The sequence below is a fragment of the Devosia pacifica genome (assembly GCF_014652635.1).
Lineage (GTDB): Bacteria > Pseudomonadota > Alphaproteobacteria > Rhizobiales > Devosiaceae > Devosia > Devosia pacifica.
This window is the reverse complement of the sequence record NZ_BMZE01000003.1, coordinates 452,415-501,190: the sequence shown is the minus strand read 5'-3', so window position 1 is coordinate 501,190 and position 48,776 is coordinate 452,415. Positions and strand designations below refer to the sequence as shown.

General features: G+C 61.2%; 44 protein-coding genes (1 of these 44 only partly in view). 34 read left to right on the top strand and 10 right to left on the bottom strand.

The genetic code is table 11. From position 1 onward, the window contains the following. Positions 1-90: 90 nt before the first annotated feature. The 12 genes from putA to recQ all read left to right on the top strand — a co-directional run bounded on the left by putA (position 91) and on the right by recQ (position 18,471). Entirely contained in the window at positions 91-3,732 is a 3,642-nt protein-coding gene (putA, locus tag IE127_RS15290) for a bifunctional proline dehydrogenase/L-glutamate gamma-semialdehyde dehydrogenase PutA (RefSeq protein ID WP_189426571.1), read from the top strand. 109 nt (positions 3,733-3,841) lie between these two features. Beyond that, positions 3,842-4,855 (top strand): LacI family DNA-binding transcriptional regulator, encoded by a 1,014-nt coding sequence (locus tag IE127_RS15285; RefSeq protein ID WP_189426570.1) that lies wholly within the window; start codon positions 3,842-3,844, stop codon positions 4,853-4,855. A 207-nt stretch (positions 4,856-5,062) separates the two neighbouring features. After that, positions 5,063-7,009, top strand: coding sequence for an ABC transporter substrate-binding protein (locus IE127_RS15280; protein ID WP_189426569.1), 1,947 nt, complete (start codon positions 5,063-5,065; stop codon positions 7,007-7,009). A 73-nt stretch (positions 7,010-7,082) separates the two neighbouring features. Further along, on the top strand, positions 7,083-8,072 hold the full coding sequence (locus IE127_RS15275; protein WP_189426568.1) for an ABC transporter permease: 990 nt from the start codon (positions 7,083-7,085) through the stop codon (positions 8,070-8,072). Between the two features lie 2 nt (positions 8,073-8,074). Beyond that, the gene (locus IE127_RS15270; protein WP_189426567.1) at positions 8,075-9,232 is read left to right on the top strand and encodes an ABC transporter permease; all 1,158 of its coding nucleotides are present in this window, start codon (positions 8,075-8,077) and stop codon (positions 9,230-9,232) included. Beyond that, positions 9,222-10,304 carry an ABC transporter ATP-binding protein gene (locus IE127_RS15265; RefSeq protein ID WP_189426566.1) on the top strand — a complete coding sequence of 361 codons (1,083 nt, stop codon included), beginning with the start codon at positions 9,222-9,224 and terminating at the stop codon, positions 10,302-10,304. The genes IE127_RS15270 and IE127_RS15265 overlap by 11 nt, the downstream gene beginning before the upstream one ends. Continuing rightward, a complete protein-coding gene (locus IE127_RS15260; RefSeq protein WP_189426565.1) occupies positions 10,301-11,338 on the top strand; it encodes an ABC transporter ATP-binding protein in 1,038 nt (345 codons plus the stop codon). Before IE127_RS15265 ends, IE127_RS15260 begins: the two co-directional genes overlap by 4 nt. Next, positions 11,339-13,180: a DUF2264 domain-containing protein gene (locus IE127_RS15255; RefSeq protein WP_189426564.1), complete on the top strand. Its 1,842-nt coding sequence runs from the start codon at positions 11,339-11,341 to the stop codon at positions 13,178-13,180. Continuing rightward, positions 13,177-14,187 carry a hydroxyacid dehydrogenase gene (locus IE127_RS15250; protein WP_189426797.1) on the top strand — a complete coding sequence of 337 codons (1,011 nt, stop codon included), beginning with the start codon at positions 13,177-13,179 and terminating at the stop codon, positions 14,185-14,187. Before IE127_RS15255 ends, IE127_RS15250 begins: the two co-directional genes overlap by 4 nt. After that, positions 14,184-15,863 carry an acyltransferase gene (locus IE127_RS15245; protein ID WP_373297327.1) on the top strand — a complete coding sequence of 560 codons (1,680 nt, stop codon included), beginning with the start codon at positions 14,184-14,186 and terminating at the stop codon, positions 15,861-15,863. The genes IE127_RS15250 and IE127_RS15245 overlap by 4 nt, the downstream gene beginning before the upstream one ends. A 26-nt stretch (positions 15,864-15,889) precedes the next feature. Continuing rightward, positions 15,890-16,546 (top strand): ThuA domain-containing protein, encoded by a 657-nt coding sequence (locus IE127_RS15240; protein ID WP_189426563.1) that lies wholly within the window; start codon positions 15,890-15,892, stop codon positions 16,544-16,546. An 89-nt stretch (positions 16,547-16,635) separates the two neighbouring features. Further along, positions 16,636-18,471: a DNA helicase RecQ gene (gene recQ, locus IE127_RS15235; RefSeq protein ID WP_244640218.1), complete on the top strand. Its 1,836-nt coding sequence runs from the start codon at positions 16,636-16,638 to the stop codon at positions 18,469-18,471. On the opposite strand, the gene IE127_RS15230 is transcribed toward recQ, so the two are convergent. From IE127_RS15230 to IE127_RS15220, 3 genes are read right to left on the bottom strand one after another with little or no spacing between them, the layout of a single operon-like run. Next, entirely contained in the window at positions 18,468-19,688 is a 1,221-nt protein-coding gene (locus IE127_RS15230) for a D-amino acid dehydrogenase (RefSeq protein WP_189426561.1), read from the bottom strand. The genes recQ and IE127_RS15230 overlap by 4 nt on opposite strands. A 16-nt stretch (positions 19,689-19,704) precedes the next feature. Next, complete coding sequence (locus IE127_RS15225) at positions 19,705-20,034, bottom strand: ArsR/SmtB family transcription factor (RefSeq protein WP_189426560.1); 330 nt, start codon at positions 20,032-20,034, stop codon at positions 19,705-19,707. Further along, a complete protein-coding gene (locus IE127_RS15220; RefSeq protein WP_189426559.1) occupies positions 20,034-21,035 on the bottom strand; it encodes a cation diffusion facilitator family transporter in 1,002 nt (333 codons plus the stop codon). Before IE127_RS15220 ends, IE127_RS15225 begins: the two co-directional genes overlap by 1 nt. 166 nt (positions 21,036-21,201) lie before the next feature. Between IE127_RS15220 and IE127_RS15215 the strand changes: the two genes are divergently transcribed. The 7 genes from IE127_RS15215 (at position 21,202) to IE127_RS15185 (ending at position 27,195) form a co-directional block, all read left to right on the top strand. After that, complete coding sequence (locus IE127_RS15215; protein WP_189426558.1) at positions 21,202-21,939, top strand: TSUP family transporter; 738 nt, start codon at positions 21,202-21,204, stop codon at positions 21,937-21,939. Positions 21,940-21,983: 44 nt separating this feature from the next. Continuing rightward, positions 21,984-22,898 (top strand): LysR family transcriptional regulator, encoded by a 915-nt coding sequence (locus tag IE127_RS15210; RefSeq protein WP_189426557.1) that lies wholly within the window; start codon positions 21,984-21,986, stop codon positions 22,896-22,898. A gap of 117 nt (positions 22,899-23,015) precedes the next feature. Then, complete coding sequence (locus tag IE127_RS15205; protein WP_189426556.1) at positions 23,016-23,924, top strand: siderophore ABC transporter substrate-binding protein; 909 nt, start codon at positions 23,016-23,018, stop codon at positions 23,922-23,924. 102 nt (positions 23,925-24,026) lie between these two features. Then, positions 24,027-24,989 (top strand): ABC transporter permease, encoded by a 963-nt coding sequence (locus tag IE127_RS15200; RefSeq protein ID WP_189426555.1) that lies wholly within the window; start codon positions 24,027-24,029, stop codon positions 24,987-24,989. A 55-nt stretch (positions 24,990-25,044) separates the two neighbouring features. After that, entirely contained in the window at positions 25,045-25,998 is a 954-nt protein-coding gene (locus IE127_RS15195; RefSeq protein ID WP_373297333.1) for an iron chelate uptake ABC transporter family permease subunit, read from the top strand. Further along, positions 25,995-26,753 (top strand): iron ABC transporter ATP-binding protein, encoded by a 759-nt coding sequence (locus tag IE127_RS15190; RefSeq protein ID WP_189426554.1) that lies wholly within the window; start codon positions 25,995-25,997, stop codon positions 26,751-26,753. The genes IE127_RS15195 and IE127_RS15190 overlap by 4 nt, the downstream gene beginning before the upstream one ends. A gap of 34 nt (positions 26,754-26,787) precedes the next feature. Then, a complete protein-coding gene (locus IE127_RS15185) occupies positions 26,788-27,195 on the top strand; it encodes a VOC family protein (protein WP_189426553.1) in 408 nt (135 codons plus the stop codon). A 21-nt stretch (positions 27,196-27,216) separates the two neighbouring features. On the opposite strand, the gene IE127_RS15180 is transcribed toward IE127_RS15185, so the two are convergent. From IE127_RS15180 to IE127_RS15170, 3 genes are read right to left on the bottom strand one after another with little or no spacing between them, the layout of a single operon-like run. After that, positions 27,217-28,746 carry a hypothetical protein gene (locus IE127_RS15180; protein ID WP_189426552.1) on the bottom strand — a complete coding sequence of 510 codons (1,530 nt, stop codon included), beginning with the start codon at positions 28,744-28,746 and terminating at the stop codon, positions 27,217-27,219. Positions 28,747-28,753: 7 nt separating this feature from the next. Beyond that, complete coding sequence (locus tag IE127_RS15175) at positions 28,754-29,692, bottom strand: DUF6384 family protein (protein WP_189426551.1); 939 nt, start codon at positions 29,690-29,692, stop codon at positions 28,754-28,756. A 12-nt stretch (positions 29,693-29,704) separates the two neighbouring features. Continuing rightward, complete coding sequence (locus IE127_RS15170) at positions 29,705-30,946, bottom strand: cell surface protein (protein WP_189426550.1); 1,242 nt, start codon at positions 30,944-30,946, stop codon at positions 29,705-29,707. Positions 30,947-30,985: 39 nt separating this feature from the next. Between IE127_RS15170 and IE127_RS15165 the strand changes: the two genes are divergently transcribed. From IE127_RS15165 to upp, 12 genes are all read left to right on the top strand, one after another. Next, entirely contained in the window at positions 30,986-31,567 is a 582-nt protein-coding gene (locus tag IE127_RS15165; protein WP_189426549.1) for an SRPBCC family protein, read from the top strand. A gap of 161 nt (positions 31,568-31,728) precedes the next feature. Then, positions 31,729-32,733 carry a BMP family lipoprotein gene (locus tag IE127_RS15160; protein WP_189426548.1) on the top strand — a complete coding sequence of 335 codons (1,005 nt, stop codon included), beginning with the start codon at positions 31,729-31,731 and terminating at the stop codon, positions 32,731-32,733. 11 nt (positions 32,734-32,744) lie between these two features. Then, positions 32,745-34,340: an ABC transporter ATP-binding protein gene (locus tag IE127_RS15155; protein ID WP_189426547.1), complete on the top strand. Its 1,596-nt coding sequence runs from the start codon at positions 32,745-32,747 to the stop codon at positions 34,338-34,340. Continuing rightward, complete coding sequence (locus tag IE127_RS15150) at positions 34,337-35,467, top strand: ABC transporter permease (RefSeq protein WP_189426546.1); 1,131 nt, start codon at positions 34,337-34,339, stop codon at positions 35,465-35,467. Before IE127_RS15155 ends, IE127_RS15150 begins: the two co-directional genes overlap by 4 nt. 1 nt (position 35,468) lies before the next feature. Next, positions 35,469-36,437 carry an ABC transporter permease gene (locus IE127_RS15145; protein WP_189426545.1) on the top strand — a complete coding sequence of 323 codons (969 nt, stop codon included), beginning with the start codon at positions 35,469-35,471 and terminating at the stop codon, positions 36,435-36,437. 3 nt (positions 36,438-36,440) lie between these two features. Then, on the top strand, positions 36,441-36,848 hold the full coding sequence (locus tag IE127_RS15140) for a cytidine deaminase (protein ID WP_189426544.1): 408 nt from the start codon (positions 36,441-36,443) through the stop codon (positions 36,846-36,848). Between the two features lie 40 nt (positions 36,849-36,888). Next, complete coding sequence (locus tag IE127_RS15135; RefSeq protein WP_189426543.1) at positions 36,889-37,686, top strand: purine-nucleoside phosphorylase; 798 nt, start codon at positions 36,889-36,891, stop codon at positions 37,684-37,686. Beyond that, entirely contained in the window at positions 37,683-38,675 is a 993-nt protein-coding gene (gene deoC / locus IE127_RS15130; RefSeq protein ID WP_189426542.1) for a deoxyribose-phosphate aldolase, read from the top strand. The genes IE127_RS15135 and deoC overlap by 4 nt, the downstream gene beginning before the upstream one ends. Positions 38,676-38,729: 54 nt before the next feature. Next, entirely contained in the window at positions 38,730-41,099 is a 2,370-nt protein-coding gene (locus tag IE127_RS15125; protein WP_189426541.1) for an aldehyde dehydrogenase family protein, read from the top strand. Positions 41,100-41,128: 29 nt separating this feature from the next. After that, positions 41,129-42,457 (top strand): thymidine phosphorylase, encoded by a 1,329-nt coding sequence (deoA, locus tag IE127_RS15120; protein WP_189426540.1) that lies wholly within the window; start codon positions 41,129-41,131, stop codon positions 42,455-42,457. A gap of 2 nt (positions 42,458-42,459) precedes the next feature. Then, positions 42,460-43,677 (top strand): phosphopentomutase, encoded by a 1,218-nt coding sequence (locus IE127_RS15115; protein ID WP_189426539.1) that lies wholly within the window; start codon positions 42,460-42,462, stop codon positions 43,675-43,677. Positions 43,678-43,697: 20 nt separating this feature from the next. Further along, positions 43,698-44,342, top strand: coding sequence for a uracil phosphoribosyltransferase (gene upp, locus IE127_RS15110; RefSeq protein ID WP_189426538.1), 645 nt, complete (start codon positions 43,698-43,700; stop codon positions 44,340-44,342). A 12-nt stretch (positions 44,343-44,354) separates the two neighbouring features. Here the strand turns inward: upp and IE127_RS15105 are convergent, their stop codons facing one another. The 4 genes from IE127_RS15105 to IE127_RS15090 all read right to left on the bottom strand — a co-directional run bounded on the left by IE127_RS15105 (position 44,355) and on the right by IE127_RS15090 (position 46,749). After that, positions 44,355-44,975, bottom strand: coding sequence for an HAD family hydrolase (locus IE127_RS15105; RefSeq protein ID WP_189426537.1), 621 nt, complete (start codon positions 44,973-44,975; stop codon positions 44,355-44,357). Between the two features lie 72 nt (positions 44,976-45,047). After that, complete coding sequence (locus tag IE127_RS15100; RefSeq protein WP_189426536.1) at positions 45,048-45,623, bottom strand: TadE/TadG family type IV pilus assembly protein; 576 nt, start codon at positions 45,621-45,623, stop codon at positions 45,048-45,050. 2 nt (positions 45,624-45,625) lie between these two features. Beyond that, positions 45,626-46,186 (bottom strand): TadE/TadG family type IV pilus assembly protein, encoded by a 561-nt coding sequence (locus tag IE127_RS15095; protein ID WP_189426535.1) that lies wholly within the window; start codon positions 46,184-46,186, stop codon positions 45,626-45,628. Positions 46,187-46,293: 107 nt separating this feature from the next. After that, positions 46,294-46,749 (bottom strand): pilus assembly protein N-terminal domain-containing protein, encoded by a 456-nt coding sequence (locus IE127_RS15090; RefSeq protein WP_244640217.1) that lies wholly within the window; start codon positions 46,747-46,749, stop codon positions 46,294-46,296. Between the two features lie 345 nt (positions 46,750-47,094). Here IE127_RS15090 and IE127_RS15085 point away from each other — a divergent pair, with 345 nt between their 5' ends. The 3 genes from IE127_RS15085 to cpaB form a co-directional block, all read left to right on the top strand. Next, positions 47,095-47,286: a Flp family type IVb pilin gene (locus tag IE127_RS15085; protein WP_189426534.1), complete on the top strand. Its 192-nt coding sequence runs from the start codon at positions 47,095-47,097 to the stop codon at positions 47,284-47,286. Between the two features lie 97 nt (positions 47,287-47,383). Continuing rightward, positions 47,384-47,893 (top strand): A24 family peptidase, encoded by a 510-nt coding sequence (locus IE127_RS15080; RefSeq protein WP_189426533.1) that lies wholly within the window; start codon positions 47,384-47,386, stop codon positions 47,891-47,893. 209 nt (positions 47,894-48,102) lie between these two features. Beyond that, positions 48,103-48,776, top strand: partial view of a Flp pilus assembly protein CpaB gene (cpaB, locus tag IE127_RS15075; RefSeq protein ID WP_189426532.1) — the 5' portion only. Its footprint extends 316 nt past the window's final position; only the first 674 of its 990 coding nucleotides appear in the window; its start codon is at positions 48,103-48,105; its stop codon lies beyond the right edge, outside the window.

Here is a 48,776-nt window from a genome sequence, read left to right as displayed (position 1 = left end):
CGCGCCCCAAGGCGCGGCTCTTTTTGTTTGCGCCGTTGCACTGCATACCTCGAAGCGCGTTAGATTGGCAGATAAGCCAAAGGCGCAACGATGACCGACACCAGACCCGACCCGGCAACGCAGGCCTCGCCATTCTCCTGTTTTCTCGGCCCGGCCGGGTCCCGGTCGCGCCGCCGCCCCGCGATCGAAGCGCTGCACCGTACTCCTGAGACCGTGTGCATGCCGCCCTTGATTGAAGAGGCGCGTGTTGATCCTGAGCTGTCGCGGCAGATCCGCGAACTGAGCATCAGCCTTGCATCGCGGGTCCGCCACAGGCACGCGCGCTCACGTGTCGGTGGCGTCGATGGATTGATGCGTGAGTACGATCTGACGAGCGAAGAAGGCGTGGCACTGATGTGCCTTGCCGAAGCGCTGTTGCGCACCCCCGATGACGGGACGCGCGATGCTTTGATCAGGGACAAGATCGCTCCGGGCCATTGGCGTCAGCACGTCGGCCGGGATCGCTCGCTGTTCGTCAACGCTGCGACGTGGGGGCTGGCTCTGACCGGCCGGCTCGTCACACCCGTCAACGACCGCGGCCTGGGGCGCGCGCTCAGCCGCTTGCTGGCTCGATCGGGAGAGCCGGTGATCCGAGCCGGCGTCGATTATGCCATGCGCATGATGGGCGAGCAGTTTGTCGCCGGAAAGACGATCGCCGAAGCGCTTGAAAAAGCCGGCCAGCGTGAAGCGCGCGGCTACAGATATTCCTATGACATGCTCGGTGAAGCTGCGATGACCGCAGCCGATGCCGAACGATATCTCGAAGACTATCGACGCGCCATTCGCGCGGTGGGCGAGAACGCCAGCGCCTCCGAGCTTTATGAGCGTCCCGGTATCTCCATCAAGCTTTCGGCGCTTCATCCCCGGTATGAGCGTGCGCAGATCGATCGGGTTCGGCGCGAGCTTTTCCCGAGGCTGGCCGATCTGGCGGTGCTGGCGCGACGGCACGCCGTGGGGTTGAACATCGACGCCGAGGAATCCGAGCGCCTCGATCTTTCTCTCGAAGCGCTGGAGATGCTGTGTTCGCTACCCCAGCTCGAGGGCTGGCACGGTATTGGCTTTGTTGCCCAGGCATACTCGCGCCGTTGCCCTGCTGTGATCGATCACCTCATTGATCTTGCCCGACAGAGCGGGCATCGCCTGATGGTGAGGCTGGTCAAGGGCGCCTATTGGGACAGCGAGATCAAGGCTGCGCAGGTCGCGGGACTCGAGGATTATCCGGTCTACACCCGCAAGGTTCATACCGACGTGGCCTATATCGCCTGCGCCCGGCGACTGCTGAAGGCGGGCAGGGCGGTTTATCCGCAATTCGCCACCCATAACGCGCAAACGCTGGCTACTATAATGGTGCTGGCAGGCCCGGACTTCACCCCAGGTGATTATGAATTCCAATGCCTCTACGGAATGGGCGAAGCCCTTTATGACGAGGTGCTGACACAGTTTCAGGCGCCGTGCCGGATCTACGCGCCGGTCGGCAGCCACGAGACCCTATTGGCCTATCTGGTGCGGCGCCTGCTCGAAAATGGCGCCAATTCCAGCTTCGTCAATCGCATCGCTGACCCGAACATCCCGTTGGAGGAACTCGCGGCAGACCCGGTCGAGATTGCCTCTGCCATTCACCCCCTCGGTGCGCCACATCCCCGTATTGTCGCGCCAGCCCGGATCCTTGGGGCAAGGGAGAACTCAAAGGGTCTCGACCTTGCGTCAGAGCCAGTGCTCGAAACACTGTCGCAAAACCTCGCATCGGCGGCTTTAGGACAGTATCGCGCGCGACCGCCCATCGAAATCGCGGCGCCGCCCAGAATGATCGTCAACCCTGCCAATCCCGCAGATATTATCGGCCCGGTACAAGAGGCCGCGCCAGAGTCTGCGGAGCAAGCGATTGAACGGGCGCGGCGCGCTGGCGAGGCGTGGGCCCACCTTCCCGTGTCACAGCGCGCCGATTGTCTTAGACGAGCGGCCGACCTCATGCAGGAGCGTCTCGATCGCTTTGCAGGTCTCGCTATTCGCGAGGCAGGCAAGACGATCGCCAACGCCGTCGCAGAGGTGCGCGAGGCGATCGATTTTCTCAGGTTCTATGCTGAGCGGGCGGAAGTCGACTGTCGCGAGCGAGCGCGCCCGCTCGGGGTGGTTTTAGCGATCAGTCCGTGGAACTTCCCTCTGGCGATCTTTACCGGCCAGATCGCTGCAGCCCTCGTTTCAGGCAACACGGTTGTTGCCAAACCGGCAGAGCAGACACCATTAATCGCCGCAGAGGCTGCCGCTCTTCTGCATGAAGCAGGAGTGCCGGAGGATGCCCTGCTGCCGGTGCCGGGGGACGGAGAGCTTGGCGCGGCGCTGGTCGCATGCGCAGGTATCGCCGGGGTTGTGTTCACCGGCTCTCTCGATGCTGCGCGCAGCATCCAAAAAACGCTTTCGAGCCGCCTCCTTGAAGATGGCCAGCCTGTGCCGCTGATCGCAGAAACAGGCGGGCAGAATGCCATGGTCGTCGATTCCTCGGCGCTCCCCGAGCAGGTGGTCGCAGATGTTCTGACCTCGGCCTTCGACAGCGCCGGCCAGCGGTGCTCGGCGCTGCGCGTATTGTGCCTGCAGCACGACATCGCCGATCAGGTGCTCGACATGCTCAAGGGCGCAATGGCCGAACTGCGCGTCGGCGATCCAGCCCAGTTCGCTACCGATATCGGGCCAATCATTAATGCCGATGCCTGTGCGGTGATTGCTGACTATGTGGAGGCTATGCGCGCCAAGGGACACGCGGTAACGCAAGCAGAGATGCCCATGGGGCTCACAGGCCATTTCATCGCCCCTGTGATCATTGAACTCGACAACATTGAAGATTTGGGCCCCGAAGTCTTCGGGCCGGTCCTGCACGTGGTGCGCTATGAAAGCGCCCGGCGCGCCGAGCTTGTCGATGCTATAAACGCTCTTGGCTACGGACTGACCTTTGGCATTCACAGCCGTATCGACACCACGATTGAAGAGGTGACCGCTGCAGGGTCTGCCGGGAATATCTACGTCAATCGCAACCAGGTGGGTGCAGTCGTCGGCGTTCAGCCCTTTGGCGGGCATGGTTTGTCGGGCACCGGGCCCAAGGCTGGCGGCGACTACTATGTGCGCCGGTTTCTGGCTGATCCACCGGACGTAGAAAATGACAACGATGCGCCATTGGCATTTGCCACTTTCCTCGATTGGCTAAGAGCTACCGGCCAGTTCGACACCGCCATGGACCTGGAGGCTCTGCCGCGCTCGGCGCCGGAGCATTTTGACAAGAACCTGCCGGGGCCAGTGGGAGAGCGCAATCGCTACTGCATAGTGCCGCGCGGCGCCGTTCTCGCAAGCGCGCGTAGCCGGGTGGCGCTTTATCGACAGATCGGCGCCATTCTTGTCACCGGGAATCGTGCGCTCGTTGCAGCGCCCGACGATGTCTGCGTGACGCTCGATGGGCTGCCTGAAGCCCTGGACGAACACATCGCGCGTTGTGACTTCTCGACAGCCTCGGGACGCGTCTCACACGTTCTGAGCGACGATCCTGCGCAGGACGCCCCGCGCATCGCCGAATGGCCAGGCCCGGTCGCAACGCTTGATGCTCCTATATCTGGGCGCTACCGTCTCGATTTGATGCTGCGGGAGGTTTCCGTCAGCACCAACACTGCGGCGGCCGGCGGCAATGCCCAGTTGATGGCGATGGCCTGACAGTACAGCAGAGGCCTAACCGGCCTTGCAGCTAGATAAATTCCGGCTTTCAAAAAACGCAAATATTGCGTTATGGTGTGAGTCATCGTTTCAGGAGGCTCAGCCCGCCATGTCCACTGCCGTCCGCCGGCCCAATCAAGCTGATATCGCGGCAGAGTTGGGCGTTTCGATCAGCACGGTCTCGCGTGCGCTGGCGAATGAGGCGGGCATCAGCGAATCTGTTCGCCTCGACGTGCAGCGTGTAGCGCGCGCTCTAGGCTATCGCAGCAAACACCTTGCCGCATCGGTCTCACTCGCGCGCCGCGCAGTGGCTTTGGTCCCCCTTGGCAGCGCCACCAGCGGCATATCCGGGTTTTACGTCGGCATTGTCGAAGGCATGCGAGCGGAGGCGGCGAACTCCGGAATGCACCTCGACGTCCGGCTGATCAATGAATCGATGATCACACTCGATTTCATCAAGCAGATGCTCGGACAATTGCAGGCTGATTCCATACTGCTCGCTGGCATAGACCCGTGGGACGATTTGACCGACTGGTGCAAAGAGGCGGGAATCAAGGTGATTCTCGTCAATGGCGTCGATCCGCTGATGCGGTTCAGTTCGGTGGCGCCCGCCAATTTCTACGGCGGCTATATGGCCACCAAGCGATTGATTGATGCCGGGCACAGACGCATCCTGCACTACACCCATGGTAAGCTTCGCCCCACGATCCTGCAGCGCAAGCGGGGCTTTGAGGCTGCAATCGCGGATAATCCCGATGTTGAAGGGATCATAGTCAACTCGGAGGATTACTCGACCTCGCAATTGCTGCACGAGATCGTGGCCGGCACGCACGGGGCCACAGCCCTGTTCAGCTGGAACGACATTGCGGCGATCGAGATGATCGAGGGTCTGCATGGCGAAGATCTCCGGCTGCCGCCAAATTTCTCTATCATCGGCTTCGATGACCTGCCGCTCGCCAGCATGACCTCGCCACGCCTCAGCACCATTCGCGTCGATCGAGAAGCGATGGGGCGTGCAGCAATCCGGCTGCTGCATGAATCGATGGATGAAGAGACTTCAGTGCGCCATCTACAGATCGGATTGTCGCTCGTCCCAGGCGGCACCGTTTATCAGGTTGGATAGCTAAAGTTAGTCTACATCAATGGTTTAGTTGAAAAACTGGCGGTCGCGTCGGGTTGCTGTCCCACGCTCTTCCGAGTCAGCGAAGCAGGAGAATCCGCCAAATTGCGCAAAAAACGCAAATATTTACAATGAGGTTGACCCAGCGCAAATTTGCGGTACGTTGCGAGGGCAATTGGACGAGACCTAGCGTCTAAGGGAGGAACAAGTATGCCCAACCACACTCTTCAGGCGGATCGGGCGGTCGTGCGCCCCGGCCTGATCCTGGCTGCGATGAGCGCGGCCTTTGCCATGTCCGTCGCGCCTGTCGCGGCACAGCAGCAAGCGCCAATGCTGGATTCAATGGTCGAGGATGGAAGCCTGCCGCCGGTCGAGGAGCGGCTGCCGGAAAATCCACTCGTCGTCGAGCCGGTCGATAGCATCGGCACTTATGGCGGCACATGGCGCTCGGCGCTTCGCGGCACCGGTGATACCGGCTGGATCTCGCGTACACTGAACTATGACGGACTTGTTCGCTACAATCGCGAGTGGAACGAGATTATCCCAAACCTGGCCGAATCCTGGGAAGCCAACGAGGACGGCACGGAATACACCTTCACCCTGCGCGAGGGCTTGAAGTGGTCAGACGGCACGCCGTTCACCAGCGAAGACGTCGCCTTTGCCGTCGAGCTCGTACAGCACCCGGATTATCCGGTTGGCGGCACCTTCATGACCGATCCGAACAACCCCATGTCGGCCGAAGTCGTGGACGAAACCACGTTCAAGTTCATCTTCGAGAGGCCAAAAGGGCTGCTGCTCGATGAGCTCGCCAGCGTCAACGGTATCACCGTCGTTTCGCTGCAAAAGGCCTATTGCGGTCAGTTTTTCCCCGGTGTGAACGAGAACGCCGATCAACTGGCGCAGGATGAAGGCTACGACAACTGGGCCTTCATGATGGAGGACAAGTGCGCCTGGGGTCAGGAAATCGAGCGCTGGGCCAATCCCGACCTGCCGTTCATGAACGCCTGGGTCATTAGCGAGCCCTGGACTGCCAATGCCAGCCAGGTCGTCTTCGAGCGCAATCCCTACTACTGGAAGGTCGATCCTGAAGGCAATCAGTTGCCCTATATCGATCGTCTGACAATGCGCGTCAGCGAAAGCACCGAAGAAATCACGTTGATGGCGCTTAACGGCGAGATCGATTTCAGCGACCGCCACATCACCACCGTCGCCAACCAGCCGATTTTCTTTGACGGTCAGGAGCAAGGTGACTACCGGCTCGGCAGGGAAGTTTATGCGTTCTCCAACACCACGGTGTTGCAGCTGAACTTCAACCACCCTGACGAAGCGATGCGCGAACTGATCCACAATAAGGATTTCCGCATCGGCCTGTCGCACGGCATCAACCGCCAGGAAATCATCGACGCGGTTTATACCAGCCAGGGTGAGCCCTTCCAGGTCGCCCCCCGTCCCGAGTCGCAGTTCTACGACGAGGAAATGGCGAAGCAGTACACCGAGTACGATCCGGAACTGGCAATCGAGCATCTCGAAGCAGCCGGCCTCACGGAAACCAATAGCCAGGGTATCCGGCTGATGGAAAACGGTGAACCGCTGACTCTGACCATTGATGTCATTTCGGCTTTGCGTCCGGAGTGGATCGATGTCCTCGAACTCGTCCAGCTTCAGCTCGAAGAAATCGGCGTCGATGTCGAGATCAATAATATCGACCGGACCTTGTTCTACGATAAGCGCCCGAGCGGCGATTACGACGCGCAGATCTGGCAGGGCGATGGCGGTCTCGATGTCATTCAGGAACCGCGCTATTACTTCCCGGCTAACGGCGAGTCCGCATGGGCCTTCCAATGGCAGGCCTGGTATAACGGCACAGATCCCGAGATCGCGTCCGAACCGGTCGATTGGGCAAAGCGGCAGATGGAGCTTTACGATGAGCTGAAGGCCAGCCCTGAAGCCGAGGATCGTAACGCCCTGATGGAAGAAATCCTGGCGATCGCCAAGGAAGAGTTCCCGCTCATCGGCATCGGCCTGTTCCCGGATGGCTACTACATTGCCAAGAACAACCTGCGCAATGTGCCGGATCAGATGAGCCAGGCATGGCTCTTCCCGACCCCGGCGCCATACGATCCGTTCCAGTGGTACTACGCCGACGCCGGCCAGTAATCCACTGAACTAACGACCAGCTTCCGCGGCCACGCCGCGGAAGCGTCTCCCACAGGTTCCGGAGTTGGCTGCTATGCTCGGCTTTCTTGTCCGGCGGCTCATCGCGATGGTGCTGACCATCTGGGCCGTCTCCTTTGTCGCCTTCGCAATCATCCAGCTGCCACCGGGCGATTATCTGACCAGCTACGTGGCTCAGCTGAGCGCTGCCGGCGATCGTATCGATCCGCAAACGATCGAGGCGCTGCGCGAGCGCTATGGCCTCGGCGATCCCTTCATTGTCCAGTACTTCAAATGGATCAGCGGCATCGTGCAAGGGGATTTCGGCGACAGCTTCGAATGGAGCGCGCCTGTCTCGGAGCTCATCTGGGGCCGTATGGGCAATTCCGTACTTCTCGAAGGCCTCGCCGTCTTGGTGATGTGGCTCGTCGCCCTGCCGATCGGCATCTATGCCGCTGTGCGCAAGTACTCTCTCGGCGACTATCTCGCGACCGTCGGTGGGTTCATCGGCCTTGCGATCCCGAATTTCCTGTTCGCTCTGGTGCTGATGTATCTTTGGTACGTCTATTTCGGCCAGACGCTTGGCGGCCTGTATTCGCCCGAGATGGCAAACAGCCCCTGGAGCATTGCAAAGCTTCTCGATTTCCTTTCCCGGGCCTGGGCACCAATCCTGGTTCTGGCCACGGCCGGTACGGCGCAACTCATCCGCGTCATGCGCGCCAATCTTCTGGACGAACTGAGCAAGCCCTACGTTGTCACTGCGCGCTCGAAAGGGCTGCCGGAATGGCGCGTGGTGCTGAAATACCCGGTGCGCGTCGCCCTCAATCCGCTGGTCTCGACCATTGGCTGGCTGCTGCCCACCCTCGTGTCCAGCTCTGTCGTGGTCTCGGCGGTGATGAACTTGCCAACGGCCGGCCCATTGCTGCTGCGCTCTCTGACAACACAGGACATGTATCTTGCGGGCGCCATCATCCTTCTGCTCGGCATTCTGACAATCCTCGGAACGTTGATTTCTGACCTGATCCTTGCCTGGATCGATCCGCGCATCCGCCACGGAGGGATGTGATCATGGCGACCACTGATACCCAGAATCTGACCAAACCGGTCGCCCAGCCGAAGACCAGCAAGCCTACGCTTTCCGGGCGCGAATCCCAGTTCGCGATGACTTGGCGCCGCTTCAAGCAGCACCAGCTCGCTCTTGTGAGCCTGTGGATCGTTGTCGCGTTCTACCTGGTGGCCCTGCTCGCAGAGTTCTTCGCGCCGTTCGATCCGGGCGACTATAACCCGCGCTACACCTACGCGCCGCCGCAGGGCATTGAATTTGTCTTCGTCGAAGAGGACGGCAGCTGGACCTGGGGGCCATACGTCAACGGCTACGGGACGGAAATCGACCCTGAGGCGATGCGGCGCATCTTCACCATCGATGAGGAGGTGCGGCACCCGCTCGGCTTCTTCGTTGAATCCGAACCCTACATGCTGCTCGGCATCATTCCGATGAGCCACAAGCTGTTCGGCACCATCGAGCCGCGTGCACCCCTTTACGTCATCGGCGCAGATCGGCTTGGCCGCGACCAGCTCAGCCGCTTGATCCACGGTACGCGTATCTCGCTGTCCATCGGCCTCGTCGGCGTTGTGCTCAGCCTTATCTTCGGCGTCATCATTGGCGGGTTCTCCGGCTATTACGGCGGATGGTTCGACTCGGCCGTGCAGCGAACCATCGAGTTCATTCGCTCACTGCCCACCATTCCGTTGTGGCTCGGCCTGGCGGCAGCGCTGCCGCAGAACTGGTCGGCGCTTCAGAACTACTTCGCCATTACCGTGATCCTCTCGCTTCTCGGCTGGACCGAGCTGGCCCGTGTGGTGCGCGGTCGCTTCCTTGCCCTTAGAACTGAAGACTTCGTCACTGCCGCGCAGCTTGATGGTGCCTCGGATTATCGCGTGATTGTCCGACACATGGTTCCGAGCTTCATGAGCCACATCATTGCGGCCACGACACTGGCCATTCCCGGCATGATCCTTGCGGAGACGGCGCTGTCGTTCCTCGGGCTCGGCCTTCAGGCGCCGATCGTGAGCTGGGGCACGCTGCTGCAGGAAGCACAGAACATCCGTACCCTCGCCAGCGCCCCGTGGCTTCTGGCACCCGGCGTGGTCGTCGTGGTGGCGATCCTTGCCATGAATTTTCTAGGAGACGGCCTACGTGATGCCGCAGACCCCTATGGCAAATGACAAAACCCTGTTGCGGATGGAAGATGTCAGCATCGTCTTCTCATCCCCCGACGAGGCCGACATCGAGGCGGTTCGCCAGGTCGACTTCACCCTGACGCGCGGCAAAACGCTGGCGCTTGTGGGGGAGAGCGGCTGCGGCAAGTCCGTTACCGCTCGTACCATCCTGCGGCTCTTGGACAAGAACGCGCGCATTCCCTCGGGCCGGATCCTGTTTTCGCCCGGTGATGGCGAGACGACCGACATCGCGACGTTGAACCCGGACAGCACCGCCATGCGCTCGATCCGCGGCAACAAGATCTCGATGATCTTTCAAGAGCCGATGAGCTCCCTCTCGCCGGTCCACACCATCGGCGCGCAGATCGATGAGATGATCCTGCTGCACGAGAATCTCGACAAGAAAGGCGCGCGCGCCCGCACGATCGAGCTGCTCGAGCAGGTCGGAATTCCCGGCGCACGCCAGCGTGCCGATGCTTATCCGTTCCAGCTTTCGGGCGGCCTTCGCCAGCGCGCAATGATCGCCATGGCACTGGCCTGCAAGCCGGATCTCTTGATCGCCGATGAGCCGACGACTGCGCTGGACGTCACCACCCAGGCGCAGATTCTCGACCTGTTGCGCTCGCTTCGCGATGAGTTCGGCATGGCGATGCTGTTCATCACCCATGATCTGGGCGTGGTGGCCGAGATCGCCGACGAAGTGGCGGTAATGTATCTCGGTGACGTTGTGGAGCAGGGGGACGTCTTCGATGTCTTCAAGTCGCCGCAGCACCCCTATACCCGTGCTCTGATGAGCTCCATTCCGCGCATGACCCGGCGCGCCGATCGCCAACGGCTCAATCCAATTCAGGGTACGGTGCCGTCGCCGAAGAACCGGCCCAGCGGGTGCGCGTTCACCACCCGTTGCCCGCACGCCTTCGAGCCGTGTGCGGCGGTGCGTCCGGAGCCGACCGGTACGAGCGAGAACCATTGGGCGCGTTGTCATCTTCTGACCGATCCGCAAGCGCCGCGTGTCGATGGCCTCATTCAGCCCAAGGTCGAAGGCGGCTCTGATGCCTACCAGGGAGATCGCACATGACCGCCTTGCTCGAAGTCGAGAACCTCACGAAGACCTTCAGCATGCGCTCCGGCATGTTTGGCGATACGATCACGCTTGATGCGCTGGTGGACATCAATCTCAAGGTCGAGAAGGGCGAGACACTCGCCATCGTCGGCGAAAGCGGCTGCGGCAAAACCACGCTGGGCCGTTGCATCGCGCGGGCTCTCGACCCGACAAGCGGTAGCGTGAGCTATACGCCGGAGCCAGGCAAGACCATCGAACTGTCGAGCCTCTCAAAGCGTGAGCTGAAGCCGTGGCGGCAGGATATCCGCATGATCTTTCAGGATCCGATGTCCTCGCTCAATCCCTATATGCGCGTCTTCGATCTCGTTGCCGAGCCGTTGCGCATCCACAAGCTTGCACGCGGTGCCGAATTGGAACAGCGCGTCGTTTCCGCGCTCGATAAGGTCGGCATCCCGCGCGACGCGCTGCAGCGGTTTCCGCACGCTTTTTCCGGCGGGCAGCGCCAGCGTATCGGCATCGCCCGGGCGCTCGTGCTCGACCCGAAGCTGGTGATTGCCGACGAGGCCGTCTCGGCGCTCGACGTATCCATCCAGGCCCAGATCCTGAACCTTTTGGAGGACCTCAAGACCGATTTCGGCCTGACTTATCTGTTCATCAGCCACGACCTCGGCGTGGTGAACTACATCGCCGACCGTGTGGCGGTGATGTATCTCGGCCATGTCGTCGAAACCGCGCCGACGGAAGCACTGTTCGAGCGGCCGCGCCATCCCTACACGGAAGTGTTGCTCGAAGCTTTGCCCATCGCTGATCCGACAAGACGCGCTCAGCGCCACGAGGCGGTGAAAGGCGAAATTCCCTTCCTCGGCAACCGGCCGAAAGGCTGCCCCTTCCATACGCGCTGCCGCTTCGCTGAAGACAAGTGCCGCGCCGAAAAACCGGAACTGCGGCCAATCAACGGCGGGCCCACCTATGCGGCCTGCCATTTCGCGGAAACGATCGAGCTCAAGGGTGCTTACGACGACGCACCCGCAACTGGAACCTATGCCTGAATGACTTACGATCCCACCAGCGCCAATCCGCTTGCCGGCAACCCGCTCAAGACACGGGCCGACGTCGAAAAGGCGTTACACGACCTGTTCAATCCGCTTCTGCCATATTTTTCTGAGGGCAATGCTCGCGTTCGTCTCAGCGGTACAGCAGCGCACTTTGATCGCATTGCTGCAGATGTTGAAGGCTTTGCCCGCCCGCTCTGGGGCCTGACACCGCTCGGCGCCGGTGGTGGCAGCTTTGATCACTGGGACAAGTACCGCGAGGGCCTCGCCAACGGCATGGACCCGGATCACCCCGAATATTGGGGCGAGGTCCGGCACACCGACCAACGCATGGTCGAAATGGCTGCCATCGGGTTCACACTCAAGATGCTGCCGCAGCATGTATGGGAGCCGCAATCGGATCGCGCCAAAGCCAATATCGCCCGCTATCTCACCGATCTGCGCCAGTACGATTATGCGCCAAACAACTGGAAGTTCTTCCGTATCCTCGTCGATCTTGGGCTCGAGGAATGCGGCGTCGACTTCGATCGCTCGCTGACCGAGAAGTATCTGGAAGAACTCGACGGGTTCTATCTCGGCGATGGCTGGTACCGCGACGGTAATGTGCGCCGGATCGATCATTACATCCCCTTCGCCATGCACTTTTACGGGCTGATCTACGCCAAGCTTGCCAAGCCCGGCGACAAGCGTGCCGAGGCATATCGTGAACGCGCCCGCGAGTTCGCCAAGGACATTCGTCACTGGTTCGACGAGGATGGTGGTACGCTCGCATTCGGACGCAGCCTGACGTACCGTTTTGCCTGCGGCGGCATCTGGGGCGCCCTGGCCTTCGCCGATATCGACGTCCTCCCGTGGGGCGAGATCAAAGGGCAGTTCATGCGTCATCTGCGCTGGTGGTCCAACTTGCCGATTGCCGATCGCGATGGCGTCCTGTCGGTCGGTTACGGGTATCCGAACCTGTTGATGTCCGAAAACTATAACTCCGCCGGCTCACCGTACTGGGCCCTCAAGGCGTTTCTCCCGCTCGCTCTGCCCGAGGACCATCCCTTCTGGCAGGCGGAAGAAACTCCTGCGGAACGTCCCAGCGGCGCTGTTGCCCTCAAGCATCCCGGCATGGTGATGCAGCACACCAAGGGCAATGTGGTGGCGCTGTCTTCGGGACAGCAGAACTACCAGATGCGCCACGGCGCGGAAAAATACGCCAAGTTCGTGTATTCCTCGCGCTATGGCTTCTCCGTTGAATCCGATGAGCGCGCCTATCGCGCCGGTGCCTTCGACGGCATGCTCGGTCTCAGCGACGACGGTCGGCACTACCGCGTCCGTGAGAGCAACGAGACCGCTCTGATCGCTGGCGATAATCTTTATGCAAAGTGGAAGCCGTGGGCAGATGTGACTGTCGAGACATGGCTGATCCCGGCTGGCGATTGGCACATTCGCGTCCACCGTATCGATACCCCACGCCCGCTGCACGGCACCGAAGGCGGTTTTGCCATCCTGCGCGCCGATCTCAATGCTGATCGCTGCGAGGAAGGGGAGGGCGTTGCTGAAGCCCATGGCGAAACTGATGTCAGCCGCATTCGCGATCTGGCCGGCAAGCGTAAGGGACGCGCCCAGCGCACGCTGCCCAACACCAATCTGATCGTCAGCAAGGCCATCGTTCCGCAACTGACCGGTGAGATCGAACCGGGCACCACCGTTCTGATGACCGCCGCCACTGCCGTGCCCGCCGGTGCAGACCTCGCAGATCCACCGCAGGCGCCCGATCTCGCCGCGCTCGAAGAAAAGTTCGCTCGCGACGGAATATCGGTAAGTGCCATCGAGGTAGCGGAGAGGTTCTGATGCGACCGCGCGTGAGTTTCGCCATGCAAGCGAGCAAGACCAGGCACGTCTTTGACGACGCGGCGCTCGCTCGTCTCGACGCATGTTGCGAGGTTCTCTCGCGCGTGCCGATCGAGGACTTCGAGGCACCTGAAGCCCGTGAGCAACTGGCAAAGACCGATGTTCTGGTGACTGGCTGGGGGTGCGGCTATATCGGGTCGGACGTTCTCCGGATGGCGCCCGGCCTCAAGCTGATCGCCCACGCGGCGGGAACCGTCAAATATATGGTCGACCCGGCAGTCTACGACGCCGGGGTAAGCGTCTGCCACGCGGCCGAGGCCAATGCCGTGCCTGTGGCGGAATACACGCTGGCTGCGATCATTTTTGCCAACAAGCGCGTCTTCGAGCTTCGCGATTGCTACCAGGCGGACCATAGCCGCAAGAGCAGCTGGAAGCTCATGGACGAGCCGATCGGTAATTATCGGCGCACGGTCGGCCTCATCGGTGCCTCCCGCATCGGTCGGCGCGTCGCCAGCATGCTGGAACTACTCGATGTCGATGTGCTGCTGGCCGACCCGTTCGTGACGCAGGACGATCCCGTCACCAAACAGGCGCGGCTGGTCGATCTCGAGACGCTCCTGAAACAATCGGACATCGTCTCGCTTCACGCGCCGGCATTGCCGTCGACGCATCACATGCTGAGTCGCCGCCAGTTCCGCCTGATGCGGGACGGCGCGACCTTCATCAACACCGCGCGCGGCATGCTGGTCGATGAGGATGCGCTGCTGGATGAACTTGAGAGCGGCCGTATCCACGCCATCATCGATGTCACGCACCCTGAAATTCCGGACGACGACTCCCGGTTTTACACCCTTCCGAATGTGTTCCTGACGCCGCATGTCGCTGGTGCTGCCGGCACCGAAAGGCTACGCCTTGGGGAAATGGCCGTTGCCGAAGTCGAGCGCTTTGCCAAAGGCCAGCCGCTGGAATACGCCATTGAACCCGAACTTCTGGAGCGTCTGGCATGAGTTCTGCCGTCTCTCACCGTATTGACGCCGACGCCCAAATGACTGACGAGGATGAGCGCTTCTGGCAGCATCGGCTTCAGTATCTCACATGGGAGCGCCAGCAGTCCGATATTGAGGATCCTGCGCATCTTGCGCGTCGGGCCGAGCTTGAGCGACGTGCCGGTGCGACATTCGCCAAAAGCGCCTATGTCGCGGCGGATGCAGCGGTCTTCACCGATAATCTGGTCCTCGGTGAGAACAGTTGGATCGCCGGCCATGCTCTGGTGCGCGGCGATGTCGAATTCGGTGCGCACTGCACGGTCAATTCCTTCGCCTGCATTTCTGGCAAGGTAAGGTGCGGCGATGGTGTCCGCATTGCTTCGCACGTCACCATTGTCGGCTTCAATCACGGCTTTGAAGACAAGAACGTGCCGATCTACACCCAGGCGCATGACAGCCAGGGCATTACTATCAAAGGCGATGCCTGGATCGGCGCTAATGCTGTGATCCTCGATGGCGTGACTATCGGGCACGGCGTTGTGGTCGCGGCCGGTGCTGTCGTCAGCCGTGACGTTCCGGACAATGCCATCGTTGCCGGCGTGCCCGCCAAGGTGGTGCGCCTGCGCGGTCAGCAGTCCGCGCAGACACAATCGGTCAGCAATCCGGAGGCGGCGCTCGGGTCGCTGGACAAGAAGGCTGCAAGCCAGTGGCGCGATGTTCTTAAGCGCAACTTCAATGGAGAACGCTACGTCTCGCGCGAGGGCGATGGGACCGAGCGCGACAGTATCAGGCATCTGTGTGATGCCGTTGAGATTGCCGCATCCTTCGACGCGCGCCCCGAAGAAGTTTCGGAAACTGAGGCGCTGGCACGTCTTGAAGCCGTGCAGGACCCGGAAACCGGTCTGTTTCCCGATCCCTTCAGGACGCCCGATCCGAACCGTCCGCTGCGCGATGACGGTCTGGCGCTCTACAACATCCTCGCTGTTGGCTATGCGCTCGAAGTGCTCGGCAGCCGTCCGCAGCACAAGATCACCGCAGTCGAGCTTTCGGCGCCGGATCTTTACGAATGGTTGGAATCCCTGCCTTGGCGCGAGCGCGCCTGGGGCGCTGGAGCGGCGATCGATGCCATCGGCACCGGGCTTTATTTCAACGCACGCTACTTTGAAACCGGTCGCACGCGTGAGGCTCTGTTCGGTTGGCTCGCACTCAACGTAGACCGCAGCATGGGCGTATGGGGCTCTCCGACTGCCGCTGAAGGGCTTGTTCAGCCGGTCAACGGCTTTTATCGGCTGACCCGTGGAACCTATGCCCAGTTCGGCCTTCCGGTGCCGCGCGCCGAGGCCGCAATCGACACCGTTCTCAAGAACTATCGCGATTATGCCGGCTTTTCAGGGCGCACCTACACCGCCTGTAATCTGCTCGACACCATCCATCCGCTGATGCTGTGCCTTGATCAGACCGATCATCGTCGGGCCGAAGCGGAAGCCATCGCTGCGGACATCATCCTCCGGGCCCCCGAGCGCTGGATAGACGGGGAGGGCTTTGCATTCGCTGATGGTCAGCCGGCCAGCCTGCAGGGCACAGAAATGTGGCTCTCCGTCATCCATCTTGCGGCAAAAGTGCTCGGTATCGAGGATGGGTTTTCGTTCGTGCCCAAGGGCGTTCATCGCACGAAGGCTGTGGGCCTCGGCCTATAGCAAGCGCCCGAAAGAAGGAGAACTGCATGAGCAGCCAGCGCAAGGCACTCGTCGTTTATGGCGGCATGGAGCTTCACACGCCTCAACGGGGCGCGGAAACCGTCAAGGCGATCCTAGAGCCGCATGGCTTTGAGGTGACGGTTACCGATGATTATCAGGCGCTCGGCGCCGAAGATGTCGGCAAATACGCACTCGTGGTCCCGGTCATCACCGATGGCGAACTCGAACGCGACAAGATGATGAATCTCGTCAATGCTGTGCAGGCCGGAACCGGTCTTGCCGGCTACCATATGGGGCTTGCGACGAGCTTCCGGGCGAGCGTGCCGTTCCGCTACGCTGCGAGTTGCTACTGGGTCTCGCATCCGGGCAATATCATCACCTATCGCGTTGACGTCACCCGCCCCGACCACCCGATCATGGCCGGTATCGAAAGCTTCGATTACACCTCGGAACAATACTATCTGAACTATGATCCGGCGGTCGAAGTGCTGGCTACCACGACGTTTTCGGGCGAGCATCATCCCTGGCGGACGAACGTGGTGATGCCAGTGGTCTTCACCACCAATCATGGTGAGGGTCGCGTTTTCTACTCCTCCCTTGGTCACACTGCCGATGAACTCGACATCCCGCAGGTGCGCACCATCCTGGAGCGTGGCTTGTTGTGGGCTGCGCGCGATCACTAGTCGGGGACGGATCGGCTCCACAGCTTGCACCGAACGACCTTGCGTGATTCAAGCGGGATACTCTCACCCGCAAAGAGTCGTTGAGCCCATTGCTGTCTGCCCCCGATCTTTTCGTTGAACGCTGGCGCGAGCCGCTGGATGTCTTGTCCAGCGTTTTCGGGCACACCGGCTTTCGCGGGCAGCAGGAAGAGGTGGTCCGCCATCTGACAGAGGGTGGCGATGCGGTGGTGCTGTTCCCGACGGGTGCCGGCAAGTCGATCTGTTATCAGATCCCCGCAATCTGCAGACCAGGCGTCGGCATTGTCGTCTCGCCGCTGATTGCGCTGATGCGCGACCAGGTCGAGGCGCTGCGCCAGGCAGGTGTCAACGCCGCAGCACTCAACTCCTCGCTGTCTCCAGACGAAGCGCGCGAGGTTCGCCGGGCACTGCTAACGGGCGAACTCGATCTGCTCTATGTCGCGCCGGAACGGCTGACAACGCCGAGCTTTTCCGATTTGCTGCGCGGCGTCGATATCGCGCTGTTCGCCATTGATGAGGCGCACTGCGTCAGCCAATGGGGCCATGATTTCCGGCCGGAATATCGCGATCTGGCGCGGATTACCGAACTGTTCCCCGGCGTTCCGCGTGTCGCACTGACCGCCACGGCCGATCCGACGACGCGGCTCGATATCATCGAACGGCTTCAACTCGGCGAGGCGCGCGTCTTCGAGACCAGCTTCGACCGTCCGAACATCAGTTATGCCATTGTCGAGCGCGATAACCCGCGCAAGCAATTGCTGAGCTTTCTCGACCGGCACCGCAATGAATCGGGGATCGTGTATTGCCTCAGCCGCGCCAAGGTCGAGGACATTGCCGATTGGCTGAACGGGCAGGGGATACAAGCGCTACCGTACCATGCTGGCCTACCGAGCGAACAACGCTCCGCCAATCAGGATGCCTTTCTCAAGGAGGAGAGCATCTGCATCGTCGCAACCGTCGCCTTCGGTATGGGGATCGACAAACCCGATGTGCGCTATGTCGCACATCTCGATCTACCCTCGTCGATCGAGGCCTACTATCAGGAAACCGGGCGCGCCGGCCGCGATGGCCAGCCATCCGAAGCCTGGATGAGCTATGGCCTCGCCGATGTCGTCCAGCGCCGTCGAATGATCGAGGAGGGTGGGGCGCCCGACGAGATCAAACGCGTCGAACTGACAAAGCTCAACGCTCTTTTGGGTCTCTGCGAAACCGTCGAGTGCCGACGCAAATCCATCCTCGCCCACTTTGGCGAAGAGCATCCGGGCCGCTGCGGCAATTGCGATACCTGCCTGTCGCCCGTCGATACATGGGATGGCACCGACGCGGCGGTCAAGGCGATGTCGGCAGTCTATCGCACCGGCCAGAGGTTCGGTGCCGGGCATGTCATCGACGTGGTGACGGGGCGCGAGACCGAGAAGGTCACGCGCTTCGGCCACCAGCACCTCAAGGTCTTCGGCGTCGGTCGCGATATTGATCAGCGCACATGGCAGTCCGTGGTGCGCCAGCTGACGGCTGCCGGGTTCATGCGGACTGACCACTCAGCCCATGGCGCACTGGTGCTGGAAGAGACTGCAAGGCCTGTGTTCCGTGGCGAACGTCAGGTAACGTTGCGGCGCGATCGCCCGAAAAAGGCTGCCGACGTGCGCCGCTCGCTCGCCAACGCCGCCGTCCTGCCGCCTGCCGATCAGGCAATCTTCGATGCCCTGAAAGGCGTCCGCCTGCGGCTGGCGCGGGCGCAGGGCGTTCCGCCCTATGTGGTGTTTCACGACGCCACCTTGCGGGCGATGGCACAGCAGCGGCCGCTCAGCATTGCTGAGATGATGCACCTGCCCGGCGTCGGCAAGGCAAAGCTCGATCGCTACGGGCCGGATTTCCTGCGCGAAATCGAGCGAAATCAGGATATCTAGCGGCTCGGACCGCCCACAACACGCGCCAGCCTTTCGGCTGATCCCAGCGCCAGCGTGAATCCGAGCGAGCCGTGGCCGACATTGACCAACAGGTTCTCAAGCCTTGTTTGCCCGATAATCGGCTGTCCGGTGGGCGTCGCCGGGCGCAATCCGGCCCATAGTGTCGCGTCCTGCCAGCGCGCAGCATCAGGAAAATCCGCGCGCGCATCGGCGATCAGCTTGTCGGTGCGTCGCGTGTCAATATCGAGCCCTTCACCGACGACATCCGCTGCGCCCGCCAGCCGCAGCGTGCCGCCGAGACGGGCCAGAACGATCTTGCGGGCCGCGTCGGTCACGCTGATATCCGGCGCGGCAGACCGGTCGGAAATCGGCGCAGACAGGGAATATCCCTTGATCGGATAGATCGGCAGGTCAAGGCCCGCAGTTCGCCCTAATATCCGCGAGTAGGCACCCGCCGCCAGCACATAGAGATCCGCCTCGAAGCGGCCCTTGTCCGTATCGACGCACTCGACGACCTTGCTCTTGGTGACGATCCGGCGGACGCTGGTCTCATAGGCGAAGACTGGCGGGTTTGGGCTCTCGGCCATCAACCGCTCGAGTTCTCGACACAGCAGCAACGCGTCTCCGGTTTCGTCGTTCGGCGCAAAGATGCCCCCGACGAGGCGCTGCGAAATGCCGCCCAGCGCCGGTTCGAGCGCAAGCACCGCATCGCGCGACAGCGCCTGCTTGCTGACGCCCTGCGCCATTTGTTGTTCCGCCTGTCGGCTGGCAGCAGCAAGGCTTTTCTCGCTCGAATAGACGACGAGTTTACCCGATGCACGCCATGCGAACTGCGTCGAGTCCAGCAACCCGGAACTGTGCAGCACACTCCGGCTGCGCGAGGCCAGTTCACCCAGCCGTTCGATTGTTTCCTCCGCCTGCCGTTTCGTGCAGGCTGCGAGGAACTGCAGCAGCCATCGATACTGAAACGCCGAAAGCCCGGGGCGGAATTGCACAGGCGATTGGCTGTCGCTCAGGAATTTCGGCAGTTGCGCCCACACCGACGGGTCTGCCAGGGGTGCGACGTAGGAATAACTCAACTGCGCGCCATTGGCGAAACTCGTGCCTTGCCCGGCAGAGCCGGCCTTGTCGATGATCGTCACATGGTGCCCATCCCGCACCAGTTGCCACGCCGTCGAAAGCCCGATGATACCGGCTCCGATAATGACTATTCTCATGCCGCCCGCTCGAAGTTCAGATGCGAGGCGCTGCCTCGCCGTGGTCGTCTCCAGACACGTCCACCTCGTCGGCATGTGCTAGCATATCGGTCAGCATCCGACGAACATGATCGTCGTCAGCGCCATAGAACACCTGCCGGTTGCGCCGCTCGCCGCGCACCAGCCGCGCTGCTCGAAGCAGCCGCAAATGGTGGCTGACCAGCGATGGTGAGGCATCGATCGAGCGCGCGATTTCTGCAACCGGCATCGGCTTTTCAAGGCAGGCACACATCACCTTCAGCCGCGTCGGATCGCCGAGCAGCCGAAAGGTCTCGGCGAGAATCGTGATGTTTGGTTCCCCCCTCATCACGCCACCTCTGCATCAGGTCGCGTAATCGGGCACGGTGCGGTGGCGGCATCGCCGAAATCAATCTCGATCGTTGAGTGCGCGATGCCGTAGTCGTCGCGCAGCACCTGCTTCACCGCTGGCACCACAAGGCGTGGATCGGCATCCGGCACGAGCGTGATGTCCATCGTCGCGGCGGTCTTGCCCGAGGTGATCGACCACACATGCAGATGCTCGATCCCCGCCAGCCCTTCGACCTGCCGGCAAAGCGCCGGCCCAATGCTCTCGACATCGATATCGGGCGGTGCGCCCTCGATCAGGATCTGCAGTGAGTTCTTCAGCAGCATCCACGCGCTGCGCAGGATCAGCGCCGATAGCAGCACCGACAGGATCGGGTCGATCGGCGTCCAGCCGGTCAGCCAGATGATGATGGCAGCAGCGATAGCAGCGATCGAGCCGAGCAGATCGCCTAGAACGTGCAGGCTCGCGCCCTTGATGTTGACGTGATCGGTATCGCCGCGTTGCAGCGCCAGGAAAACGCCGACATTGACCAAAAGCCCCAGCACCGCCACCGCCAGCATCGGGCCGGTGAGAATCTCGTGCGGGCTCATCAGTCGCTGCACAGCCTCCCACAGGATCCAGCCGACCAGCACAAACAAGGTCACGGCATTGATAAACCCTGCCAGCACCTCGAGCCGCAAATAGCCGAAGGTGCGTTTGTCGTCCGAGGCCTTGCGGCCGAAGTGAAACCCTGCCCAGGCGAGAGCAAGCGCGGCGGAATCGGTCAGCATATGACCGGCATCGGCGATCAAAGCGAGCGAACCCGACAACAGGCCGCCAACAACTTCTGCGATCATGAACCCGAAGGTGAGAACGAAGCCGATCAGCACGACCCGTTCATTGTCGGCACTCACCTTCGGCGCGTGTCCATGCGCGTGATCGTGCGTGTGACCATGGTCATGACCGTGCCCATGATCGTGTTTGTGGCTCCCGTGCCCCGCGCCGTGGTGCTCGTTCGTCATTGCGTCTGCCTCGGAACTGATGCGTACTTCTGCACACATGAACAGCTATTCAAATGTCTAGGTCAAGAGTGATAGGGTAACGGCACGTTTGGCGAAGCCCCCTTGCCGATCGGTCAGCAGCTCGCTGCCTGCACCTGTACTAGACTGGTTCGAACCGGAGGGGCCGATGAATGCACTGCTGATTTTTGCGCTTGCCGCCGCTGTCTTCGGCACATCGACCCTGTCCGGAATCTTCGGCATGGCGGGTGGCCTGGTGCTGCTCTGGATATTGCTGCTGCTGCTTCCGGTTGAAGCCGCAATCGCCGTTCATGGCGCCATACAGGTGATTGCCAACGGCGCCCGTGCGGTTCTCGCGAGAGAACACATTGCGTGGAAAAGCCTCGCGACAATCGTCTGCGGTCTCGCCCTCGCGGCGCTGGTCCTACTGGCGGTCGATTATCAGCCCAACGTGCTGGTCGTATATTTCGTTATCGGTCTCATGCCGGCGTTAGTCTGGATCCCCAAGCACTGGCTCGGCCTCGATGCTGCAAAACCGCACCATGCGTTGCTGTGCGGCTTTCTCTCGGGTGGTCTTAATCTGACCGTCGGGGTGTCCGGGCCCACAACCGATGTATTCTTCATCAGAACCGAGATGGACAGACGCGCCGTAATTGCCACCAAGGCCGCGACCCAGGTCGTCTCCCATGCCGCAAAGGTCGTTTTTTATGCCGGTGCCGTCGCTAGCTTTGATGCCGCGGAATGGATGGCGATCGCCATTGCAGCGCCGTTCGCAGTGGCCGGCACCCGGCTTGGCGCCGCAATCTTGCACCGCATGAGCAATCTGCAGTTTCGATTCTGGACGCGCTGGATCGTCACCGCTATCGGTCTGGTGTATCTGGTGCAGGGCATTCTGCTTGTCGTCTGAGCAGATTCACACCTGTCCACCCGTTCCGGTCTGTCGGTGCATCCATGTCTTCATTCGATCCGGTCACGGCCCGTCTGATCCTTGTTCTGGCCGAAGAGGGCTCTATCGGCCGCGCCGCTGAAAAAGAGCACATTGCCGCCTCGGCCGTCAGCCGACGCCTTAGTGATCTCGAAGCGCGGCTCGGTGTCGCCTTGTTTGATCGTTCGGCCCAGGGCGTGCGCCCCACCATTGCCGGAGATGCTTATCTCGAACGAACCCGGCGGGTGATGCGCGAGATAGCGGATCTTGATCTCGTCATGGGTGAGCATGCCGCCGGAAAGTGCGGTTCGCTGCGTCTTGCCTGCACTAGCGCGGCGCTGTCTGGCAGGCTGCCCGAACTTCTGGCGCGGTTTGCGGAGCGCTATCCCGATGTGGCGATCGATCTGCGAGAATCGTCGGCGGCCGCGGGCCTTTCGGCCCTCGAGGACGGGTTGGCCGATGTCGCGGTCGTCTCCGATAATTACGATTTTTCGCGTTTCGAAACCCGGCCCTTCGAAGATGACAGGGTATGGGTCATCGCCCCGCCCGAGCACCCGCTCGCTGCACTGTTGTCTCCCGCACGGCCCGTTGCCTTCGCGGATGTCGTGGCGCATGAAAGCGTCGGCGTTCACCATTCCGGCGCGCTGGACCGGCTCCTTAACGAGCACGCTGCCAAACTCGGCCATGTCATAGGCGCTCGCTTGCGCGTCGAGAGCTTTGCGGCACTGGTGCGTCTTGTCGAAGCCGGTTTCGGTATCGGCTTTCTGCGCGCCACCAGCCTCCACCTGCTTGCAGGGACGGACCTTGTCTGCGCGCCACTGTCCAATGAGTGGGCGCATCGCAAGCTGCTTTTGGCGCGCCGCAGGAGTGGACCCACTTCCCGCGCAATCGCCGATTTCATCGCGCTGTGCGATGCAACCTATGTTCCATCCCGAACATAAAACATGTCAAATTTAGTCATGTTTCTTTTGACCTCACGACCAGTGGTGGTTAGAAGCTGACTCATACAGTCATATTTGGCTGGATGAGATCAACGAACATACTGGATGCAGCGCACGATGCTTTTCAATCGCGTAGCCCTTGCCGCCACCGCCTTCGGCGTAATGAGCCTTGCCGTTCAGGCGCAGGAAATCACCGTCGAGCACGCTCAGGGTGAAACCACACTGCCGGAAACGCCCCAGACAGTCCTGACCTTCGATCTTGCAGCACTCGATACGCTTGATGCGCTCGGTATTGATGTGACCGGCGTGCCCGAAACCACATATCCTGAGCACCTCAGCGAATATGCAGGCGAAGACTACGAAAAGATCGGCTCGCTGTTCGAGCCGGATTATGAAGCTGTCAACGCGATCCAGCCGGATCTGATCATTGTCGCAGGCCGCTCTTCCAGCGTTTATTCGGAACTGGCCGCCATCGCCCCGACCGTTGACCTGTCCAACGATTGGGAAGATTTCGAAGGCTCGATCAAGGACAATGCCCGTATCCTCGGCGAGATCTTCGACAAGACCGACGAAGTCGAGCAGATGATTGCCGATTTCGATGAGACCAAAGCTGAAACTCAGGAAGCCGCAGCAGATGCTGGCACCGGGCTCGTCGTACTCACCTCAGGTGGTGAAGTCACCGCCTATGGTCCGGGCTCACGTTTTGGCTGGGTGCACTCGACTGCTGGCGTCACCCCTGCTGTGGAAGATGTCGAGGCCGCGACCCATGGCGATGCCATCTCCTTCGAATTTATCCTGGAAACCAACCCCGATTGGCTGTTCGTAATTGATCGCGATGCAGCTGTCAGTTCGGGTGGCGAAGCGGCAGAGCAGGTGCTTGACAATGAGCTGATGGCACAGACAACGGCATGGTCGGAGGATCAGGTGGTCTATATCGACCCCGTCCGCGCCTACATCATCAATGGCGGACTGCCGGCTCTTCACGCCATGGTCGAACAGATTGGCGACGCCTTGGCTGGCGACTAAGCTTCCATAGAGTGGTGCCGGCCCGTCGGGTCGGCACCTTTCGGGCCTGTCCGCTTCGGCGGCGGGCCTTTTGCATTCTTGTAATTTGAGCGCCGTGATCGTTTGACCAAGCTTGCCGCCGCAATACTCGCAGTACTGGCGCTGGCCGGAATCAGTCTGTTCATCGGCGTCAGCGACGTCTCGCTGCCCGCACTGCTCTCCACAGCGCCTGGCGACCGCCCGATGCAGGTGCTGTTGATCAGCCGCATCCCACGCACCCTCGCCTTGATTCTCGCCGGCATGGCCATGGCCATCACCGGCACCATCATGCAGATGCTGGCCCGTAACCAGTTTGTCGAGCCTTCGACCGCTGGCACGGTGGAATCCGCCAGCATGGGCATTCTTGTTGTCACAATCTTCGCGCCCGGCATGCCGCTGATCGGCAAGATGCTGGTGGCCAGTGCCTTTGCCCTCGCCGGAACCGCCATCTTCATGCGCATCCTGCGCCAGATCCCGCTGCGCTCTGTGCTCATGGTACCGCTTGTCGGCATCATGCTCGGAGGCATCATCGCCTCCGTCACAAGCTTTTTCGCCTATCGCTACGATCTGCTGCAGACGCTCGGCGCCTGGACGCTGGGCGATTTTTCCGGGGTCCTGCGCGGCCGCTACGAACTGCTGTGGCTTGCAGCCGGGCTGACCGGCATTGCCTTCTTCGTTGCCGATCGGTTCACTGTCGCCGGCATGGGTGAGGACTTCACCACAAATCTCGGCCTCAACTATCGCCGTGTCATGGCGCTCGGCCTGTCGATCGTCGCCATGGTCACCGCCGTGGTTGTCGTCACAGTCGGCGCGATCCCGTTTCTTGGCCTCATCGTGCCCAACCTCGTCTCGATGGCGATGGGCGATAATGTCCGGCGCTCGCTGCCGTGGATCGCGGTGACCGGTGCGGCGTTCGTGCTCACCTGCGATATCGTCGGGCGGCTCGTCCGCTTTCCGTACGAAATCCCGATTGGCACGGTCTTCGGTGTCGTCGGCAGCGGTATTTTCCTCTACCTCCTGCTGGGGAGAAGAACCCGCCTTGGCTGACACTGGAGTCCAAAGAACCCGCCGCGTCTTCAGGCGTCCGCCCGGCAGCCGTCGCGTGCCACTGTCGCCGCCACAAGTGCTGGCGATCCTCGCCCTTCTGGCCTTCGCCGCCATCCTTGCCTTCATGACCGTCGGCGCGCGGGGCTCCTGGGATTTCATCCTGCCGTTTCGCGGCACCAAGATCTGGGCGATGGTGGTCGTCGGCTACGCCATCGCACTGTCAACTGTCCTGTTCCAGACCATCACCGCCAACCGCATCCTCACCCCCTCGATCATGGGCTTCGATGCGCTTTATGCGCTCATTCAGACCATCATCGTGTTCATGTTCGGCGGCTTTGCCTTCGCAACGCTCGACCCTCAGTTGCGCTTCGTCATCGAGGTGGCGGCGATGGTGTTCTTTTCGACGCTGCTGTTCCGCTGGTTGTTTTCCGGAGCGCCGCGCAGCCTGCATCTGCTGGTGCTGGTCGGCATCGTCTTTGGCGTTTTTTTTCGCTCGCTGTCGGGGCTGATGCAGCGGCTGATCAATCCCAATGATTTCGCCATCCTGCAGGACGCGCTTTTCGCAAGCTTCAATACTGTCGATCCGACCCTGCTGCTGGTCGCCACTCTCGCCGTGGCAGGCGTCAGTATCGCCGCTTTGCGCATGCTGCCGACTCTCGATGTGCTGACCTTGGGACGCGAGCAGGCGATCAACCTCGGCGTCGATCACAAGCGCACCGTCACCGCGATACTGATGATGGTCTCGATCCTGGTATCGGTGTCGACGGCGCTTGTCGGGCCAGTCACGTTCTTCGGTCTGCTGGTGGCCAATCTTGCCTACCTGCTGATCCGCTCGCACAAGCATGCACTGATCGTTCCCGCCGCAGCGCTGATCTCGGTCATCTGTCTGGTCGGTGGGCAGGTCGTCCTCGAACGCGTCTTCGGCTACAACTCGGCGCTGTCGATCATCATCGAGTTTGTCGGGGGTTTGGTCTTTCTGGTGATCCTCCTGAGAGGGAATGTGCGATGATCCGCGCCGAGAATGTCTCGAAAGCTTATGGCGATACGCTCGTCGTCGACGGTGTCAGCCTGGAACTGCCGGCGGGCGGCATTACCTCGATCATCGGTCCCAACGGCGCCGGGAAATCGACATTCCTGTCCATGGTCTCGCGTCTTCTCAAGATGAGTGCCGGCTCCGTCACCGTTGACGGTATGGATGTGACCAAAACCCCCTCGGACGAACTGGCCCGGCGTCTCTCGATCCTGCGTCAGGACAATCACATCGCCGCCCGCCTCACGGTCCGTGATCTCGTGGCCTTCGGTCGTTTTCCACACTCAAAGGGCCGCAATACAAAGGCCGACAAGAAGATTATTGATCAGTCGATCGACTATCTCAACCTGTCGGACCTGTCGAACCGGTTCCTCGATGAACTCTCCGGTGGGCAGCGCCAGCGCGCTTTCGTTGCCATGGTCCTCTGCCAGGACACGGACTACGTGCTGCTCGACGAGCCGCTCAACAATCTCGATATGAAGCACGCCATGTCGATGATGAAGATCCTGCGCCGGGCCGCGGACGAACTCGGCAAGACGGTTGTCCTTGTCCTCCACGATATCAACTTCGCCTCGTGGTACTCGGACTATATCGTTGCGATGCGCGATGGTCGGATCTGCCACAAGGGTCGGGTCAAGGAAATCATGAACCAGTCCGTGCTTGCAGAGATTTACGACATGGATATCACGGTGCACGAGATCGGCGGTCGGCGCGTTAGCCTGTTCTACGAATAGCGCGCCGCGCTTTATTCGAAAGAGAGGCTTCGTCATGCGTCCCAAGGTCAATATCGTCACCATCGGTGTCACCAGCCTCGAGCGGGCCTTCGAGTTTTACCGCGTGCTTTTTGCGCTGCCGGATGAACGGATCTCTGCCGGCCCGGATCATGTCGCGTTCTTTCTCGACGATGATCTGTCCTTCGTCCTGCTGACGATGGAAAATCTTGCCGCGACCGCGGGGCAGGGGGAGGCGCGCGCGGGTACAGCGCAGGTCATTCTCAGCCATACAGCCAGCAGCCGTGAGGAGGTCGATGAGGTCCTCGCGGAGGCTGTGCGCGCCGGCGGCGCAATCCACCTGCCGGCGATCGAGTCGGAATGGGGCTATGCCGGCTATTTCGCCGATACCGAAGGCAATATCTGGGAAGTGCTGGCGGCAGCCGGCGGCGAAACCGTCAACTGACGCCTGTCACGAGGAAGCCCGCTAGAACCCGCCGCCGGTCTTGAATCCGGTGTGTCCGCGCGTGCCGCTGCTTCCGGGGCGGCCGCCGGAGGGCCCGCTGGTGCCGCCCGGCGCGCCCCAGCCACCGCCGAAGCCGCCGCGCAGTCCGGTGCGGCGCCGGCGGGTGCGCCCCCCGCCAAAGCTCGCCTCCGGCCAGTCCGATTCCGAGTTTTTCGCCGGTTCCCTGGTCTTTGGCAGTGGCCCACCGAGCCGTTCCGACCAGTCACCACCACTCCAGTTTTGGCTGCGTTGCCAATGCTCCCAATAGCTGGCCGCGCTGATCGTGCCCCGCAGGAAATCGTTGAGCATGTCGCCGACGAGTTTGTCTTCCTTGAAGCTTGAGCGCGGATCGTCGAACCGCGATTTCTTGAACTCCCACTGGATGTCCTCGAGCTCCCGCCGTCGCGCCGCCAGCACCCTCAGCCGCTCTTTGTATTGGCGCGCTTCCGTGTCCTCGTCCTTGGCGCGGGCGCGAATATCGTCGATCTGCGCGACGATCGTATCGTCATGGCCGGTCGTGGTTTTTCGCGCATCTGCCAGAAGCGCCTTTACGTCCTCGCGCCGCAATCCTGTCGCCAGCAGCTCGAGCGCTTGCTCGAACGCCGGATCGGCCCCCTCCGCGAGCCCGCTCAACGTGTTCGCGGCGTCGTCCCGCTGGTCCTCGGCGTCGACGATATCGTCGTCGATCTGCGCCAGATGCGCCTCGATCTCGGCGACAGCCTCTTGGATCGGCCCGCCGCCTGCGCGTTCGATCGCCTGTTGCTCGAGCTGTGCGAGTTCCGCCTCCGCCGCCTCCGCCGCGTCCTGCTGATACGCTGCGTGCTCGCGCAACCGCTTGGGAATCTCGCCGAGCATCACGTAATTCGGGCGCGCCTCGGCGAAGCCGATATGCCTGGCCACCATGCCATCGAGCATGCGCGTCACATTGCCGGCGCGATACTCCGTGGTGCCGTAGCCATTCTCCCACAGATACATGAATAGCGGATCGTCCCGATAGGGCTGTCCCTTCTCGCGCTCGTCCGTCTCCGCCTGCGCCGTCTTGCCGAGCGATTGCGCGGCGATCGCGCGCAACTCCCGGGCCCGCGCTTCTGCCCGCTGATAGTCCGGCTGCTGGCGCACGCTTGCCTCGACCTTTTGCGCCAGCGCTGTCAGTTCCGCCCGTCGCGTTGCAAGGTCCGCTGCTGCCTCGGCCCGCACGGCTGCCAGGCGCGACAGATCGGCTTCGAGATCCTCGAGCCGCGCCTCAGCGCTTTCGAGGTTCTTGTTGTGGTTCGTCAGCATGCCCCGTGCCTCGGCCTCTGCATGCGACAGCTGCGTATCCATCTCCGCCTGCACGTCCGGCGCCAGCCGGATGCGCGCCAGCTGGCGGAAAAGTTCGCTCTCGGTTTCTCGGAACTTGCCAAGCCTTTCTGCCGAACGGGCGAGCCGGCGTGAAAGATCGTCCTCTTCGCGCCTGATATCGCGCAGCGCGTCCTCGATCGAGGCCAGAGCTTCAGGTCCACGTACGCTCATCGCCGGCTCACCATTGTGTCAGCGTGCCGCCAAGCACTGGCACGGCATATTCCACATCGAGGAACCCGTATGACTTGCGGCCGATCTCGCGCATCTGCAGGATGCCGTCATCCGCCTTGTCCTCGCGCACTGAGCGATAGACACGCTCAGGTACGCGCACCGCAAACTTCTCGACGAGTTCGGTGTCTCCGGTTTCTTCGTTTACGATCGGCAATTGCTGGATTTCGCCATCGAGCCCCACGGGCTCGACCACCAGATAATAGTTCGTCGCATCGGTATTGCTGTCTGGGAAGGTCCAGATACCCGTCTCCTCGCCGGGGCGATTGACGAGTTCCAGGCGATACTCCTGCCGAAGCCGGTCCCGCAGCGTCGTCATCCGCTCGACGATCTGCTGCGCGCCCTGCCGATCGCCTTCCTGGGCATAGGCCTTGCCGAGCGTGCGCAGGTCTTCCGCTTGAACGACCGCCTGCTGCACCTTGGTCTCCTCGTAGATGGTCTGGTAGAGCGCGTCCATCTCCTCGGGCAAATGCTCGGCCAGTTCCAGCCGGGCGCTTTCGCGCTGCGCCGCCTGATAGGGCTGGTAGATGAAAAAGAACCCGACGATCACTGCGAATAGAACGCCCGCAATTCCTACAAGCGGCCGCCACCAGCGTGCGCGGCTGACATAGAGTTCGGCCAGCCGCGTCTTCAGGCTGCGTTCGGGCGGGGTGTAGACGAACCGGCTCTCTGCCAGCGCAGAGACCCCCTCGCGCAGAATGTGGTCGGGCACCTCGATGCCCTGTTCGTGGTAAATCTTGCGCAGCCGCTCAATCAGCTGCTCTTCGCGGGTCTTTCCGTCGAGTTCGCGAATAGCCAAATCGCGCCGATGACGCAGTGTGTCCACCACGTCCATGGCCAGCATCACATCATCCAGCGGTGCGCCCTTGGCAGCCGTCGTCTCATTCATGGTCGGTCTTGATCAGCGTCCGGCCTGTTCGGGCGTGCTTTTTTCCAGCAGCAGCGCGTTACCCTCGGCAGCCAGAGTGGCAAGGCGCCGCTTGCCGCTCTCTACGGCATCCCGGATTTCTTCCGAGTTGCGGGTCGAAGAGACGCGCATCTCGTTGATGATCTCGCGCGAGCGCTCCTGATAGGTCACGACACTGTCGACAAGCTTGCGCACCGCATCGGCGCGCACTGTCGGGCCATACCCGGCCTTAACCGCTTCCTGCTGAACGCTGTCGCCGATCTCCGCCAGCGTCTCGAGGCTTTTCGACATGCCCTCCTTCATCGCATTGAGCGTTTCGGTCGATTCATGCAGGCCGAACATTCCGGTAAACGAAGCGCTCAGCGCTGTCAGCACCGTCTCGTTGGTTGAAAAGAAGGCGATGGATTGCTGGTAGACCCGCTCCTTGGCGTTGGTGGTCTGCATCAGCCGCGCCATCACCACTTCGGACGCGTTGTAGGAGATGGTGAGGTTGTCCGACAGGTCCTTGGCGATCTGGTAACGCTTCTCCTCGTCCTGCATCACGCGCAGTTTCTCGTCGCGCTGCAGCTCCAGCCGTGCCCGGTCCGCCGCCGTCTCTCCTGAAAACCCTGCAAGCGTTGCCGCCGCCTGTTCGAGATCGTCCCGCCGTTCCGCCAGCCGCTTTTCAGCGGTCTCGAGCACTTCGAGCGCCATCACCTCCGCCTGTTTCAGCGCACCGCGAAAGTCGCGATAGGCCTCCAGAATAGTGTGCTCGCGCTGGATCTGGTCGCGCGTGTCAGCGGTCACCGAAAGATAGGTGTCGCGGATCGAATCGAAGCGGGTGGCGATATCGCCGCGCGAAACCTTCATCCACATATTCTGGATGCGCTCGCCGACATCGAGCCGGTTGTCGTCTAGTTGATCCACCAGCATCTTGGCGTCGTCGCGGATGGAATCGAAACCCTTGGTGATGTCCTCGTAGCGCTCGCCGATATTCATTGCGCTGATCTGCTCGCGCACCACTTCGTTGAAGGCGCTGGCCTGCCCGAGCGTGCGCGCGATCAGCAATACGCGCGTCTCGTCGAGCGCGGTGATCTCGGCCAGAAGCCCGGTGATAGGCTGTTCGCCCTGCTGCTCCGGCCACACACCGAGATTGCGGATCGCAGCAATCGCGCGGTCCAGATACTGCAATGCAGATGGATCGGATGTGGCTGGCGCTACTGTGGGCGCAGGGGTGCTCGTGGGGCTTTCGGACATCGGCGCCTCCGCAACAATGGTCTGATCTGTGCCAATAGATTGCCCCTCAAGTCCTCGCTGACAATTGCAGGAGAGCATCGGCACCACTATTTTGCCCGCTATGGTGCGAAAAAGCCGCAGCCGACACAGGAAAAAGCGAAGGACTGCATGGAGTTCGGTGGACGATACAGGGTCTCAGCCACGCGCATGAAAGTTTGGGCGGCGCTCAACGATACCAGCGTTCTCAAAAACGCGATTCCGGGATGCCACCGCATAGAGTGGGCGGACCAGGATCAGCTCGATCTCGAGATCAAGGTCAATCTCGGTGTGGTGCAACCCGTGTTCGCCGGCGATCTGTGGCTGAGCGGTATCGTGCCGGCGGAGCGCTATACGCTGTCCGGCAGGGGACGCGGCGGCTTGTTCGGCAAGGCCGAGGGCAGCGCCGACATTGTTCTTGAGGATATCGGCGAGGACACGTTGCTGATGTTCACCGCCAATGGCGGTGCATCCGGGCAGGTGATGAAGCTCGGTAAGGCCATTGTCGGCAAGTCCGCGCAAAAGGTTATAGATGGCTTCTTCGAGCATTTTGGCGATGCCATGGGTGCAAATGTGGAACCGCTCGGGCCGCCTCGCGATCCCTGAAGCGCCGTCACCTGAGGAAACTCACGGGATTTTTTGACCATTCGGAAAAAATTGCCCCTTTCCCTCTTGCCGGGAGCGCGTTTGCGCGATTGTATCCGGGTAGCGCCCGGGCGCCGCTGCAACATGGCGCGGCGAACCGGTGCAGGACAGGGAGACAATCAATGAACCTCAAGACCCTCAGCAAGTCCGTTCTCGGCGGCGTGGCGTTTGTGGCCATGGCGACCGGCGCGGCGCTTGCCGATCCGGCCATCATCTACGATCTCGGCGGCAAGTTCGACAAATCGTTCAACGAGGCTGCGTACAACGGCGCCCAGGCATGGGCCGAAGAAACCGGCGGCAACTACCTCGATTTCGAACTGCAGAATGACGCCCAGCGCGAGCAGGCGCTGCGCCGCTTTGCCGGGCAGGGCGCAAATCCCATCGTCATGGCAGGCTTCTCCTGGACCGCAGCGCTTGAAGCTGTCGCGCCAGAGTTTCCCGATACCAATTTTGTCGTGATCGATACTGTCGTCGATCAGCCCAACGTGCAGTCGATCCTGTTTGACGAGCACACTGGCTCATTCCTCGTCGGTGCGCTTGCTGCGATGAAGTCGGAAACCGGCACCGTCGCCTTCATCGGCGGCATGGACGTTCCGCTGATCCACAAGTTCTATTGCGGCTACGCGCAGGGCGCCAATCACGTCGATGAGGACATCAACGTCATCGAAAACTATACCGGCACCACGCCTGCCGCCTGGAACGATCCGGTAACTGCGGGCGAACTGACCCAGGCCGCGATCGATAGCGGCGCTGACGTCATCTTCGCCGCTGCTGGCGGCTCCGGCCTTGGCGTTCTGCAGACCGCAGACGACGAAGGCGTTTACTCGATCGGCGTCGACTCCAACCAGAACTACCTGCATCCCGGTTCGGTGCTGACCTCGATGGTCAAGCGCGTTGATACCGCCGTCCAGGATTCCTTCAACAATTCGGGTGACGACGAGACCTTCGAGCCGGGCCTGACGATTCTTGGCCTTGCCGAGGATGGCGTTGGATACGCTGTCGACGAGAATAACGAATCCGAGATTTCGGATGAGCAGATGTCCGAGCTCGAAAGCCTCGAGCAGCAGATCATCGATGGTGAAATCGAAGTGCACGATTACACCACTGACAGCTCCTGCCCGGCCTAAGCTGAAGGCTGATGAGCGCAGATAACGAAAAGCAGCAGCGGCCGGATTCGGCCGCTGCTCGGCCCGGCGCCCGTTCAGAGTGGGCGATCGAGCTTGAAAAGATCAACAAGAGCTTCGGCGCGGTGCACGCCAACAAGGACATTGATCTCAAGGTCCGGCGCGGCACGATTCACGGTATCGTTGGCGAGAACGGTGCCGGCAAGTCGACGCTGATGTCGATCCTTTACGGCTTTTATACCGCCGATAGCGGCACCATCCGCGTCAATGGCGAACCCCACGCCATAACCGATAGCCGGCATGCGCTGGCGCTCGGTATTGGCATGGTTCACCAGCACTTCATGCTGGTCGACAATATGACCGTGCTCGACAATGTCATTCTCGGGGCTGAAGACAGCCCATTCCTTAACAAGACCTTGTCGCGCGCCCGCCAACAGCTGATCAAGCTTGGCGAAGAGTATAGCCTTGAAGTCGATCCCGACGCTTTGATCGAGAACATCTCGGTTGGCCAGCAACAGCGTGTGGAGATCCTCAAGGCCCTGTTCCGTGGCGCCGACATTCTCATTCTCGATGAGCCGACGGGCGTCTTGACGCCAGCCGAGGCCGATCACTTGTTCCGCGTTCTCGAAACGCTGCGCGCGGAAGGCAAGACGGTGATCCTGATCACCCACAAGCTGCGCGAGATCATGGCGATCACCGACGAGGTCTCGGTCATGCGCCAGGGCGAGATGGTCGAGACGCTGCAGACGAAAGACACAAACCCCGAGCAGATCGCCGAGTTGATGGTCGGTCGCCGTGTGCTGTTGCAGGTGGAAAAGCAGCCGGCAACGCCGGGCGGCGTGGTGCTCGAGGTCGAGAACCTGTCTGTCAGGGACCGGCTCGGCGTCGACCGCGTCAAGGATGTCAGCTTTTCCGTGCGTGCCGGTGAGATTGTCGGCATTGCGGGTGTAGCAGGAAACGGCCAGTCCGAACTGCTCGAGGCGATTTCCGGCATTTCCGACCCGCATTCCGGCAGCGTGCGCATCAATGGACAGACGCTCGACATGCGCGGCGATGATGGCGCTGCCCGCGCCCGCCGCGCTGGGCTCGCCCACGTTCCCGAGGATCGCCACCGCATGGGCCTCGTCGTTACCTTCGAGGAGTGGGAGAACTCCATTCTCGGATACGAGACCTATCCGAACTACGGTAAGGGCGCGATCCTCGACAGCGCCGCCGCGCAGGCCGAGGCGCAAAAGCGCATTGAGATGTTCGATATCCGCCCTGCCAACATCAAGCTCAAGACCGCCAATTTCTCCGGCGGCAACCAGCAGAAGATCGTTCTGGCGCGCGAGATGGATCGCGACCTCGAAGTGCTCGTCGTCGGCCAGCCGACGCGCGGTGTCGATATCGGCGCCATCGAGTTCATCCACAAGCAGATCATCAAGATGCGCGATGCCGGCAAGGCCGTGCTGCTCGTCTCGGTCGAGCTCGACGAAATCCGCTCGCTGTCGGACCGCATCCTCGTCATGTTCGATGGAAAACTGGTCGGCGAGGCGGATCCGCAGACTGCAAGCGAAAGGGATCTCGGCATGATGATGGCCGGTGTCGAACAGGCGGAGGCCGCCGAATGAGTGCACGCCGTCCGTTGCCGCGTTGGGCCGACATCCTGCTTTTGCCGGCGATCAACCTTGCCATGGCCTTCCTGATCTCCGGTCTCGTCGTTCTGATGATCGGCGAGAACCCGCTTTATGCGGTCCAGGTCATTCTTTATGGCGCTTTCGGTTATGGCGATGGCGTCGGCTATACGCTGTATTACGCCACCAATTTCATCTTCACGGGCCTCGCTTTCGCCATCGCGGCGCATGCCGGTCTGTTCAATATCGGCGGCAATGGCCAGGCCTATGTCGCCGGGCTCGGGGCCATCCTTGTGGCGCTGGCGCTCGATCAGACCCATTGGCTGATCACCATGCCGCTGGCGATGATCGCGGCTGGCGTTTTCGGTGGCATCTGGGGGTTGATCCCCGGCTATCTGCAGGCCAAGCGCGGCAGCCACGTCGTCATCACCACCATCATGTTCAACTTCATCGCCGCGGCGCTGATGGTGTACATGCTCAACCGCGTGCTCAAGGCGCCCAATACCATGGCGCCTGAATCCGAGACGCTTGATATCGGCGGACGTGTCCCGCAGCTGCGTGAGTTCATTCCGTTCTTCGGTTATTCGCCGGTCAATCTCACCATTGTTGTCGCCATCGCCTTCCTCGTTGGCGCCTATATCCTCATCTGGCGCACCAAGCTCGGCTACCAGCTGCGCACGCTCGGGCATAACCCGGTGGCGTCTCGCTATGCCGGCATGTCGAACTCGAAGCTGATCATGATCGCCATGACGCTCTCGGGTGCCTGCGCCGGCATGGTCGCCATCAACGAGGTTCTTGGGGTCCAGAACCGTCTGGTGCTCGATTTCGTCGCCGATGCCGGCTTTGTCGGTATTGCCGTGGCACTGATCGGGCGTAATCACCCCATCGGTATCGGGCTTGCGGCCGTGTTGTTCGGCGCGCTCTATCAGGGCGGTCAGGAACTGCAATTCGTCATCCCGGCCGTGACCCGCGAGATGATCGAGGTTATCCAGGCGCTGATCATCCTGTTCACCGGTGCCATGGAAGGGCTGTTCCGCCCGGCGCTCGAGCGCGGGTTCGTCCTCATGTCGGTCGAGCAGAAGGCCGAAGCCACCGCCCGCGCAACCGTCGATTCGGAGAGCTGATATGGATATCGATCTTATCCTCTCCATGGCCAACGCCACCTTGCGCCTCGCAACGCCGCTACTGCTGGCGGCGCTGGCCGGCCTCTATTCAGAGCGCTCCGGCATTTTCGATATCGGGCTCGAGGGCAAGATGCTGGCCTCGGCCTTCGCTGCCGCGACCGTTGCGGCAGTCACGGGCAATGTCTGGCTCGGGCTGCTGGTCGGCGTCATCGTCTCGATCCTCACCACCATGCTGCAGGGCTTCGCCTCGATCACCCTCAAGGGCAACCAGATGATCGCCGGTGTTGCCGTCACCATGCTGGCCGCCGGCATGACGACCTTTCTCGGCCAGACCTGGTTCAGCCAGGGCGGACGCACCCCGCAACTGCGCGGCGACTCGCGCCTGCAACAGATCGATCTGCCGTTCGCTGATCAGCTCGCCGGCGTGCCGATCCTCGGGCCGATCTATTCCGAGGTGCTCTCGGGCCACTACATCCTTGTTTACGTCGCGTTTCTCGCCGTGCCGCTAACCGCTTACGTGCTCTATCGCACCCGGTTCGGGTTGCGGCTGCGGGCTGTCGGTGAAAACCCCAAGGCCGTCGATACCGCCGGTATCTCCGTCACCATGCAGCGCTATCAGGCCATTTTCATCACCGGCATCCTTGCTGGCCTGTCTGGCGCCTATTTCTCGATCGCGCAGGGAGCCGGCTTTGGCAACGAGATGACCGCCGGCAAGGGCTATGTGGCACTGGCAGCCTTGATCTTCTCGAAGTGGCGGCCGGTCCCCGTAATGTTCACTTGCCTGCTGTTCGGCTTTCTCGATGCGCTCCAGATCCGCATGCAGAACGTTGACCTGCCGATCGTCGGGCAGGTGCCGGTTCAGGCCGTGCAGGCGCTTCCATACATCCTCACTGTCGTGCTGCTGGCCGGCTTCATCGGCAAGGCTGTCGGTCCCCGCGCTGGTGGCGTGCCCTATGTCAAGGAGCGCTAGAGCGTGAGTGAGGTGTCGGACGAGGATCTGTTCGCTGCAGCCGAGGCGATCCGCCAGAAGGCGCATGTGCCCTATTCGCATTTCGCGGTGGGCGCTGCCATTCTGGCCGATGACGGGCAGATCTATGCGGGCTGCAATATCGAGAATGCCGCCTATCCCCAAGGCAACTGTGCCGAAGCATCGGCTATCTCCGCGATGATCGCGGCTGGTGCCAAGCGCATCTTGCGCATCTATGTCACCGGGCCGGGCCATCAACCGGTCACGCCTTGCGGCGGCTGCCGCCAGCGCATCCGTGAGTTTGCGGAGCCGGACGCGGCCATCATCTCCCACGGCGTCGAAGGCAAGCCCCTGCACGCGACACTGGCCGAACTGCTGCCGCACTCGTTCGGGCCTGATTATCTGAACGGCTGAGGCTAGGGGCCTTCGAGCCGGAATAAACTGTGAGGATCTTGTGAGTTCAGCAATCGACGTCATTCGGCAACGGGCCGGCGACGAACCCATCGTCGCGGCAATTGTTCTTGGCTCCGGGCTCTCCGATATCGGCGACCTGCTGGAAGACCGCACGATCATCCCGTTCGGCGATCTCGAGGGCTTTCCCTCAGGCGGCGTTTCCGGTCACGGCAAGGAGTTGCTGGTTGGCAAGATGTCCGGCAGGCGCGTCGCTGTTCTCACCGGACGTCAGCACTATTATGAGCGCGGCAATGCCGCAGCCATGCGTCCCGCGCTCGAGACCGTTGCAGCGCTCGGTGCGGCAACGCTGCTGCTGACCAACTCAGCCGGCTCGCTCGATCCGGCAGTCGAGCCCGGCGAACTGATGATGCTGTCGGATCACATAAACTACGCAGGCATGAACCCGTTGATCGGCGAGGAGAGCGATGCTCGCTTCGTCAACATGGTCGATGCCTATGATCCGGGGCTGCGCGATCTGGCAAAAGGGCTTGCAGCGCGGCTCGATGTGGCGCTCAATGAGGGCATATATCTTTGGTACTCCGGGCCGAGCTTTGAAACGCCGGCCGAGATCCAGATGGCTATCCGGCTTGGAGCCAATGCCGTCGGCATGTCGACGGCGCCGGAAGTGATCCTCGCTCGCTTCCTTGGGCTCAAGGTCTGGGCCTGCTCGTCCATCACCAATATGGGCGCGGGGCTTAAAAGCGGAGAGGAAATCTCCCACACACAGACCAAGACCGTGGCACGTCTGGGCGCGGAAAAGCTCAAGCGCCTGATACCGGCGCTGGTGGAGGAGTTATGAGCCTCAGGGTTGTAGACAGGCAGGCGGTTTCTGAGACGCCGCACAAGCGAAATCCGGGCTTCCCGCTGGATCTCGACTGGGTGGCGCGGGTGCGCATGAACCGTTCGGCGCTCGAACGGCGTGCCGGCACGATCGGTGCGCGCCGCTCGGTCAAGAAGGACCATCAATTGGCCTGGCTGTTGCGCGCGATCACAATGATCGATCTGACAACGCTCAATTCCGATGACACCGATGGGCGCGTCGAACGCCTGTGTGCCAAGGCGCGCCAGCCCGTGCGGCATGACATTCTCGAAGGCCTTGGCGTCGGGCACCTCAAGATCGTGCCGGGCGCCGTCTGCGTCTACCACAGCTTCGTCAAGACTGCCGTCGAGGCACTCGGCGGCACCGGTATTCCGGTCGCAGCAGTCTCGACCGCGTTTCCGCACGGGCTCGCCCCCGTCGAAACCAAGATCGCGGAGATCGAGGCGTCGGTTGCCGCCGGTGCCAGGGAAATCGATATCGTCATCGAACGCGGCATGGTGTTGCGTCAGGATTGGCAGGGCCTTTACGAGCAGGTCCAGGCTTTCCGCAAGGCGTGCGGCGATGCCCATATCAAGACCATTCTCGGCACAGGCGAACTGGCGACTCAGGCCAATGTCGCGAAAGCCTCGCTCGTGTGCATGATGGCCGGCGCCGATTTCATCAAGACTTCGACCGGCAAGGAAAAGGTCAATGCCGACCTTGTCACCTCGCTGTCGATGATCCGCATGATCCGCTGGTTCGCCGACGAGACCGGCATTGAGATCGGCTATAAACCTGCCGGCGGCATCTCCACCGCCAAAAGTGCGCTCGATTACATGGCGCTGATGAAGGAAGAGCTCGGCACGCACTGGTTGCAGCCGCATCTGTTCCGGTTCGGGGCCTCCTCGCTACTGACCGATATCGAGCGCCAGCTCGAACACGGGCTGACCGGGCGCTATTCCGCAGATTACCGTCACCCGATGGTGTGACCAGGGCGCACGCATTGCGCCGGACGACGCGGGCCCAGGCCCGGGAGGACTGATATGAACAGGATCGCACAGGTGTTCGAGACACTCGAATACGGCCCGGCGCCCGAAGCGCCCGATCAGGCGCTGGATTGGCTTGATAGCCATGGTCGCGCGTTTGGTCATTTCATCGGCGGCAAGTGGACAAAGCCTGCCAACACCTTCACCACCGACAACCCGGCAACCGGCGAAATATTGGCGCAGATCAGTGCTGCCGATGCTGGCGATGTCGACAAGGCGGTCAAGGCCGCGCGCAAGGCGCTCAAGGAGTGGAGTGCGCTCTCTGGCTTTGAGCGCGGGCGGTATCTTTATGCCATCGCCCGGGCGTTGCAAAAGCATGCGCGCCTGTTCGCGGTGCTCGAAACACTCGATAACGGCAAGCCGATCCGGGAAAGCCGCGATCTCGATATCCCGCTCGCGGCTCGGCACTTCTACCACCATGCCGGCTGGGCGCCGCTGATTGACACTCAGTTCCCAAGCCACGTGCCCTATGGTGTTTGCGGGCAGATCATTCCATGGAATTTCCCACTCCTGATGCTGGCGTGGAAGATCGCCCCGGCATTGGCCGCCGGCAATACCGTGGTTCTCAAGCCCGCCGAGTTCACCTCGCTAACCGCGCTGCTGTTCGCTGAAATCTGCGAGCGGATCGGTCTGCCGAAGGGCGTCGTCAACATTGTCACCGGCGCTGGCGAAACCGGCGAAGCCATGGTTTCGCACGACGATATCGACAAGATTGCCTTCACCGGCTCCACCGAGGTCGGCAAGGCCATCCGCTCTGTCACTGCCGGCACCGGCAAGGGGCTGTCACTCGAACTCGGTGGCAAGAGCCCCTATGTCGTCTTCGAGGACGCAGATATCGACAGCGCCATTGAAGGGCTGGTCGATGCCATCTGGTTCAATCAAGGCCAGGTCTGTTGCGCCGGCTCGCGGCTTCTGGTGCAGGAATCAATAAAAGAGCTGTTCATCGCAAGGCTGAAACGGCGGATGGCGACCCTGCGGCTCGGCGATCCTATGGACAAGGCCGTCGATATCGGTGCCATGGTGGCGCCGGTTCAGGTGGAGCGCGTGCGTGATCTCATGCAGCGCGGCGCCGCCGAAGGCGCCACCATCTATGAGCCGGATGGTGAGGTGCCCAGCGTCGGCTGCTTCGTAAAGCCGGCCCTCGTCACAAATGTCTCGCCCGCCAACAGCCTCGTCAGCGAAGAGATCTTCGGGCCGGTCCTGGTGGCGATGAGTTTCCGCACGCCTGAAGAGGCTGTCGCGCTCGCCAACAATACCAGATACGGGCTTGCGGCAACCGTATGGACAGAGAACGTCAACCTCGCGCTTGATATCGCTCCAAAGCTCAAGGCCGGCGTCGTCTGGGTCAACGGCACCAACAATTTCGATGCCGCAGTCGGGTTCGGTGGCTACAAGGAATCCGGTTTTGGCCGTGAAGGCGGGCGCGAAGGCATGGCCGCCTATCTCAAACCGGTCTGGATGAAGGACCTGAAACCCGCCCCGGCAGAGCCAAAGCGCTCCGATCGCGCAACCAACCCGCTCGATGCCGAGCATTTGGACCGCACCGCCAAGATGTATATCGGCGGCAAGCAGGCACGCCCGGATTCAGGATACTCCCGGCCCGTCTTGGGAGAAAACGGCGCATTTGTCGGTGAAGTCGGCGAGGGCAACCGCAAGGATATTCGTAACGCCGTCGAGGTTGCGCGCAAAGCCCTCGGTTGGGGCACGACCGCCGCCCATACCCGCGCCCAGATCCTTTATTATCTCGCAGAAAATCTCGATGCGCGTCGCACCGAGTTCGCCGAGCGCATCAAGGCGCAGACCGGCGCCGATGGAGCGGCAGAGGTGGCCGCAACTGTCGCGCGTGTCTTCGTTTGCGCCGGCTGGGCCGACAAATACGACGGCGCGGTGCACAGCCCGCCAATGCGCGCAATCGCAGCCGCGATGGTCGAGCCGCTCGGTGTTCTCGGCATCGTCGCGCCACCGGAACTGCCGCTTCTCGGCACGCTCAGTCTCGTTGCGCCGGCCATCGCCATGGGCAACCCCGTTGTGGTGGTGCCATCGGCCACAGCGCCATTGTCGGTAACGGATCTCTATCAGGTGCTCGATACCTCGGATGTGCCTGCCGGCGTCGTCAATATCGTCACCGGCGATCCGGCCGTCCTCGGCAAGGTTCTGGCAGAGCACGATGGTGTCGACGGCCTTTGGGCGTTCGCCAGCCAGGAGACGTCGACTGCCTTCGAAAAGGCCTCCATCGGCAACCTCAAGCAGACCTGGACCAGCCGCGGGCTCGCCTATGACCTGATGGACGCGCAACGGTATGGCGCAGAGTTCTGGCTCGCGCGCGCCACGCAAGTGAAGAATGTCTGGGTGCCCTATGGCGCCTGAGCCGCAGCGACCAGGGTATTGTTGAGCACATGGCCTACCTACCGCAGGAAACGATCCTCAAGAAACGCGATGGCGAGACGCTGACATCGCAGGAAATCGCCCGCTTCATAGGCGGCTTCGCCTCCGGCGAGGTGTCGGATGAGCAGGCCGCGGCCTTCGCCATGGCAGTCTATTTTACGGACATGACTGCCGATGAGCGCGTCGCACTGACCCTTGCCATGCGCGACAGCGGCACCGTGCTCGACTGGTCCGATCTCGATGGTCCGGCAATCGACAAGCACTCAACCGGCGGTGTCGGTGACAATGTCTCGCTGATGCTGGCGCCAATTCTTGCCGCCTGCGGCGCGTTCGTGCCGATGATCTCAGGCCGGGGGCTCGGGCACACCGGCGGTACGCTGGATAAGTTCGATGCTATTCCCGGCTACCAGACAAGCCCCGATATCGAGCTGTTCCGCAAAGTGGTACGCCAGGCCGGCTGCGCCATCATCGGCCAGACGGCGGATCTCGCTCCAGCGGACAAGAAGCTCTACGGCATCCGCGACGTCACCGGAACCGTCGAGTCGATTGCGCTGATCACCGCGTCTATCCTCTCGAAAAAACTGGCAGCGGGTCTCGATGCGTTGATCCTCGACGTCAAATCCGGCTCCGGCGCCTTCATGAAAACGCCTGAGAATGCGGAAAGCCTGGCGAAGAGCCTCGTTACCGTCGCCAATGGCGCCGGCATGAAGACCGGCGCGCTGATCACCGACATGAACGAGCCTCTTGCCAGCGCTGCCGGCAACGCGCTCGAAGTACGCAATGCCGTGGAGTTCCTGACGGGCAGCCATCAGGACAGCCGGCTTCGCGAGGTCACGCTCGCCCTGTGCGCTGCAGCGATCGAGTATAGCGGGCTTGCGGCATCGCAGAATGCGCTCGATCTTGTCACCGACGCCCTTGATAGCGGTCGCGCAGCAGAGCGGTTCTCGGCCATGGTGTCGGCGCTTGGAGGGCCTGCGGATTTCGTCGATGCCATGGATAATCACCTCGGCGCGGCCCCGATCATTCGAGATGTTTATCTTGAGCAGACAGGGCAGGTGGCAGCCATCGACACGCGCGCCATCGGTATGGCAGTCGTAGCGCTTGGCGGCGGCAGGGTGTCGCCCGCCGACAAGATCGATTACACGGTTGGACTTGATCGGCTGCAGGGCCTCGGTGCACGGCTCGACCCGCAAACGCCCGTCGCGCGTGTCCACGCCAGAGACGAGGATGATGTCGAGGAGGCCGTCCGCCGTCTGCGGATGGCCTACCGCATCGGCGACAGCGTGCCGACGCATCCGCTCATCGCCAAGCATATCGCGCCGACTGGCGGGAAGGACTGAACATGCCACGCGTCATCTTGTGCCTGATGGACAGCGTCGGGATTGGCGGCGCCCCGGACGCTGAAGCTTTCGGCGATACCGGCGCCAACACCGTCGGACATATCGCCGAGGCCTGCGCTGCGGGCGATGGTGATCGCGAGGGTTTGCGCAGCGGCTCGCTGCGCGTTCCCAATCTCGATGCCATGGGGCTCGGCGCCGCCGTCAACCTTTCCGTAGGTCAGACGCCGCCGGGCCTTACGACAACGCCCAAGGGCGGCCGGTTTGGCGTCGGGCGGGAGGTTTCGAAAGGCAAGGACACGCCATCCGGGCACTGGGAAATCGCTGGCGTTCCCGTCCCGTTTGAGTGGGGCTATTTCCCCAAGACCGAACCGACCTTCCCGGACGAACTTGTTAACGAGATGTTAACGCGTGCGGGCCTTGAGGGGATACTCGGCAACAAGCACGCCTCGGGTACGACGATCATCGCAGAACTCGGCGAAGAGCATATTCGCACCGGAAAACCCATCTGCTACACCTCGATCGACAGCGTCTTCCAGATTGCTGCGCACGAAGAACATTTCGGCCTGCAAAGGCTCTACGATCTCTGCGAAATCGCCTTCGAGCTCACCGAGCCATTGAAGATTGGCCGCGTCATCGCCCGTCCGTTCGTCGGCGAAAATCCGGAAACCTTCAAACGCACCGGAAATCGGCGCGATTTCGCCATCCCGCCCCCCGAGCCGACCCTTCTCGATCGAGCCAGCGGCGCCGGCCATCAGGTCTATGCTGTAGGCAAAATCTCCGACATTTATGCCGGGCGCGGGGTCACTCACAAGATCAAGGCCTCCGGGCTGATGTCGCTGTTCAACGCGACGCTCGACGCCATGGAGATGGCCGCGGACGGCGCTTTGATCTTCACCAATTTCGTTGATTTCGATTCCGAATTCGGACACCGCCGCGACGTTCCGGGCTACGCCGATGCGCTTGAACAGTTCGACGGCCGCCTGCCGGAACTCATCTCGCGCATGCGCGACGATGACCTGCTCGTCGTCACTGCCGACCACGGGAACGACCCGACTTGGGAGGGAACCGACCATACGCGCGAACAGGTCCCGATCCTCGTTTTTTCCCCAGCGCTGGCGCCAGGCGAGATTGGCATTCGCAATTCGTTCGCCGATATTGGCGAGAGTATCGCCCATTGGCTCGGTCTCGGCGCCGGCCAGCACGGGCGCAGTTTTCTTTAGGCCGAACCGGAGGTCGCCCCATGGCACCTGTCTCTCTTGAGGGCGTCACCGTCGTGCAGCACCCGCTGATCCAGCACAAGCTGACGATCATGCGCGACAAGGAGACCTCGATCGCGAGCTTCAGGCGGTTGCTGCGCGAAATCGCGCACCTGCTGTGCTACGAGGTCACGCGCGATCTCGAACTCGAGAACATTCCTATCGATACGCCAATGCAGGCAATGGAAGCGCCCGCCCTGAAGGGCAAGAAGCTCGTCTTTGCCTCGATTTTGCGCGCCGGAAATGGCTTGTTGGAAGGCATGCTTGATCTGGTGCCGGCGGCCCGTGTCGCCCATATCGGCATTTACCGCGACCATGAAACGCTCGAACCGGTCGAATACTATTTCAAGGCGCCATCGAATCTCGAGGATCGCCTGGTGATCGTCGTCGATCCGATGTTGGCGACCGCCAACTCGGCAACGGCGGCAATCGACAAGCTGAAGGAACGTGGTGCCAACCGCATCCGGTTTCTCTGCCTGTTGGCGGCACCAGAGGGTGTCGAACGCTTCCGGAACGCCCATCCCGATGTGCCGGTCTTCACTGCCGCGATCGACAGTCACCTCAACGAAAAAGGCTATATCGTCCCGGGCCTCGGCGATGCCGGCGACCGCATGTACGGAACGAAATAGCCCTTCTGCGTTCTAGCGAGGCTCGAGCGGCAGGCCGAGTTCTATCAGCTCGCTGCGCAGCGTTTCTGGTGAGGTGAAGTGCAGGGCATGCATCCCGACCTTGCGCGCGGCAATGACATTCGGCTCGCTGTCGTCGATGAACACGCAGCTCTCGGGTGCCAGCGCGTAGCGCTCGCAGAACAGCTGGTAGATCCGCATGTCCGGCTTTACCAGGCGTTCGAGGCCTGAGACCACCACGCCGTCGAATTTCTCAAGAAACGGCCAGTCCTCAAGACAGGTCACCCATTTCTCCCATGAGAAGTTGGTGATCGCAAAGGTCGGCATGTCGGCTGCGATCAATTCGTCATGGATGTCGACGGTGCCCTGATAGACCCCGTTGAAGGTCTCTTTCCAGCGCAGATCGTAAGCCTGGATCTCTCGCCAATAGCGCGGAAACCGGGTGATCAGCTTCGCAACGCCTTCAGAGTAGATTTCGCCAGCATCGAACTCAAGATTCCACGCCGGAGTGCAGATGTGGCGATGAAACCATTCCGCTTCTTCTTCTGTGTCGAAGAGCTTGCGGAACAGGTACATCGGATTCCAGTCGACGAAAACGCCGCCCAGATCGAAAACGGGAACGAGGGGTTCGGTCATGGGCGGGTCTCCAACAGCGATGGTGGCTGCGCGCTGATGGCATGCTGTATCGCCATGTGCAAGCCGCGGTGTTTAGGGAACGTAACGTACTTCTTCATCGAAGCGCGGAATGAAGAAGTTCTCGCTGTAAAGATTGTATACTTGGTCGAAAACGATGCCGAGGATTGGAGTGTGCGGGAAACTTACCTCTGCGGCAACGACATAGCCATCGCGTGCAAGATTGACGATTTCGGCGGGCAACGGGTATCGCGAATAGGCAACGCGTCCAGGCGTGCTCCCGGAAGCCCCGCTCACGAACTTGCGGCTCCACTTAACCTCGGTATCCCCGTTCGACTTGATGTGGATCATCGTCACAGTCTGGGTAAGGCCGGTGGTATCTGCCTGTGGCAGGATCTTTTCCGCAGCGCGGAAATAATCGTTGAGTTGGGATGCTTCAATCGAGCCGTCCTTGCGCGCGACCAGATCGCCGATGGCGCCGGAAATCGTGTGGACGCGTCGATCGGTGCTAATCAAAGACGTTGCTTCGATGGTGCCGACATAGAGCAGCAGCATGATCGGCAGAACCAGCGCAAACTCTACTGCAGCGGCCGCGTGAGAGTCAGAGCGAAATCGGATAAGTGCCCGTCTCAGACAGGTGATAGCGCGCATGCTCACCCGCCAAACGGCTCGTTCTGGAACAAATGCACTGAGGACAACAGGCGTGTCCCGTCTGCCAGATTACCGAGATTGTTGAGGCCGAGATCGACGAGGATGCTCTGGCGATAATAGGCTTCGATCAATATCACATCGGAGCCACCACCAGCTTTGAATGTCTGTGCCTCAGACCATTCGCATTCACCTTCGTCCTCATCACACTCGATGGGGACTGTGGCATCGGCCACCGAAAAACTGTCGACCCTATCGATCCGAAAGAAAATGGCACTGCAATCCATCAACCCGAACGTGTGATCGCAGACGAGTCCACGAAACTGGTCCAGATCGAAGCCGGCATTTTGGACCTGTCCTGTACGGATCTGCCGACTGGCATCTTTGACTGCGCTGTCAAAAACCTCTGCGGTCAGGAACACGACGGCGCTCTGCATGATCGCCCCCAAGAGCGCGAAGAACGGAAGCGCCAGAATGCCGAACTCGATCGCGACCGCGCCAGATTCGGAGCGGAGCAACCCGGGGCGCTTGCTCGTCGGCTGTATTTTCAAGGTGTCCGCTGCCATGCCTGGATATCCCTCTCGGTCCAGACTAAAGAGCGAGCGCTAAGTGATGGTTAGCAACACAACTGGTGCTCTGCACGGCTTAGGATATGGTTAAGCCTCAGTAAACATCATTGTCCGGTGGCGTTTTGCACTAGGAGCGACGAGGCTATCGCATTCGACGTAAAGTTGGTCGAGTCCCCGACCATGATTGTCGGCTTGCAGGTTGGATTACACGCGAGTGTCGTCGGTTCGCGGCCCTGAAAGACCGTGATATTGTCCGCTGTCTGGGTTACCACCTCCAACAGGGTGTCGGCGATCGGTTCACCAGCCGCATCGAGGACGATGAGGTTGGTTTGGCCGAACCCCTTGCCAGTCAGCACCAATGTTTGCGGATCCTGGATGACGACATCTGCGATGGCAGGGTTGCCGATTATGATCGTGGCAGCCGGTTCGCTGATCCGAAGGACCCGGGCCATGTTCACGGTAACACTGATCGGCATGGTGGACTCTTCGCCAACTGCGAATGGTGCGGAAAGCGTGCTCAAAGCAGTGCTAAGCGCGACGGCGGCAATCAGCGATCTCATCGATGCCTCACAAACTCAAATACTCGTTGTGGGCAGTTTCGCCGGAAATGGTGAACAATTGGGAAATGGGAAGTCGTCGTAGCTCCTGCTCATGGGCCACGAGCTGCGCCACGCAGCATCTACAATGGTCAAAGTATCGATCAGCGAAAGGCCCGCCAAAGCAATCAATAAAAACGTAATTCATCAGTTAGATTATTGTAAACTAACGTCAATCTATGCCGGCCCGGCACGGGCAACTTCCAAGCAATTAACGCAATTTCAAGATGTCAGGCCTAGCGTGACGCTAAGTTCGATGTGTGACGTGTCGAACCGACGTCACTGAGACGTGAGCAAGGAGCTGGAGATATGAAGATTTTTGCACGCTTCGCAAAGGACGAGTCCGGTGCGACAGCTATTGAATACGGCCTTATCGCGGCACTGATTGCCGTCGGTATCATCGTTGCTGCCGGGCTGCTGGGCAATAGCCTGAGCGGCCTGTTCAACTCGATCGGCAACACGCTGACGAACGCTACGCCAGCAGCGCCCAGTGCCGGCTAAGCGACTATAAATCGAAGAATAACTAGAAGGGGGCCTGCGGCCCCCTTTTTGTTTTGTTTACCGTATTGCCGCATCTTCCTGAGCACCGATGGAGGCGATGATGGCAACGGTTGCGCTGTTCTTTTTCCCGTTTGCAATGGCACTGGCAGCGTCTTCGGACCTACTGACAATGCGGATATCCAACAAGCTGGTGCTCGCCCTGGCGCTGGGCTTCGTCATCATCGCTCTAGCCATTGGCATGCCGCTTGAGCAGTTTGCCATGCATGTTGCGGCCGCTAGCGTCGTCCTTGTCGTGGCGTTCGTGCTATTTGCGCTTGGATGGGTCGGCGGCGGCGATGCCAAGCTGTCTGCCGCAACCACGCTTTGGCTCGGGTTCGCTTTGACACTACCGTATCTCGTCTATGCAGCGCTTGCAGGCGGCGTTCTGACGCTGGTCATCCTGATCCTTCGCCGGATGCCGCTCATCCCCTTGCTCGCCCGTATTTCATGGTTCGCCCGTCTGCACGATCGCAAGGCCGGAGTTCCTTATGGTATTGCGCTCGCGATTGCGGGACTGATGACCTACAGCAATTCGGCAATATTCCAGACCCTTGCCAGTGGATCTTGACGGCCAAGACGCCGGATCTTTGCACACTTGTCTCTGAGTGCGGTGCTGGTGGTCAAATCAATTGTAAACGTCTTGTTAACCGGTATTGAAAAGCAGCGATTAACCAAAACTTGACCCTTTGCTCCGATAATTCAACATAGCGGGCGCATGCCGTCCGGGTCAGTAGATTGTTTTTCTGACAAGTATTTGTGGTCTACCGGAGTTGGCGGATGAATCCGGCGCGTATCCTTTTGTTGGTGGTGGCCCTGGTCGCTGGTTTGCTTGCGGCATTTCTCGTTATGCGCGGCGGCGGCGAGACCACACCCGATACGGTGGTGACCGAAGTCGTGCGGGAAGAAGCCAGGGCACGCGTGCTGGTGGCGAGTACTGCAATAGGGATCGGTCAGAAGCTGTCTTCTGGCAATCTGGAATGGGCCGATTGGCCGGAGGGCGCGGTCCGGGCGGAATACGTCACCGAGCAGGCGCAGCCCGATGCACGCGCAGAACTTTCCGGTGCACTTGTCCGCTTCGAGATTTTTCCCGGTGAACCAATCCGTCAGCAAAAGCTGGTGAGAGCCGACCAGGGATATTTGTCAGCGGTACTCGATAAGGGCAAGCGCGGCGTATCGGTGCCGGTGAGCGCAGCGGCAGGAGCGGGCGGCTTCATCGTGCCGAATGACCGCGTCGATGTGGTGCTCACCCGCGCCCTTGAGAATGAAGGCGTGATGATCTCGGACACGGTCCTGCAAAACGTGCGTGTGCTGGCCATAGGCGAAAGACTGGGCGAAGTCGGCGCAACCGGAGGCGACGAACAGGTTGCCGCAGGCGAGAACCCGCAGGCGCAGATGTTCGTCAACCAGACAATCGCAACGCTCGAATTGACACCCGGGCAGGCAGAGGTGCT

Bases quoted from the DNA above. Each gene is read 5' to 3' on its own strand.
- IE127_RS15270 (WP_189426567.1), top strand. From the start codon at position 8,075: ATGGCGACCACTGATACCCAGAATCTGACCAAACCGGTCGCCCAGCCG.
- IE127_RS15190 (WP_189426554.1), top strand. From the start codon at position 25,995: ATGATCCGCGCCGAGAATGTCTCGAAAGCTTATGGCGATACGCTCGTC.
- IE127_RS15260 (WP_189426565.1), top strand. From the start codon at position 10,301: ATGACCGCCTTGCTCGAAGTCGAGAACCTCACGAAGACCTTCAGCATG.
- IE127_RS15175 (WP_189426551.1), bottom strand. From the start codon at position 29,692: ATGAATGAGACGACGGCTGCCAAGGGCGCACCGCTGGATGATGTGATG.
- IE127_RS15085 (WP_189426534.1), top strand. From the start codon at position 47,095: ATGAAGATTTTTGCACGCTTCGCAAAGGACGAGTCCGGTGCGACAGCT.
- IE127_RS15155 (WP_189426547.1), top strand. From the start codon at position 32,745: ATGAGCGCAGATAACGAAAAGCAGCAGCGGCCGGATTCGGCCGCTGCT.
- deoC (WP_189426542.1), top strand. From the start codon at position 37,683: ATGAGCCTCAGGGTTGTAGACAGGCAGGCGGTTTCTGAGACGCCGCAC.
- IE127_RS15145 (WP_189426545.1), top strand. From the start codon at position 35,469: ATGGATATCGATCTTATCCTCTCCATGGCCAACGCCACCTTGCGCCTC.
- IE127_RS15210 (WP_189426557.1), top strand. From the start codon at position 21,984: ATGTCTTCATTCGATCCGGTCACGGCCCGTCTGATCCTTGTTCTGGCC.
- IE127_RS15280 (WP_189426569.1), top strand. From the start codon at position 5,063: ATGCCCAACCACACTCTTCAGGCGGATCGGGCGGTCGTGCGCCCCGGC.
- IE127_RS15220 (WP_189426559.1), bottom strand. From the start codon at position 21,035: ATGACGAACGAGCACCACGGCGCGGGGCACGGGAGCCACAAACACGAT.
- IE127_RS15105 (WP_189426537.1), bottom strand. From the start codon at position 44,975: ATGACCGAACCCCTCGTTCCCGTTTTCGATCTGGGCGGCGTTTTCGTC.
- IE127_RS15095 (WP_189426535.1), bottom strand. From the start codon at position 46,186: ATGGCAGCGGACACCTTGAAAATACAGCCGACGAGCAAGCGCCCCGGG.
- IE127_RS15230 (WP_189426561.1), bottom strand. From the start codon at position 19,688: ATGAGAATAGTCATTATCGGAGCCGGTATCATCGGGCTTTCGACGGCG.
- IE127_RS15090 (WP_244640217.1), bottom strand. From the start codon at position 46,749: ATGAGATCGCTGATTGCCGCCGTCGCGCTTAGCACTGCTTTGAGCACG.
- IE127_RS15285 (WP_189426570.1), top strand. From the start codon at position 3,842: ATGTCCACTGCCGTCCGCCGGCCCAATCAAGCTGATATCGCGGCAGAG.
- putA (WP_189426571.1), top strand. From the start codon at position 91: ATGACCGACACCAGACCCGACCCGGCAACGCAGGCCTCGCCATTCTCC.
- IE127_RS15240 (WP_189426563.1), top strand. From the start codon at position 15,890: ATGAGCAGCCAGCGCAAGGCACTCGTCGTTTATGGCGGCATGGAGCTT.
- IE127_RS15185 (WP_189426553.1), top strand. From the start codon at position 26,788: ATGCGTCCCAAGGTCAATATCGTCACCATCGGTGTCACCAGCCTCGAG.
- IE127_RS15150 (WP_189426546.1), top strand. From the start codon at position 34,337: ATGAGTGCACGCCGTCCGTTGCCGCGTTGGGCCGACATCCTGCTTTTG.
- IE127_RS15205 (WP_189426556.1), top strand. From the start codon at position 23,016: ATGCTTTTCAATCGCGTAGCCCTTGCCGCCACCGCCTTCGGCGTAATG.
- IE127_RS15255 (WP_189426564.1), top strand. From the start codon at position 11,339: ATGACTTACGATCCCACCAGCGCCAATCCGCTTGCCGGCAACCCGCTC.
- IE127_RS15225 (WP_189426560.1), bottom strand. From the start codon at position 20,034: ATGAGGGGGGAACCAAACATCACGATTCTCGCCGAGACCTTTCGGCTG.
- IE127_RS15275 (WP_189426568.1), top strand. From the start codon at position 7,083: ATGCTCGGCTTTCTTGTCCGGCGGCTCATCGCGATGGTGCTGACCATC.
- deoA (WP_189426540.1), top strand. From the start codon at position 41,129: ATGGCCTACCTACCGCAGGAAACGATCCTCAAGAAACGCGATGGCGAG.
- IE127_RS15265 (WP_189426566.1), top strand. From the start codon at position 9,222: ATGGCAAATGACAAAACCCTGTTGCGGATGGAAGATGTCAGCATCGTC.
- IE127_RS15125 (WP_189426541.1), top strand. From the start codon at position 38,730: ATGAACAGGATCGCACAGGTGTTCGAGACACTCGAATACGGCCCGGCG.
- IE127_RS15245 (WP_373297327.1), top strand. From the start codon at position 14,184: ATGAGTTCTGCCGTCTCTCACCGTATTGACGCCGACGCCCAAATGACT.
- IE127_RS15100 (WP_189426536.1), bottom strand. From the start codon at position 45,623: ATGCGCGCTATCACCTGTCTGAGACGGGCACTTATCCGATTTCGCTCT.
- IE127_RS15080 (WP_189426533.1), top strand. From the start codon at position 47,384: ATGATGGCAACGGTTGCGCTGTTCTTTTTCCCGTTTGCAATGGCACTG.
- IE127_RS15180 (WP_189426552.1), bottom strand. From the start codon at position 28,746: ATGAGCGTACGTGGACCTGAAGCTCTGGCCTCGATCGAGGACGCGCTG.
- IE127_RS15170 (WP_189426550.1), bottom strand. From the start codon at position 30,946: ATGTCCGAAAGCCCCACGAGCACCCCTGCGCCCACAGTAGCGCCAGCC.
- IE127_RS15160 (WP_189426548.1), top strand. From the start codon at position 31,729: ATGAACCTCAAGACCCTCAGCAAGTCCGTTCTCGGCGGCGTGGCGTTT.
- IE127_RS15215 (WP_189426558.1), top strand. From the start codon at position 21,202: ATGAATGCACTGCTGATTTTTGCGCTTGCCGCCGCTGTCTTCGGCACA.
- upp (WP_189426538.1), top strand. From the start codon at position 43,698: ATGGCACCTGTCTCTCTTGAGGGCGTCACCGTCGTGCAGCACCCGCTG.
- IE127_RS15115 (WP_189426539.1), top strand. From the start codon at position 42,460: ATGCCACGCGTCATCTTGTGCCTGATGGACAGCGTCGGGATTGGCGGC.